The organism is Blastomonas sp. (assembly GCF_046294995.1).
Classification (GTDB): Bacteria; Pseudomonadota; Alphaproteobacteria; order Sphingomonadales; family Sphingomonadaceae; genus Blastomonas.
Genome location: NZ_JBKBOG010000018.1, coordinates 1 through 55,619, shown reverse-complemented (window position 1 = coordinate 55,619; position 55,619 = coordinate 1). Strand labels below are relative to the sequence as shown.

Below are 55,619 nucleotides of genomic sequence, written 5' to 3'. Positions count from 1 at the left end.
TGGCAGAGGAAAAAGGGTGGTCGGATAGGAAATACTGGCGTCGATATAGCGACGCAGGCGCGAATGTCACCCCCACCGACAGACGCCGCATCGGGATTGCTTTTGCAGATGCGAAAGGCCAAACACACTTCGCGGCGCCATCCGGCGCGCGACCCCCAGGCCGGAAAGGAGCAGCGCGTGACCGACCATACCGATGCCCAGCTCCACGACCAAGCATCTCACGAACGGGGGGCATCTCACGAACGGGGGCACGACCCGGCCGATCCCAGCACCAGCCTGGACGAGGACAACCGCCTGCTGCCCGGCTTCGTCAGCCAGGTGTGCGACGCGCTCGACGCGGGCGACGACGAAGCCGCCTATGATCTGGTCGAACCGCTGCACCCCGCCGACATCGCCGATCTGTTCGAGCTGATCGAGCGCGACTATCGCGGGCCACTGGCGCGCGCCATCACCGACCTGCTCGGCGCCGATGTGCTTACCGAGCTTAACGATTACGTCCGCGATGACGTGATCGATGCGCTGCCCGCAGCGCAGGTCGCAGAACTGGCCGGGCAGCTCGAAACCGACGATGCGGTCGCGATCATCGAGGAAATGGAAGAGGCCGACCAGCGCGCGGTGCTCGCCGAGCTGGAACCGGCCGATCGCGCCGCGATCGTCGATGCGCTGTCCTTCCCCGAAGAATCCGCCGGCCGCCTGATGCAGCGCGATCTGGTCGCCGTGCCTGAGCATATGAACGTCGGGCAGCTGATCGATTATCTGCGCGAGCATGCCGATCTCACTACTGAATTCTGGGAAATCTTCATCGTCGATGCCAAGCATCGCCCGGTCGGCACCTGTCAGCTCAGCTGGATCCTGCGCACCCCGCGGCACATCGCGCTCGCCGATGTGATGAAGCGCGATCAGACGCTGATACCGACCGACATGGACCAGGAAGAGGTCGCGCTGCGCTTCCAGAAATACGGGCTGATTTCGGCTGCGGTGACCGACGGCGCAGGCCGCCTGGTCGGGCAGATCACCGTCGATGACATCATCCACATCGTCCAGGAAGAAGCAGGCGAAGACATGTTCCGCCTGTCGGGCGCGGGCGATGGCGACATCAACCAGCCTCTGCGCGAAACCTACACGGCGCGCGTGCGCTGGCTGATCGTCAATCTGGGCACCGCTCTGGTGGCGTCCACGGTGATCGGCGTGTTCGGCGCCGCGATCGAGCAGATGGTCGCGCTCGCCATCCTGATGCCGATCGTCGCCGGGGTCGGCGGCAACGCCGGCACCCAGACGCTCGCGGTTACCGTGCGCGCCATGGCGACCAACCAGCTGACCGAATCGAACACCCGCCGCGCGATCATCCGCGAGATGAAGATCGCGCTGATGAACGGCGCGACCATCGCCGTCATCGCCGGAGTGGCGACCGCGTTGTGGTTCCAGGATCCGCACCTCGGGCTGGTGATCGCCGCAGCCATGCAGTGCAACATCCTGCTCGCGGGCTTTGCCGGGGTGTTCATTCCGGTCACGCTCGAGCGGCTGAACCAGGACCCGGCAGTATCAAGCTCGATCTTCGTCACCATGACCACCGATTCGATGGGGTTCTTCGCGTTCCTGGGGCTGGCGGTGGTCAGCGGATTGGTCGCGTTCTGAGCTGCTGTATGCCCCATCGGAGAGAGGCCCGGATATCGCCATGCCGCTGAGCATGACCAAGATCGCATTCGGCGCGGCCAGCGCGGCATCGTTGCGCGAATGGCTCGAGAGTCACGCCCCGCTCGGCGAGGCGCGGCTGACCACGCGCTATATGCCCAAGCGCCACGAAGAGATGGCGGGCGGATCGCTCTACTGGATCTTCAACAAGGCGATCATCGGCCGCAGCCCGCTGATCGGCTTCATGGACAACGGCCAGGGCCGCCACTGGATCAGGGTCGAGCCGCGCCTGATCGCGGTCCAATCCATCCCCCGCCGCGCGCACCAGGGCTGGCGCTATCTGGAGGAGGCCGACGCGCCTGCGGACCTCGGCGACGGCATGAACGAGGCGGACCTGATGCCAGCGGAGATGCTGGGAGAGCTGGCGCGGTTGGGGTTGGTTTAGGGTTCGGCTGGCCTACCGGCACCCAACCCCGTCATCCTGAACTTGTCGAAGGCCCCGCGCCACGATCACCGGATTGCATCCGATTGGTCGCAAGTCTCGAAATCAACTCCCAATCGCCAGCGATCAGAGCCTCTTTCTTTGCCCGAGACCAGCCCTTGATCTGTCGCTCGACGACAACCGCGTCATCTCCCGCCCCGAAATCTTCGGACCATACCAGCGTCACCGGACGCCGCTTCGCAGTATATCCGCCCAGTGCACCGGCTTGATGCTGTGACAGGCGATGCTCCAGATCATCGGTATGCCCAGCATAGTAGCTGCCATCATTACATCGCAACAAATATGCGTAAAAGGCCATGCGTACACGCTACCGTGATCACGGTGCCTTCGACAAGCTCAGGCTGAGCGGAGTTGGGTTAGCTCACGGTAGAACACGCGAGTGCTCCCCCCTCAAGCCACCGCCTTCTCGCGCACCTTGCGTATCACGTTGACGAAGGTTTCGGCCTCTTGCGCGCCGGGGACGAGGTATTTGCCGTCGAAGATGATCGCGGGCACGCCGCTGATGCCCTGTTCGATCCAGTGGTCGAGATGCGCGCGGACTGCGGCTTCGTTGTCGGGATCGTTAAGCACCGCGCGGCCATCTTCCGGGTCCAGGCCCAGGCCCGCGACCACGTCGAGCAGCACCTCTTCATCGCTGACGTCGCGGTTGTCCTGAAAATAGGCCTCGAACAGCGCCATCTTCAACCGCGTCTGCGCATCGCTGCCGTGCGCATCGCCGGCCCAGGTGAGCAACTGGTGCGCCTTGAAGGTGTTGTAGATGCGCATGCCAGGCGCGTGGTTGAACGCAAAGCCCAGCCGCTCGCCGGTTTCCTTGAGCCGCGCGCGGTTGGCCGCGCTTTGCTCTGCACTGGCGCCGTATTTGCGCGCGACATGCTCGGATATGCCCTCGCCTTCGGGCGCCATCTGGGGGTTGAGTTCGAACGGATGCCAGGTGATCTGCGTCTCGACCTCGTCGCCGATGATGTCGAGCGCCTTTTGCAGCTGCTTGTAGCCGATGATGCACCACGGGCAGACCACGTCTGACACAATGTCGATCTTGAGTGGATGGGCGGTCATTGTCGGTCTCCGGTAGTTACTACAGTCAGCGCGCCCCGGCAGAGGCGAGTGTATCGCAGTTTGCCGGTGCTGTCAGCCCGCCCGTTCAGCCGCTTGCCGTTCAGCGCGTCGGCACCGGGGTTTCGCCCGTGTAATCGTAGAAACCGCGTTTGGTCTTGCGGCCCAGCCATCCGGCCTCGACGTATTTGACCAGCAGCGGCGCCGGGCGGAACTTGGGGTCGCCGGTGGAGCTGTGCAGCACCTGAGTGATGCTCAGACACGTATCGAGGCCAATGAAATCAGCCAAAGTCAGCGGTCCCATCGGGTGGTTGAGGCCCAATTGCACCGCCGCATCGATGTCTTCGATCGTCGCGACGCCCTCGCCCAATGCAAAGCACGCCTCGTTCAGCATCGGCAGCAGCACGCGGTTGACGATGAAGCCGGGCGCGTCGTTGGCCTGCACCACGCGCTTGCCGATGCGCTGCGCATAACCGCGGACGAAATCGACCGTGGCGTCCGAGGTAGCAAGCCCGCGGATCAGCTCGATCAGCCCCATGACGGGCACGGGATTGAAGAAGTGAACGCCGACAAAACGCGAGGCGTCGGGGCTGGCGGCGGCCATGCGGGTGATCGGGATCGACGAGGTGTTGCTGGCGAGGATCGCGTCGGACGCGAGCACCTTGCCGACATTCTCGAAGATCGCGCGCTTGATGTCCTCGCGTTCGGTGGCCGCTTCGATGATCAGCCCGGCATCGGCCATCTTGGCATAGTCGCCCACCGGCTCGATCCGCGCCAGCGCCGCGTCGGCATCGGCAGCCTCAAGCTTGCCCTTCTCGACCGCGCGCGCCAGCAGCTTGGCGATCCCCGCCTTACCCTTTTCGGCAAGCTCGACCGACACGTCGGACAGGAACACATGATAGCCCGCCTGCGCGCTGACTTGCGCAATCCCTGCGCCCATCTGGCCCGCGCCAATAACTGCCATTTTGTCCATAAGTGCCTCTTTCTGGTGCCGCTGGAATAGGATACGCCCGCCGCATAACCGATGATTCCGTCTCTGGCTAGGATCGAACGACCCCATGATATCCGCGCTTCTGCTCATCGCCGCCGCGAACGCCGCACCAGCCCCCTCCCCCGTTCCCGGCGAGGTCAAGGTGTTCAAGGATTGGTATGTCGCATGCGACAATGCCTGGTATTGCGAGGCGGGAACCTTGGCCGAGGATGGTGGCGATTTCACCACTGCGATGGCGGTGCGATTGTGGCGCGAGGGCGGACCCGAGGCGCCGCTGCGCATCGTGCTCACCCCGTCGCAGGAGATGGCCCCCGGTCCGGCGCGGCTGAAGATCGATGCCCGCCCGCCGCTGGCCTTAACCCAGGACACAGACGGTAACACCGCGCTCCATGCTGCGCAGTCGCTCGACATCGCGCGGGCGCTTGCCAATGGCAGCACGGCGGCGATGATGATGTCGGACGGCAAGTCGGTGGCGCTGTCGCTGGCGGGCTCCTCGGCGGCACTGCGCTATATCGATGCGGTGCAGCAGCGCGCGGGCACCAGCGGGGCGATCATCGCCACCGGCACCAAGCCCGACACCGCCTTGCCCCCGGCGCGGCCACAGCTGACCGCACGCGCGGCCTCCAAGTTGACCGACCTTCCCGACCTCAAGGCTTATCCCAAGATCATCGCCGAGAGCGGGTGCGAATACCGGATGGAGGGCGTCGAGGACACGGCGTATCCCCTGGGCCAGCGCGATGGCAAGGATCAAGCCCTGGTGCTGATCGCCTGCGATTCGGGCGCGTACAACTTCGGGTCGGCGGTGATGATCGCCACCCGCCCGATGGAAGACCCCAATGCCCGGTGGGAATTTGTCCCTGCCAAATTCGACAGCGCGACGGGCTGGGCCGGCGACGACACGGTGCCGCAGGTGGTCAACGCCGATTTCACTCCCGAAACGGGCACGCTGTTCGATCGCGCCAAGGGTCGCGGGATCGGCGATTGCGGCTCTGCCAGCAGCTATGTCTGGGACGGCGAGATGTTCCGGCTGAGCGAACGCCACGAAATGGGCGAGTGCCGCGGTGTTTGGGAATGGCCACGGGTGTGGACCACCGAGGTCTCGGTCATCCGCTGATCCTGCCTATAGCGTGCGCGTCATGCACATGCTGAACGGGTCTTCGGTGTAATCGCCAAACGGCGCGCAGCGCTCGAACCCGTATTTGCGATACAGCGCGTGCGCCGGGTGGAACGGCTCGGGCAGCCCGGTCTCAAGGCTGAGGCGCGTGTAGCCGCGCGCCCGCGCCTCACCGATCAGATGTACCAGCATCGCTTCGGCCAGTCCCTGGCGCAGGAATGCAGGGTCGGTGCGCATCGATTTGAGCTCGCCGTGCCCAGCATCGATTTGCTTGAGCGCGCCGCAGACCGCCAGCCTGCCCCCGACCCGGATCGCCCAGAAAGTGACGTCGGGCGCGCGCAGCCGCTCGACAGGAAACGCGTGGACGCTGCAGATCGGCGAGTGCCGCGCCATCTCGGCCAGGTGATACTGCAACAGCGCGACGATATCCGGCCCGGTCAGGTCGTCTTCGGTTGTCGTGATCGGATTGGTCGCCATCGCGTTGTCCACACAGCCCCCTGTCGCTTGGAACTTTCCCGTGCGCCGATCATTGCCGCAACGGCAGTGCCGTTTCCAGACCGGAAATTTTCAAAACTGGGTTTGCGCCCTATCGCCATCCCGCCTAATCCGCTCCGATACACAAAGGAGCTGTCCCCATGCGCCTGATCCTGCTGTTTGGAGCCCTGTTTATGTCCCTTGCCGCCCCTGCCTCCGCCACCTCAGAAAAGGTCGCAGAACCCGGCTGGTCGCTGGTCATCCATGGCGGCGCCGGCGTGATCGAACGTTCGCGCATTTCGCCCGAGACCGATGCCGCCGTCCGGGCTGCGCTGGCCCGAGCGCTCGAGGCCGGGTCGTCGGTGCTGAGCAACGGCGGCGATGCGATGGATGCGGTGCAGGCCGCGATCATCGTGCTCGAGGACGACCCCAATTTCAACGCCGGCCATGGCGCGGTGTTCACCTATGAGGGCACCAACGAGCTCGACGCGGCCGTGATGGATGGCGCCGAACGCAAGGCGGGCGCGATCGCCCGGGCCAGCGCCACCAAAAACCCCATCCTCCTTGCCCGCAAGGTCATGGAAGAAAGCCCGCACGTGCTGCTCTCGGGCGAAGGCGCGGACCGCTTTTCTGCCGAGCAGGGTCTCGATCAGGTCGACAACAGCTATTTCGCCACGCCCGAGCGCAAGCGGCAGCTCGAAGAACTGAAGGCCAAGAAGGTCGGCTGGTTCGATGTCGATCTGAAATACGGCACCGTCGGCGCGGTCGCGCGCGACACCAAGGGCAATGTCGCCGCAGGCACCTCGACCGGCGGGCTGACCGGCAAGCGTTATGGCCGGATCGGCGATTCGCCGCTGATCGGTGCGGGCACCTATGCCGACAACCGCTCGTGCGCGATCTCCGCGACCGGCGCGGGCGAGTTCTTCATCCGCGTCGGCGTGGCGCACGAGATCTGCACCCGCATCCGGATGAAGGCAGAGGCGCGCGCCGAGTTTCTGGTGCAGGAAGCAGCGCGCGGCGGCAGGACATTGGACGCGGCAAACCAGCAGGATCTCCTCGCCAGCGCGCTGTCCGCCGACGAGGTGCAGTCGATTGCCGATGCGGTGATCGGCGAAATGGGCGCGTTGGGCGGATCGGGCGGGATCATCTATCTCACGCCCTGGGGCCATCAGGGCTACAGCTTCGATACGCCCGGAATGTACCGCGGCATGGCCAGCAGCGATGGCACCAGCAGCGTTGCGGTCTACGGCGACGAATAGACGCATGCAGGCACGGTGCGTTGATTTGCGCTGTCGCTCTGGAAAATGCGGTTGCTCGCCTTATGTTGAGGCTAGGTTTTAAAGGGGTTCCACATGCGCGCATCCATTGCTCTCTCGTTCGCCGCCATCGCGGTTGCAGCCGGTTCCGGTGCACTGGTGCACGAATCGCCCGCGTATGCTGCTGACGCCGCCAAGATCGCGATTGGCAGCAAGGCCCCGATGTTCAGCACCACCGGCGCCAAGGCGGGCAAGGCGTACACGCTCAATCTGGCGTCCGAGCTGAAGAAGGGGCCGGTCGTGCTCTATTTCTTCCCCAAGGCGTTCACCAGCGGCTGCACCGCCGAAGCGCACGAGTTCGCCACCCGGATGGATGAGTTCAAGAAGGCGGGCGCGACCGTGATCGGGCTGTCCGCTGACGGTATCGAAGAGCTCAAGAAATTCTCGACCGAGGCCTGCCAGAGCAAGTTTGCCGTCGCGCAGGCTACGCCGCAGATGATCCAGGCCTATGGCGTCGGGCTTTCGGGCCGCCCCAACATGACCGGGCGCACCAGCATGGTGATCGCTCCCAATGGCCGCGTGACCTTCGTCCACAACGACATGGACTATCGCGACCATGTCAAGCTGACGCTGGGTGCGGTGCAGTCGATGGCCAAGGCGAACAAGGGCTGACCCCTTTTCGCGCGTGACCGGGTGAAGGTCCCGCGCTAGCGTCGTCGCCATGTCATGGCAGAACGAAATCGACGAGCTCAACCGGCGCCGCGCAATGGCCGAAGCGATGGGCGGCGAAGACAAGGTCGCGCGCCAGCATTCGCGCGGCAAGATGGACGCGCGCGCGCGGATCGCAGGATTGCTCGATCCGGGCAGTTTCCGCGAGATCGGCAAGATCGCCGGTCGCGGGACGTATGACAAGCACGGCGACCTGGCGGGGTTTGCCGCCTCCAATTTCATCTTTGGCCGCGGCGATATCGACGGCCGTGCGATCGTCGCCAGCGCCGATGATTTCACCGTGCGCGGCGGCTCTGCGGATGCCGCGCTGCATCGCAAGTTCGTCCAGTGCGAGGCGATGGCGCACGAGATGCGCCTGCCCTTGGTCCGGATGATCGATGGCACCGGCGGTGGTGGATCGGTCAAGACGCTCGAGACGATGGGCTACACCTATGTGCCGATGGTACCCGGCTGGAATCATATCGTCACCAATCTGGAAACCGTGCCCGTGGTCGCGCTGGCGTTGGGACCGACTGCGGGGCTTGGCGCAGCGCGCACGGTCGCCAGCCATTATTCGGTGATGGTCAAGGGCCTGTCGCAGCTTTTCGCCGCCGGGCCTGCGGTCGCTGCGGCGATCGGCGAGACGGTGGACAAGGAAGGTCTTGGCGGTACCGAGATTCACTGCCGCAACGGTGTGGTCGACGAGGAAGTCGCCAGCGAGCAAGAGGCGTTCGCCGTCGCGCGCCGGTTCCTCTCCTATTTGCCCTCGTCGGTCGACACGCTCGCTGCCCGCACGTCCTGCGACGACCCTGTCGATCGCCGCGAAGAGGCATTGCTCAGCACTGTGCCCCGCAACCCGGCACAGGTCTATGCAATGCGCCGCGTGCTGACGCAGGTGTTCGATTCCGGCAGTGTGTTCGAGATGGGCCGCCGCTGGGGCCGCGCGGTGATCACGGCGTTTGCCCGGCTCGATGGCTGGCCGGTCGCGGTGCTGGCGAGCGATCCCAGCTTTCTGGGCGGCTCATGGGAGGCCAAGACCAGCGAGAAGGCCGAGCGTTTCGTCAAGCTCGCCGACCAGTTCAGGCTGCCGATCGTGCATCTGGTCGACAACCCCGGCTTCATGATCGGCGCCGATGCCGAGCGCGCGGGCACGATCCGCTATGGCGTCAACGCGATGAACGCGATCTACCGCGCGAAGGTGCCGCTGGCATCGGTGATCGTGCGGCGGGCTTATGGCATCGCAGGATCGGCGATGTCGAATGCCGAGCGCTTTCAATATCGTTTCGCCTGGCCGAGCGGCGACTGGGGCTCCTTGCCGATCGAAGGCGGGGTCGAGGTTGCCTACAAGTCGGAACTGGAAGCCAGCGACGATCCGGCGGCGCATCTGGCCGCAATCCGCGAGCGGCTGAACAAGGTGCGCAGCCCATTCCGCAGTGCCGAACATTTCGCGGTCGAGGACATCATCGATCCGCGCGACACGCGGCCGCTGTTGTGCGAATTTGCTAGCCTGGCATGGGCCAAGCTGCGCGCGCAAGGGGGCTGAGCTGCAGCAAAACATCGTTAAGCCGGCGTCCGCCACGATTGTGAGGCATTGCTTAAGCGCCAAGCGCCACCGTCGGGGCTGAAGCCCGTCGGAGCGTGTCACCATGATAAAAAACGGCTCAAGCCCTGCCCGTGCGCCGACGATACGAACGGTCTATCCGCGCGCGAAAAGCCAGCGCAGCGTAGTGCCTGCCGCGACAAAGGCATCCGAGACGCTGACTGCACCGCCGTCCGACGACGTCCTGTGTCTCACGACCCGGGTCGCCGAGATCACGCCAACCGCCACGCAGTTGATGGCGATCGACAGCCCGAAATGGTCGGATGTGCAGATGAAGGCTTTTTCGCGGGATACAGCCCACGCGATGCTGGCGGACCCGATGCAGGCCATACGCAGTCAACGCGCGCCGATGGCGAGAGAGATTATCGCCTTTTTGGCTGTCTGAATGCAGCGCCCGGAAATCATCGCCGGTAACGCGATCGATGGAACCTGCCCGGCTGCCCCGCAGCGCAAAGCGCGGGGGCAGCCGGATCAGGGTTAACCCACGGTAACGCCACTGAGCGAACCGAGAATTCCGAATACCTGCAGCAGCCAGATGATTACGCCGATCACCACGACGGCATTCAGGATGCTTTTGATCTTGCCATCCATCGGGATGTAGTTGTTGATCAGCCAGAGGCCTACGCCAACCGCGACAAGAACGAGAATAAGGCTAAGAATTGGCATAGTTTCTGTTTCCCTCTTTACAAAAGACCGATCATTTTGTGCGAGTTCTGATCGATATCGGGACTACGCGACAGGCGACGAAGCGTTGCACCACCACGTCAAGAGGTCGCGTGCGGGCGCGGTGGGCGGGATTGATGTGGTCGCCGGATCAACCGTTCTTGTCGGCGCGGCGCTTGCCAAAGCGCAGGCCGCGCTCCAGCCGCGCGCGCAGCTGCGTATAATATGCGTCGAGAAACGCCTGCTCGTCGCCTGTCGGCGCGCTCCAGCCGATCTTGGCGCAGATGGTCGCGGCCACCGTTTCCATCGCGATCGGGTTGGCAGTGCGCAACACCTGTTCGAGCATCTGCAGTTCGTATTCGCCATAGACCGCAAGCTCCGCATCGCCGAAGCGGTAGCGGTCGGCAGGAAGCAACGCATCATCGCCCACCGCGATGGAAGGGGCTGCTCCGGCCGCGACCACCTTGCCGAGCTTCGATTGCGGCGCCTCCACCACCCAGGTTCCGGCGATGAGGTCGCCGCAGCGCAGCCTGTCCTTGTTGAGCAGCGGGAAGACCAGGAACACGCCTACCCAGGCGACGCCGGACCATGCGGCGAATTCGCTCAACGTCCCCTGTGCCCCGCCCGATGTCATGAACATCAGCGGCAGGAACATCTCGATATCGCGCAGCAGGTTGCGCGCGATCACCGCCTCCGCCGTCAGCCGCCCGCCATCGCGCGCGGCCACGCGGATGCCGACCGCGCGCTTGCCCCAGGTCGCGGAGCGCTGACCCAGTTCGAAGAAAAGGAAGTACGCGTTGCGCGCCAGGAACAGCCCGATCAGAAAGAGCACGAACAGGAAATTGACGAACCCGTCCGCCATCGCAGGCAGGCCCGTTGCCGAATACGCCCATGCAATCAGACTCAGAGTCAGCAGAAAGCCGATGACCAGCCCGAAAAGCGCAGCAAGATCGATGAACAGCGCCCCGATGCGGGCGCTGGCGGGCGCCACCGCAATGTCCAGCGCGACGCCTTCGGGTGTCACCAGCGTGCGTTTGAGCCTGGGATCGCTGCCGCGGGTACGGCCGGGCTGGAGAGTACGCGCCATCAATTGCGCCTCGGGCGGAGGGCAAAGAAATAGACCAGCCAGAGCGTCAGCACGCCATAGCCGATCGCATAGCGGACCTCGGTCGCCTGGACCAGCTGGCGGGCAAAGCCTTCGAGCAGTCCGGCGCAGATCAGCATGACGATGACCCCGGTCATCACCTGCGCGGCGGTGCGGCCCGCCTGGCTCAGCGCCGCCAGATGGCTGCGCCGTCCCGGGAAGCCCAGCGCCCTGCCGACATGGAGCCCGGCAGCCCCCGCCAATAGGATCGCGAGCAGTTCGGTGGTGCCGTGGATCGATAGCCAGCCGACGAACTCGACCGTCAACCCGCGCGAGCCGAACACCCACAGCATCGCGCCCAGTCCGGCGGTGTTGTAGATCAGCAGCAGCACCGTCGGCACGCCAAAGGCAAAGCCGAGCGCAAAGGCGAGGATCGCCACCTGTGCGTTGTTGTTGAACAGATAGGCCGCAAAGACCGACAATCCCTCGCCATCGGTTTTGCCGAACAATGTACCCAGCAGCGCCTCGCGCGAGGCACCTGGAACACGCACGTCGCTGAACTGCGCAGGGACCAGCCGGAAATACCATTGCGGATCGGAATCGACCAGCCAGAAGCCGAGCAGCGCGCCGATCACCATCGCCGCCAAGGCGATCGCGATATCGACGCCGATCGCCCGCACCGCGCGGCTGAGGCCGCCGCCAAAGAAGCTGCGGCACCAGCCGCCGAAGGTCGTGCGGGTGCCATAGACGATGAAATAGGCGCGCAACGTCAGCGATTCGAGATAGGCGATCAGCCCCGCATCCAGCGAACTTTCGCGCGCGATCGACAGGCTGGAGAGCAGATTGCGATAAAGCACCGGCAGCGCCATGACATCGTCATCCGCCAGCCGTTTCAGCCGCCCCTTTTCCATCGCGGTGATCATGCCATCGAGCCGCACCCAGTCGGCCTCGCGCTCGAGCCGGAAGCGGTCGCTGCGCAATACCGCCTCGGCAATCGCCCGCTCGCCGCCGGGGTTGGTCACCTGCCCGTTCACAACAGCCCCCGCCGTTTTATCTTGAGATAGGCGTTCATCAGCCGCGACCCGATCTCGTCATGTCGGCCCTCGATCACCTCGATCCCCAGATGCCTGAGGCGCGTGATCACCAGCCGCCGCTGCGCCAGCAGTCCTGCGGCGGCGACGCTCTGCGCAACCTGTTCGCTGGTTTCGGGCGGCTGGTCGACCAGGCCGAGCAGCTCCTCGTCCTCCATCGCGACGAACAGCAGCAGATGCCGGTCGATCAGCCGGCCGACCGATTCAAGCATCAGCTCGGCGCTGGTCGGGTCGGTGAAATCGGTGAAAACGACGATCAGCGAGCGGCGCTGCAACTGTGCGGCCAGCGTCGAGAGCGCGAGCGTATAGTTGCTCTCCTCGAACCGGTAATCGATCTGCGCGGCTTCGGATTGCAGGCGAAAGAAGTTGCGGCTGCCCGCAACGAACGGGGTTGCGCGCTCGGGCCGGGCAGCAAACGAGAACAACCGTACCTGATCGCCTGCCTTCAGCGCGACATAGCTGGTGAGCAATGCTGCAGAGACCGCGCGGTCGATCCGGGGCAGCCCCGCCACCGGCTCGCACATGTCCGATCCTGAATCGAGCGCGAAGACGATCTGGTTGTTGCGCTCGGTATCGTATTCGCGCGCCAGCAGCTTGGAGTGCCGCGCCGAGCTTTTCCAGTCGATCGCGCGGCGGTCGAAGCCCGGCTGATACTCGACCAATGTTTCGAACTCACTGCCCTCGCCGCGCATCTGCCGCGCGAGGATGCCGTAGACCGCATCTTTCAGAAACACCTGCAGCGCGGGCGCGCGGACCGCGGCGATGTCGGGAAGGATCGCGATGCTCTCGCCGCTCGCTTGCGACGCCTGACGCCAGCCCAGCCCCATCGGCCCCTGCCAGCGTAGCCAGAGCTTTTCGATCACCAGCGCGCCGCGGCGGACCGGCTGCAATGCAATGCTGCCGGTCAGCATGGCCGAACCGGGGGAGGAACTCAGCACGCCATCGCCGCCGCCGCTCGGCACCAGCCGGGGTTCGACGGCAATGCTCGCGTCGGCACGGCGCACCGGCATCGTGCCCGACAGCTCGGCCTCGACCCCGACGGTCACCACCTGCCCCAGTTCGCTGCTCGCAGGCACCACCAGCCGGATGGAGCGCGCGCGCCCGGCTGCCAGCGCATCGAGCGCGGCGAGCAGCAGCATCGCTGCCGACCATGCCGGTCCCAACGCCCATAGGCCAGGCGACAGCGCGGCCAGCAGCAGCGACACCGGCGCGCCTGCCGCGATAAGCAGGCCTGCCCGCAAGGTGGGATAGAAGGCTATCAACGCGGCGCCTCGGTGCGCTCGACAAGATCGGCGACGATGGCCTCGACCCTGCGGCCCTCGATCTCGGCGGCAGGCGACAGCAGAGTGCGGTGGCGCAGCACCGATGCGGCAAGCTGCTTGACGTCATCGGGGATCACATAATCGCGTCCCTGCAAAGCCGCGCGCGCCCGCGATGCGTTGGCGAGCATGATCGCGGCACGGGGAGATGCCCCGCTCTCGAAGTCAGCAGTCTCGCGGGTGGCACGCACCAGCCGCACGATATAGGCGACCACCTCGTCGACCAGTTTCACCTCGCCCACTGCAGCACGCGCGGCGGTCAGCTGCGCGTCGTCGATCTGCGGCTCGATGGCGAAGGCGGATGGCCGCTGCGCGCCGGTGCGGCTGCCATATTCGCTGACGATGCGCGTCTCTTCCTCGGCGCTCGGATAGCCGACCAGCAGCTTGAACAGAAAGCGGTCGAGCTGCGCCTCGGGGAGCGGGTACACCCCCTGCTGCTCGATCGGGTTCTGCGTCGCCACCACCATGAAGTGCGGCGACAGCGCGTGGCGGGTGCCATCGAGCGTCACGCTGCGCTCCTGCATCGCCTCGAGCAAAGCGGCCTGCGTCTTGGGCGGGGTGCGGTTGATCTCGTCGGCGAGCAGCAGATCGGTGAAGATCGCACCGCGCGTCAGCGTGAACTCGCTGGTCTGGAAGTTGAACAGGTTCGATCCCACGATATCGCCCGGCATCAGATCGGGCGTGAACTGGATGCGCCCGAAATCGAGCGACAGGCACGCGGCAAAGCACTGCGCCATGAAGGTCTTGGCGGTGCCCGGCGGGCCTTCGAGCAGCACATGGCCTGACGAGAACAACGCGATCAGCATATGATCGATCGTGTCGTCCTGCCCGATGATCGCCTTGGCCATCTCCGCCCGGATCCGTGCGCCCAGCGCATTGATGTCGGCAATGTTCATCCCACTCGTTCCTTCTTCCAGGCATAGAGCGCGCGCGCCGCCGACAAGATGCCGGGTCGGTCGCGCGCTGCGCGCATATCTGCGCTTAGTGTCTCGTAATTGCGTCCTTCCGCGTCGGGCGAAACCTTGGCGAGGCGTTCATCGATCTGCTCGCGCGGAAGGCCTTGCGGCAGGCCCAGCGATCGGCCTGCCCGCTCGCGCACCAGATCGGCATAGGCAGGCCCGAGCAGATGATCGCGCCCCAGCCGCCGGACCAGCCCGGCGCTGCCCTTGACCAGCATGGTCTTGCCAAAGCCGAACGGCCGTTCTTCGGCCAGCGCCGGGCCAAAGCGGCAGAACGCCATCCATGCAAACCCGATCGCGGCGAGCGCAAGGCTGGCCACGGCTCCGACAAACGGCGGGCGGAAGGCGACCGAAAGCAGGTTCTCCGAAGTGCCGAGGCCATTTTGGGTGAGATCGAACACCACCCCCTCGCCGCCGCCGGACCACGCCGCATCGACGATCTGCACTGCCTGGCGCGCGGTGTCGCGGTTGGCGAGACCCTTGTTGTTCATCAGATCGGCATCGGCGACGATGACCACGGGGTAGCGGCCCTGCTCGATGTCCGGTGTGCCGTCCGGGTTTTCCGGCGCGTTGGCATCGAGCGCGGGATACCAGCCGCCGTCGTCGATCACCACCACCCGCGCCCTTCCCGTCGCGCCGTCCGCGAGCACGGTCTTGAGCTTTGCGCCGCTGATGGTGACGCGCGATCGAAGCGCCACTTTCAGCTTCGCCGCCCGATCTGCAGCCGTTTCGCGCTGAACGACCGCAGGGGCGCGGGGGGCACTGGGCATCCCCTCCAGCCTGATGCGCACCGGCACCAGTTGCGAAAGCAACCGCGGCGTCTGCTCTGCCAGTACCGGCGATTCCAGGCGGACCCAGCCGGTCTTCAACCCCTCTTCGGGCGTGACCTGCCATTTGGGCAGAATGATGATCGTGGGTCCGGTAAACGCGCGCTGCCGGACGAGCGCCGCCAGCTCTTGGGGATCGGCGGAAATCTCTGGCGTCACGATCAGCAGATCCTGCTGCTGCAGCGCATCGGGACCGCGGCCGAAGCTGACCTTGGTGCCGGTCTTCTCCAGCAATTGCGCCAGCGCCGAATAGCCGATGGTGCTCACCGAAACGCCGTGCGCTGCGCCGTTGTTGCCTGACCTCAGCGCGCCGCCCGCGCCGATGGCGTAAAGCAGCGCGAGGAACGCGGCAAAGCCGATCGCGACCATCAGCAGCACCGTGCCGCGCGCAAAAGGATTGGAATTTCCCCCAGTTGCCATATCAGCCACCGTCCAGCGCAAATGCGCGATAGGCTTCGCGCGAGCTGTCCCACGCATCGCGGTCGAGCGGACGGCGCGCAAAGAAGCTCGCCTCGACATGCCCGGCGATCACGCCGAATGCAGACCGCGCCCGCGCCGACAAGGCTTCGAACGCGCCGATCTCGCGCGCGGTGGTCGATGGGCGCAGCAGGTCGGGCCTGCGCGCCGATATGTCCTCGATCGAACGGTAGAGCAGAAGATGCGCGGCCTCGTCGAACCGGCCCTGCGCCGCGAGAGCATCGGCCTCCTCGAGCAACCGCCGCGCCAAAGCCTGATCGGGCGCCCACTCCGGCGCAGCCGCTGCCGAACGACGCTCGCGCCAGTCGGCAACGTAAGGGGCCAGGATCACCCACAGCATCGCCAGCACGCCGATCGCCAGCGCGCCCAGCAGCACCTTGCTCAGCACCGGCCACGCAGAAGCCAGCGCGCGCGCAGCAGGCTCGAGCAGTTCGGCCAGCCACCGCATGACGTCGTTCCACCATTGGGGCGGCGGATCGGGCGGCTTGGAAAAGCTGGGCGTGAACTGGATGTCGCCATTGCCGCGCACCTGCGCATAGGCCGCATCGAAACCTTCACGACGCGGCGCGGAAAGGCCTGGGGGTGCTGAAAGGGCTGGGCCGACGGTCACAGCCGGTTTGATCGCAGAAGCCGTGCGGTGGAGCAAGGCGATTTGCGCGCCTGTCGAAGGTGCTATTGAGGCGTTCTCCCGCGCGCGACGCTGGACGATCAATATCCGCATGATAGGCTGGACAAAACGGGGGCCGGATTCGGATCGGGCGAACCATCAACAAGAAAGGCCACCCATGGCAACACCGCCCGCCGCGTTCAGCATTGGCAACGTGATCAACAACACATTCGGGCTGATAGCACGCAACGCCGTGGTCTTTCTGGGGCTTTCGATCGTCATGATCGCGTTACCGCAGATTCTCGCCGTCTATGTCGTCACCAAGCCGGGATTGTCGGCCAACGTCGCCGAATACACTTCGGCCGCCGTGCTCATCGCCGTCCTCTATTATCTGGCGTTCGTCCTGCTCTATGTTCTGCTGCAATCGGTCATCATGATCTTTTCGGTCCGCGATCTGTCGGGCGAGCGGGTCGATATTCGCCAGTGCATCGGCGAGGCCGTCCGCAAGCTGCCCGGGCTGATCGGTCTCTTCATCGTGATGGCGCTTGCCGGACTTGCGATTGCCGCGCTGGGCTTCATGCCGCTTTTTCTGTTTTCTCTCGGCCGAGTGACCGAGACGTCGGATGCCGGCGCCATCGCCATGGCATTTGGAGGCATGATTTTCCTCTTCATCGGATTTGTGGCGCTGTACCTGATGTGGATGGTCGCCATTCCGGCCAAGGTCGTTGAAAATGTCGGCGTGCTCGGCGCGCTGGGGCGCAGCCGCCATCTGACCAAGGGGGCAAGGCTGCGGCTGTTCGGGCTGATCTGCGTCTTCATCCTGTTCTCGATCATCCTAGCGATCCCGTTCGGGATGCTGTCGCTGGCTGGATCGACGGCCAGCACGGTGGCCGAAGCCCTGTCGAGCGCGATCAGCACCGCCATCGGATCGGCGGGCATCGCTGCGGTGTACATCGAACTGCGCGGGGCCAAGGAAGGCACCAGCAGCGATCAGCTCGCCAGCGTGTTTGCCTGAGCGTTTGTCTTTACCCCGTCATTCCCGCGAACGCGGGAATCCCGCTTTCTTTGCCGCAATTGGCTTAGGGAAGCGGGACCCCCGCGTTCGCGGGGGTGACGGTAAAGAAAAACGTTACCTTTCACCCCGCGCCAGCAGTGCGACCAGCTCGTCCTTCCACAGCCGTGCCCATGTATGCGTGCCGTGGCCGCGGGTTTCGTCGGTGGCCTTGATCAGCAGGTATTTGCCGTCGGGCAGCCGCTTGCCGAAGTCCTCCGCCACGCCATAATCCCACGGGTTGATGAAATCGTCCGAGGAATTGATCCAGGTCACCGGCATCGTCATCCGTTCGACGCTCGCGGACGGGTCGTAATTGCGCGAGGATTCGATCTGGTAGATGACGTCGTTGGCATCGATGCCCTTGATCGCCGCCTCGATCCGCTGGGTGATATACTCATCCGCGGCCTCGCGCGTGGGAAACGCCTTTTGCAGATACAGCGGCGCGAAACCGGCGACCTGCAACAGGCTGGCCGCGACACGCAGCCCCATGATCGGTGGCGCGGTGTATTCACCGTCCGCCCAGGCGGGATCGGCCTTGATCCCCTCGATCGCAGCCTTGCGCCACATGCGGTTGTGCCCCGCGATCGGCATCGGCAGGCATGCCATCGGCATCATCGCCCGGACAAAGCCGGGATCGACCTGCCCCCAGACAAATCCGTGCATGCACCCCATCGAGGTGCCCATCATCAGGCGGAGGGAATCGACCTTCAGCCCTTCCACCAGCATCTGCCGCTGCGCCCTGACCATGTCGGTATAGTCGTAGGCCGGAAACCGCATCTTCAGCCCGTCGCTGGGCTTGGACGATTTGCCATGGCCGATGTTGTCGGGAAGAATGACGTAATATTTGGTGATGTCGAGCGGCTGGCCTGGGCCGAAAAGCTCCTGCGCGAACTGGGGCTGGAGGAACTGCATGCCCGAACCACCGGTGCCGTGCAGCACCATCACCGCATTGGTCACCTTGCCCTTGGCATCCCGCCTGGGCGTCCCCAACGTCGCATAATGCAGCCGCAGCTCGGACAGGGTCTCGCCGGTGCCGAAGCGGAAATCCTTGAGGACCACATCGCCCTGCTGCAACTGCGCGGCATAATCGACCGCAACCTGACCGGTGGTCGGCCCCGGCTGCGCCGCCAGCGCCATCGGCATGGCCGTACAAGCCATCGCCAAAGCCAACATTTTCAATCGCATCGCAAACCCCTGTTTCAAACCATGGCCAACATTGCAGGGGGTGAGCCGACTGGCAATCGGGATGTTAGGCTGCCGAGCGAACCTGGTTTCGACCGCTGCGCTTGGCCGCATACATCGCCGAATCCGCCTCTGCGAGCGCGTGGTCGATGGGCATTCCCGAGCGAAGGCGGGCAACGCCGATGGAAACCGATACCTCGATCGGGGCGCCGTCGGCAGTCCTGACCTCAAGGTTGGCGATCGCTTTGCGTGCGCGCTCCGCGATCGCCATGCCAAGTTCCACTGGCATTGCGGCAAGCAGGATCGCGAATTCCTCGCCACCGATTCTTCCCATCACGTCGTTGGGACGCAATGCCGCCTGCAACGTCCGGGCAACGATGCGCAGGGCCTGATCGCCGGCGGCGTGGCCGTGCCTATCGTTGATGGCCTTGAAATGATCGATATCGGCCAGCAGCACGCATGCGTCGGCAGCTTGGGCATAGCCTTGCGCCTGGCGGTAGAACGCTGCGCGGTTGAACGCGCCGGTGAGATGGTCAATGTCTGCCTGGGTGCGCAGAACCGCCTGGGTCGCCAGCAACTGCCTGTTGAGCCTTTGATTTGCCTCTGCCTGCTGAACAAGGATGAAGCTGATCGGACCGGAAAGCAGCGCTGGACACAGTGCAGCAAACACCCAGAAGGCAGCCGGTATCACCTCATTCAGCAGGATGGACAGGCCGAGCATGGCGAGCAACGTGACCAGCACGCTGAACAGCATCGAAAGCACGACTTTTGACCAGGAACGCATGCCCTGCTGCGTAAACCAAAAGCCTTAACACCCGCCAAACACGGCCCATGAAGCCGAAAATTCAGCCTTTGGCTGCGGCGCGCGAGCGCTTGGACTGGTACATCTGGCTGTCGGCGCGGGCGAGCACCTTGTCGGCGCGGTCATCGCAGTGGATGAAGGCATGGCCAAACGTCGCCGACAGGCAAGGCTGGCCACCGGAAAAATCCGGTCGGCAGGCAGCGATTCCCGCGGTCAGCAGCGCGATCTTCTGTTCGACGTCGGTATCGCTGATCGTGCCCAGCAGCAACGCAAACTCGTCGCCGCCGATGCGCGCGACAACGTCGGTCGAGCGGACATTGGCGAGCAGCACATCGGCAATCGTCCGCAGCGCCTCGTCACCTGCCGCATGCCCGTAGGTATCGTTGATCGATTTCAGATCATCGACATCGATGAACAGCAATGCGGCGCGGCTGCCATAACGCTGGCAGTGCGCGATCGACAACGCCACTTGCTGCTCGAAGTGGCGGCGGTTGTACAAGGGGGTAAGCGTGTCGCGGCAGATCTCGTCCTCAAGCACGTTCAGCCGCGCGGTGAGCCGGGCGTTTTGCTGCCTAAGATCAGCGCAGAGCAGAGTCAGTTGTTCATGACTCATCGTCATGTCGGCCAAAGGCGGATGGCCGCCTTCATTGCCCTGCACGTCGCTCATTTTCATGTAATGCTGCCCAATAGCCCCCGAAGCGTCCCCTACGCCCCACATAGCAACTATGATGCATCGCAGCATGATGAAAATGTTCTAAACCTTGTATAAACTGTGCACAAGCGGGACACCGGCAGACCATTTCGCCCGACGTTGGAAAGCCTCAGAATTTCCGTTGCATGGCGATTGCGGGCTACGACCTTTGGCTTTAAGACGCTGGCACAACCAGCAATCATGCGGAGAAAAAAGCGTGGCCGAGCCATCCCAAAAGCCCGACCCGGCGCCGGTTGCGATCATCATGGGCAGCCAGTCGGATTGGGAGACGATGTCGGGTGCCGCTGCGGTTCTTGACGATCTGGGCGTGGCCCATGATTGCCGGATCGTTTCTGCGCACCGCACGCCCGATCGGCTGATCGCGTTCGCCAAGGGCGCGGTCGATTCAGGGTTCAAGGTGATCATCGCAGGCGCAGGTGGTGCGGCGCATCTTCCCGGCATGGTCGCCAGCATGACCCGGCTTCCGGTGCTGGGCGTTCCGGTGTCCAGCAAGGCGCTGAGCGGCCTCGACAGCCTGCTCTCCATCGTCCAGATGCCCGGCGGCATCCCCGTGGCGACGCTGGCGATCGGTCCTGCAGGGGCAAAGAACGCGGGCCTCTTGGCGGCGTCGATCCTGGCGACATCAGACCCCGCGCTCGCCGAGAGGCTCGACGCCTGGCGCGCCGCGCAGAGCGAATCGGTGGGCGAACGCCCGGTATGAACAGCGTCATACCCCCCGGCAGTACGATAGGCATCATGGGCGGCGGCCAGTTGGGCCGGATGCTCAGCATGGCGGCGGCACAACTCGGATATCGCTGCCATATCCTGGCGCCCGAAGCGACGAGCCCAGGCGCGGAAGTATCAGCAGACTGTACCGTAGCCGAATATTCCGACGCCAAAGCCCTGGCTGCGTTTGCCGATGCCTGCGACGTCGTGACCTACGAATTCGAGAATGTGCCGGTCGCACCGCTCGCCGCGATCGCGAGCAAGGTGCCGCTCCGCCCGAGCCCGCGCGCACTGGAGATCGCGCAGAGCCGGATCGACGAGAAGCGCTTCGTCACCGATCTGGGTGGCCGCGCGGCGCCTTATGGGTTTGCCGAAACTGCGGACGATGTCGAAACTGCGATGGCTGTTGCGGGCACGCCTGCGATCATCAAGTCCAACCGCATGGGCTATGACGGCAAGGGCCAGGCGCGGGTCATGCCCGGCGACGATGCGGTCGCGCGCTGGCACGAGGCCGGCGGCGTGCCCGCGATCATCGAGGGGTTCGTCCAGTTCGACGCCGAGTTCTCGGTGATCCTGGCGCGCGGCACCGATGGCGACATCCGCTTCTGGGACAGCGCGCAAAACGCGCATGTTGCCGGCATATTGGACGTGTCCACCGTCCCCGCCAACGCCGCGATCCAGGCGCAGGTCCCCGCCGCGCGCGCGCTTGCCGCCAAGGTGGCAGAGGCGCTCGATTACATCGGCGTGCTGACGCTGGAATTCTTCGCGACTGCTGAAGGCCCGGTGTTCAACGAAATGGCGCCGCGGGTCCACAACAGCGGCCACTGGACGATCGAAGGCGCATTCACCAGCCAGTTCGAGAACCACATCCGCGCGATCTGCGGATTGCCGCTCGGCGAGACCGCGCTGGCGTGTCATAGCGCGCAGATGCGCAACCTGATCGGTGAGGATGCGCATGGCTGGCCCGAATTGCTGGCCGATCCTGCCAATCATCTGCATCTGTACGGCAAGCACCGCGCAGCCCCCGGCCGCAAGATGGGCCATGTCACCCGCATTTCGCTGACGCCTCCGGGAGGGCAAGCATGAACCATCCCGATATCTTTCTGGTGCTGGCGCGCGCGCGCAACGGCGTCATCGGCGCGAATGGCACCCTGCCCTGGCACCTGCCGATGGACCTGCGCCACTTCAAGGCGCTGACCCAGAACAAGCCGATGATCATGGGCCGCAAGACTTTTGACAGCCTGCCCGGCCTGCTGCCGGGGCGCCGCCACATCGTGCTGACGCGCAACAAGGAATGGTCGGACGAAGGCGCAGAGGTCGTGCGCAGCGTCGACGAGGCGATCGCTGCGGCCAATGCACCGCATGTCGCGGTGATCGGCGGGGCGGAGATTTTCGCGCTGTTCCTGCCGCGCGCCGACCGGATCGAGCTGACCGAGGTGCATGCCGAGCCGGCTGGCGATACCGTGATGCCATCGTTCGATGCCGGCGTATGGCAGGAAACCACGCGCACCGACCACCCCACCGACCCCGATCATCGCGACCGGCCAGCGTTCAGCTTCGTCACATTGGTCCGCCGGTGACCGGCGCGTGATCCGCAAGATCCTTCAGGGGCTGCTGCTGGTCGTCATCGCGGGGCTTATCTTCGTGGTCACCGTGCTGCCGGGGCAGTTCGAGGCGCAGACCAACGTCGTCACCGACGAGCCGCTGCCTGCAGTCCGCGCCGATGCGGCCAGACTGCACGAGACGCTGCAGATCGCCGACCTGCACGGCGATACGCTGCTGTGGAAGCGCAGCTTGCTCGATAGGGCAACGCGCGGGCATATCGATCTGCCCCGGCTCGAGACGGGCAATGTCGCGCTGCAGGTGTTTTCCTCGGTCTCCAAGACCCCGCGCGGCCAGAATTACGACAGCAATTCGGCTGACACTGACAATATCACGCTGCTGGCGATGGCGCAGTTGCAACCCTTCCGCACCTGGTTTTCGGTCCACGAACGATCGATGTGGCACGGGCAAAGGCTCGAAGCCGCCGCCAAGGCCTCCGACGGTCGCCTGACGCTCGTCCGCCGTGCAGCCGATATCGACACGCTGCTCGCCGCGCGCGCCGCTGGCGAAGAGGTCACCGGCGCGCTCTATTCGGTCGAAGGGCTGCAGAATCTCGAGGGCAAGGCGGAGAACCTCGACCGGCTTTACAGCGTCGGGATGCGGATGGCGGGGCTGGTGCATTTCTTCGACAATGACCTCGCCGGATCGATGCATGGGGAACGCAAGGGCGGGCTCACTCCCTTTGGCCGCAGGATGATCCGCGCGATGGAAGCCAAGGGCATCATCGTCGACATCGCGCATTCGAGCCATCCTGCGGTGGCCGATATCCTGGCAATGGCGCGGCGCCCCGTCGTCTCGAGCCATGGCGGCGTGCAGGCGGTGTGCGGGGTCAACCGCAACCTTTCCGACACCGAGATACGCGGGGTTGCCGCAACCGGCGGCATCATCGGCATCGGCTATTGGGACGGCGCGTTGTGTTCGACCGATCCGGTCAAGATCGCGCAATCGATCAAGCATGTCCGCGACATCGTCGGCATCGAGCACGTAGCGCTCGGCAGCGACTTCGATGGCGCGGTGACCACCCGGTTCGACGCCAGCCAGATCATCCAGGTGACGCAGGCGTTGATCGATATCGGCTTCACCGAGGCGGAGATTCGCGCCGTCATGGGCGGCAACGCGCTGCGCATCATCAAACAGGGCATTGAACCCCTGCCCCGTAAAGCCCTATAGGGCGCGCATGTTGAGGGTGGAAGGCGGCGATCGGCTGCCAGAACGGTTGCGCGGGGGCATCATCGCGCTGGGCAATTTCGACGGGTTTCACGCCGGCCATCAAGCCGTCGTGGGCCGCGCGATCGCCTGGGCCAGGCAAGAGCATCGCCCGGCGATCGTCGCCACTTTCGACCCGCACCCGGTGCGCTATTTCAAGCCCGATGTCGCGCCGTTCCGCCTGACCAGTCTCGACCAGCGCCAGCGGCTGTTTGCCGAGGCCGGCGTAGACGCGATGCTGGTGTTCGCGTTCGACGAGAAGCTCGCCAACACCACCGCGGGCAATTTCGTCGGCGATCTGCTGGTGACGCGCTTCAGTGCCAAGGGCGTGGTCACCGGCGAGGACTTCACCTTCGGCAAGGGCCGCGGCGGCAATATCGAGGTCCTGCGCGATCTGGGCGCGCTGCTCGGTCTGCGCAGCGAGGCGGTCGGCCCGGTATCGACCGATGACACAGTGATCTCCTCGAGCCGGATCCGCCAATGCCTGATCGAAGGCAAGCCCGACGAGGCCGAGCGGCTGATGACCCGGCCGTTCGCGGTGCAGGGCGTTGTCCAGCATGGCGACAAGAACGGACGGCTGCTGGGCTATCCCACTGCGAACATCGACATGGGCAGCTATCTGCGGCCCAAATACGGGGTGTACGCGGTCACCGGGCATCTTGCCGATGGCCGCGTGCTGAAAGGCGCGGCGAATCTGGGCATCCGCCCGCAGTTCGATCCGCCCAAGGAATTGCTCGAGCCGCACTTCTTCGATTTCAACGAAGACCTGTATGGCCAGACGATCGAGGTCGCGTTGCGCCACTTCATCCGCCCCGAGGCGAAGTTTGGCTCGATGGAGGAACTGACCGCGCAGATCGAGGCAGACTGCGTGCGCGCGCGGGAATTGCTTGCCTGAAAGCCCCGCGCCCCTTAAGCGCCAGCCACTATGACCGAGCCAACTGCAAGCCCCGCCGCGGACTATAAAGACACCGTCTTTTTGCCCGCCACCGACTTCCCGATGAAGGCTGGCCTCGCCCAGAAGGAACCGGCGATTCTGGCGCGCTGGCAGGAGGCGGACCTCTATCGCCAGCTGCGCGACGCCCGCAAGGGCCGCGAGAAATTCATTCTGCACGATGGTCCGCCCTACGCCAACGGCGACATGCACATCGGGCATGCGCTCAACCATATCCTGAAAGACATGGTCTGCCGCACCCAGTCGCTGCTCGGCAAGGACGCGCCGTACGTTCCCGGCTGGGATTGCCATGGCCTGCCGATCGAGTGGAAGATCGAGGAGCAGTATCGCAAGAAGAAGCTCAACAAGGACGAGGTCGACCCCGTCCTCTTCCGCGCCGAATGCCGCGCCTATGCGCAGCATTGGGTGAATACCCAGCGCGAGCAGTTGAAGCGCCTTGGCATCAACGGCGATTGGGACAATCCGTATCTGACGATGGACTTCGCCGCCGAAGCGACCATCGTGCAGGAGCTGATGAAGTTCGCCGAAACCGGCCAGCTCTATCGCGGCGCGAAGCCGGTGATGTGGTCGCCGGTCGAAAAGACCGCGCTGGCCGAGGCCGAGGTCGAGTACGCGGATGTCACGAGCACGCAGATCGATGTGGCGTTCGAGATCGTCGATGCGCCGAATGCGCCTGAGCTTGTCGGTGCTTATGCGGTGATCTGGACGACCACGCCTTGGACGATCCCGGTGAACCAGGCTTTGGCTTATGGGCCTGAGGTTGAGTATTCTCTGATCGATTGCTGGTTTGCCGTTCAGGACGATGGGCAAGAACTTGATGGGCCAGCTGGTCAGGCAATGGCTGTGGCTGCAACGGCACTTCCATGGTTCCGTGAAGGGCCGCGCTTTTTAATAGCCTCAGCGCTTCTACAAGAGTTCAATAGGCGCTTGAATGCGGGCCTCGCTGACGTGGACTTCTCTGCGTTTGACAATGGCAACCCGACATTTTCGATTGAAGTCGTGCAAACCGTCAAGGGCTCCGACCTCGCCGGTGCCACTGCCCGCCACCCGATGTCGGGCAAGCTGTTCTCCGGCGAAAGCCGGAGTCCAGGAGCGGAGGACACGAACCCAACCCTGGACCCCGGCGTTCGCCGGGGAACGGAAGAGGAGATGGCGGCAGCAAAGGCCGCGCTCGCCCGTGCGGCGGAATTCTTCGACCGCCCCCGCCCCTTCCTCCCCGGCGATTTCGTCACCACCGATGCGGGCACCGGCCTCGTCCATATGTCGCCCGACCATGGCGAGGACGATTTCGATCTGTGCAAGGCGCATGGCATCGAGCCGGTGTTCGCGGTCGAGGGCGACGGGCGCTATCGCGATGACTGGGCGTGGCTCGGCGGCGCGGACGAGCGGCAGATGTCGGTGATCAACCCTAAGTTCAATGCACCTGATGGCCCGATCTGCGAAGACCTGCGCGCCGTCGGCGCACTGCTCTCGGCAGCCGCGTTCCAGCACAGCTATCCGCACTCGTGGCGCTCCAAGGCGCGCGTGATCTATCGCTGCACCCCGCAATGGTTCATCCCGATGGATAAATCCCTCTCCCCCCGGGAGAGGGAGGGAGCGGCGCAGCCGCGGAAGGGTGAGGGTGACGCCAGCGTCCTCTCACCCTCACCCCGCGCTGCTGCGCAGCTTGCCCCTCTCCCACAGGGAGAGGGGATGCCTGAAGGCGCGACGCTGCGCGAGACCGCGATGACCGCGATCTCCGAAACCCGCTGGGTGCCTGCCAAGGGCGAGAACCGCATCCGATCGATGGTCGAAGGCCGCCCGGACTGGGTGATCAGCCGCCAGCGCGCCTGGGGCGTGCCGATCACGTTGTTCGTCAACCGCAAGACCGGCCAGTATCTCAAAGACCCCGCGGTCAACGCCCGCATCGTCGCGGCGATGCGCGAGGCCGGTGTCGATGCGTGGAACGACGCTGCCGCCCCTGCCCTGCTCGGCCCCGATTACGACATCGCCGATTACGAGCGCGTCACCGACATTCTCGACGTCTGGTTCGACAGCGGCTGCACCCATGCCTTCGTGCTCGAAAGCGGCAAATGGCCTGATCTGACGCGCCCCGAGGGCCATGTCGGCCCGTGGGCGGACCTGTATCTCGAAGGATCGGACCAGCATCGCGGCTGGTTCCAGTCGTCGCTGATGGAAAGCTGCGGCACGCGCGGGCATGCGCCGTACAAGGCGGTGCTGACCCACGGCTTCACCATGGACGCCAAGGGCATGAAGATGTCCAAGTCGCTGGGCAACACCATCGATCCGCTGACCCTGATCAAGGATTCGGGTGCGGACATCCTGCGGCTGTGGGCGCTGTCGGTCGATTTCACCGAGGATCACCGCATCGGCAAGGAAATCCTCGCCGGGGTCTCGGACCAGTACCGCAAGCTGCGCAACACCTTCCGCTATCTGCTCGGCGCGCTTGCCGGGTATGACGAGAAGGCCGAGGGCGTAGCGGTCGAGGCCATGCCGGAGCTCGAGCGTTATGTGCTGCATCTGCTCGCCGAACTGGACGCGAAGCTGCGCCAGGCGGTGGAGGATTTCGACTACAACACCTATGTCCGCGCGCTCGCGGATTTCGCCAACAACGATCTGTCGGCGTTCTTCTTCGATATCCGCAAGGACTGCCTCTACTGCGACATCGGCCCCGCGCACCCGCACGGCACCGACAAGCGCCGCGCGTACCGGACGGTGCTCAACGTGCTGTTCGAGGCTTTGGTCCGCTACGCCGCGCCGGTGCTAGTGTTCACGGCGGAAGAGGTGTGGACGACGCGCTATCCCGATGCGGGCAGCGTGCATCTGCTCGAGTGGCCGGATTTTGGCGCGTTGCTGAGCGGCGCAATGTCGGTCCCCTGCGAAGGCAGGGGCCCATCACCGGACGGTGCCGCCCAGATCGATGCTCAGGAGATGGGTCCCCGCCTTCGCGGGGAACCGGAGTTTGTGGCGAAGTGGGAGCAAATTCGAAAATTCCGCTCGGCAGTTTCGGAGCGCATTGAACCATACCGGAGAGAAAAAACGATCAGGTCTTCGCTCGAAGCGTTGGTCCAAATCGATGTCGGATCTAGTGACGACCTTTCACTCCTCAGTTCGGTAAATATGTCGGAAATTTGCATTGTCGCCGACGTTTCACTGGATGTAACCGACCCTTCGACCGGTGGCCTCGGCATCGTCACCGTTCAGCCTACCGATGACCACAAATGCGGCCGCTGCTGGCGTCATCTCCCCGAGGTGACCGAGGACGGCACTCTGTGCGACCGTTGCACGGAGATGCTGGCGTGAGCGTAAACACCTTGCCTCCCCGTCATGCTGAACTTGTTTCAGCACCCATGGCGCGTCCTGGTGCTGATCTGGTAACGGCTTGTGGTGCCGGATGGGCCCTGAAACAAGTTCAGGGTGACGGCATTCTGGCTGAGAGGATCGCCGCATGACCCTCTCCCGCTATCGCACCGAAGGCATCGCGCTCGCCCTCGCCATACTCGTCACCGACCAGCTCGCCAAGTTCATCGTCGCAGGGCCGCTCGCGCTCAAGAGCCGGTTGCAGATCGAGATCACCTCGTTCTTCAACCTGACCTGGGCGGAAAACCGCGGCGTCTCGATGGGCTTCCTCACCGCCGAGACCGATACCGCGCGCTGGCTGCTGGTCGCGCTGACCGGGCTGATCGCCACGGTCGTGCTGCTGTGGATGTGGAAAGAGCGCGCGCGCGGCGACATCATCGCGCTGGGAATGATCCTGGGCGGCGCGCTCGGCAACATCATCGATCGCGCGCGGCTGGGCTATGTGGTCGATTATGCCGACCTGCATTTCGGCGCATTCCGGCCGTTCATGATCTTCAATATCGCCGACGCCGCGATCACCATCGGCGTGCTGTTATTGCTTGCCCGCGTTCTGATAATCGGCGACAAGTCCGCGAAATCTGATGCCCCTACATCCGGGGTTCAGGCTGGCGGGCATAGCGCTATGACCCCTGCCGCCAAGACGGAGAATGAAGATGTCTAAACCTGCGCGCACATTCGCGCTGATCGCCGGTGTTTCGGTCGCTGCATCGACGCTGTCTGCCTGCGGATCGGGCGGCGGCATCCTCAACCGCGACCGGCCCGACGAGTTCGCCGTGTCACGCCAGGCACCTCTGGTGATCCCGCCCGATTTCGCGCTGACCCCGCCCAGCCCCGGTGCCGCGCGTCCGCAGTCGGTGCCCACCAGCCAGCAGGCGCTCGACGCTCTGTTCGGCGGCCCGCAGGCAGCGCCTGGAGTCGAAGGCGCGGCGCTCAATCGCGCCGGCACGCCTGCAACCGCCATCCGCTCGCAGGTCGGCGATCCCGGCACGCAGACCACCGACAAGGGCGCCACCACCCGCGACATCGTCGCCGCACCCGAAGGCGACGGACAGGACGCCAAGGCGACCATCCCGCAATAAGTACGGCGATTGCCGACAACATCTGAAGTACATTGACCCATATACGGCATTGCCGTATATGGGTCATTATGCACGTGGTGGTCGAAACGCCCACATTTCTCCGGTCGGCTGACAAGGTCGGCATGACCGCTGAGGAGCGGAGTGTGGCCGTCGGTCTGGTCGCGGCTAATCCGGCGGCTGGAGACGTGATTGCCGGGGGCGGCGGTATTCGCAAGATCCGCGTGCCAAGACGTGGCACGGGAAAATCCGGCGGATATCGCGTGCTGACCTATTTCATGCACGCCGACGAACCGGTGTTCTTGCTATGGGTGATTGCCAAATCGAAACAGGCGAACCTTAGCGACGCCCAGGTTGCGCAACTTCGGCAACTGGCCAAGGAGATCCGCGGTGAGCGATGACGTAATGGATAGCGATGATTTCAACGGGCTGGTCGAAGGTCTTCGCGATGTCGCGGACTGGAAACAGGGCAAACGCGAGGGTTTTGTCGTCCATGTGCCCGAGACTATCGATGTTAAATCGATCCGTCTGGCTGGAAACATGACACAAGCCGATTTCGCACGCACGTATGGCTTTAGTGTCTCTGCCTTGCGGGATTGGGAACAAAATCGACGCCAGCCCGAGCGCTCTGCGCGGATTTTGCTCGCGATGATCGCGCGCGAACCCCAGACGGTAAAGCGGGTGCTCAGTGAAATTTAACCGGCGCGAGTAATCACGCCCGCGCGCCGTCTCCGACGACGGTGACCCCGGCGCTGTTGTGGCGCAATGCCTTGAGCACGGTCTCTACGATCCCGGCGGCATCGAGCCCGGCCTCGGCATATTGCACCTCGGGCTTTTCCTGATCCTGGAACACGTCGGGTAGCCGCATCGTGCGCAGCTTGAGGCCTGCGTCGATCAGGCCCGCATCCGACGCCATCGTCAGCACGTGCGCGCCCAGTCCGCCGATCGCGCCTTCTTCCACCGTAACGCAAACTTCATGCGTCGCCAGCAGCTTGCGGATCAGTTCCTCGTCGAGCGGCTTGGCGAAACGCAGGTCGGCGACCGTGGTCGACAGTCCCTTGGCATCGAGCAGATCGGCGGCCTTGCGCGCTTCGGCCAAGCGCGTGCCGAGCGAGAGAATCGCGACCTTCTTGCCCTCGCGCACGATCCGGCCCTTGCCGATCTCGAGCCGCTCGGGAACCTCAGGCAGCGGGATGCCGATGCCGTTGCCGCGCGGGTAACGGAACGCGATTGGCCCGCTGTCGTGGCAGGCTGCGGTATATGTCATGTGGACCAATTCGGCCTCGTCGGCCGCGGCCATCACCACCATGTTGGGCAGGGTCGCAAGGTACGTGACGTCGAACGAACCGGCATGGGTGGAACCATCGGCGCCAACGAGCCCGGCACGGTCGATCGCGAAGCGCACAGGCAGGTTCTGGATCGCGACATCGTGCACGACCTGGTCATAGGCGCGCTGAAGGAAGGTCGAATAGATCGCGCAGAACGGGCGCATGCCCTGCGCGGCAAGACCAGCGGCGAACGTCACCGCGTGCTGCTCGGCAATGCCGACATCGAAGCTGCGATCAGGGTGCGCCTTGGCGAACTTGTCGACCCCGGTGCCCGACGGCATCGCGGCGGTAATCGCGCATATCTTGGGATCGGTCTCGGCCAGCTTGGCGAGCGTCTCGCCGAACACGTTCTGGTAAGCGGGCGGGCCGGCAGCGGCCTTGTCCTGCTTGCCGGTGACGACATCGAACTTGGCGACGCCGTGATATTTGTCGGCAGCAGCTTCGGCAGGCGCATAGCCCTTGCCCTTCTGCGTCACGACATGGATTAGGCACGGACCTTCGGCAGCATCGCGCACGTTCTCTAGCACGGCGACGAGCTGGTCCATATCATGCCCGTCGATCGGGCCGACATAATAGAAGCCCAGTTCCTCGAACAAAGTGCCGCCCATCGCCATTCCGCGCGCATATTCATCGGTCTTGCGCGCTGCGGTGTGCAGGCTCTTGGGCAGCTTGCGCGCCAGCCGCTTCAGCGCCTCGCGCACGCCGAGGAACTCGCGGCTCGAGACGATCCGCGCCAGATAGCCCGAAAGCCCGCCCACCGGCGGCGCGATCGACATATCGTTGTCGTTGAGGATGACGACCAGCCGGTTGCCCGCGCGCTCGGCGTTGTTCATCGCCTCATAGGCCATGCCTGCGCTCATCGCGCCATCGCCGATCACCGCAATCGCCTTGCCCGGCGCACCGGTCATCTGGTTGGCGGTGGCAAAGCCCAATGCCGCCGAGATCGAGGTCGAGCTGTGCGCCGCGCCGAACGGATCATATTCGCTCTCCGAGCGCTTGGTGAAGCCCGAAAGCCCGCCACCGGCGCGCAACGTACGGATACGGTCGCGCCTGCCAGTCAGGATCTTGTGCGGATAGCACTGGTGGCCGACGTCCCAGATCAGCCGATCATTGGGGGTGTCGAACACATAATGGATCGCGGTGGTCAGCTCGACCACGCCCAGGCCCGCGCCCAAATGCCCTCCGGTCACCGAAACCGCCGAAATGACTTCCTGCCGCAATTCGTCTGCCAGCTGGCGCAGCTGCGCGGGCTTGAGCTTGCGCATATCGGCCGGCACCTTGACGGTATCGAGCAGTGGCGTTGCGGGCAAAGTGGTCATTGAGTTCCCTTTCAACCACCGGTCCTAGCCCAACTCCGGGGCTCTGTCGATTGACCGACATAGACTGGTGCGGTGAGTGTAAAGTTTTTTGGACAGTTCCGCAAATGCGGAGTTCAATCGCAGGTCGCGCAGCGACCGCGAACCTCGATTACCGGCCGGATATCGACATAGCCTGCGGCCTCCGCGGTCTTGCGGACGCTGCGCGAAAGGCCATCGTCGTCGATATGCGTGGCGGAACCGCAGGAATCACACACCAGGAAGATGCAATCGTGCAGGCAGCCGGGATGCGAATTGGCGATATAGGCGTTGATGCTCTCCACCCGCCGCGCAAGATTGGTGCGCACGAACAGGTCGAGGATCCGGTAGACGCTGTTGGGCGCGACGCGCTTGCCGCGCGCCTTGCTGACGGAATCAGCGATGTCATAGGCCGATGCAGGCTTCTCGATTTCCGCCAATGCGGTGAAAATCGACTCGCGCATCTCGGTCCACTGTTCGCCTGCCGCTTCGAGCGAGTTGCGCGCAGCCAGGGCAAGATCGGCCCCGGCATGCTCCTTGTGGCCATGGCCCTTGTTCTGAACGGTCAACATGGCCCATATCTACGCGCCGCCGCCGCCGGTTGCAATGGTGCCAATGCCTCCAACCGGTCAACCCCGCACCGGTTTTGCCGAATAGAGTGCCGGAAAGACACGCTTGAGGTTGGCCACCTTCACCGCATCCCAGCGCTGGATATACGGGTGGTCGGGATTCTTGAACATGAAGTCCTGATGATAGGTCTCGGCCGGATAAAAGCCCTTGTACGGCTCGACGGCGGTGACGATGCGTTTGTTCCAGGCACCCGATTTTTCGAGTTCGACGATATAGGCGCGGGCAACCTGCGCCTGGCTCTTGTCGACAGGGATAAGCGCAGTGCGGTAGTGGCGGCCCGTGTCGGGGCCCTGGCGGTTGAGCAAGGTGGGATCGGCCACCACCGAGAAATACACCTGCAACAGCTGGCCATAGCTGACCTGCGCGGGATCATAGACCACACGGACCGATTCCGCGTGGCGGGTGGCGCCGCCGGAAACCTTGTCATAGGTCGCGGTGCCCTTGGCATCGCCATGATAGCCGGATACCGCGCTCTTGACGCCCTTGATATGGCTGAACACGCCCTCGACGCCCCAGAAGCAGCCGCCAGCGAAGATCGCGACGCTTTGCTTTCCGGTTTCCACGGCCTTGAGCTTGGGCGCGGGGATGATCTTGGCTTCCTCCGCCGCAAAAGCAGCCGCCCCGCTGTCAAACGTGAACGCAGCAACGCCCATAAGGCCAAGGGCGGCGAGTGCGGACAAGGTGCGGGTGCGGTATGTCATCAGGCGGCAGGGCTTTCCAGAGGTGCTTCGATCGTCATCGGCGCGCCTTGCGGCAACGCGTCGGCGTCGCGCGGCTGAAGCGCGAACAGCGCAATCGCGCCGATCGCAAATCCACCGAGGAAGTTACGGAACAGGTCCGATGTCAGGATGTTGCTCATAATCGATCTCGTCTCTTGTGTCCGCAACCTCGTGTTCGTCGCCACGGCATGCGGGGTTACAGGGTGGGGTCGACATATGCCGGCCCCTGAGCGAATCAAGCAGCGTGCCGGATGGCTTTGCTTGTCCGTCCCCAAATTTGCCTGATTCGGCTGTATCCGCTGTGAACCACGGCACAGGGCAATGTTCAGCAAGATCGGCGAAGGTCGAACGGCGTTCGATCAAGCACCGATCAGGCGATAAGGCGCGCCCGCATCAGCCCGCGCAGCGAATTGCCGAGCCAGAAGCCATCAGCCAGATCCTCGGGCGTCAGCCGCGCCTCGATCGCGCGCCCCTGATCGAGCAGTTCGCGGCGCAAGACCCCGGGCAACAGACCCGCTTCGAGCGCCGGGGTGAGCAATGTGCCATCGCGCTCGACGAACACGGTGGTGAAGCTGCCTTCGGTCAGCGCGCCGTCGGCATCGATGAACACCACTTCGTCTGCGCCATGAAGCGCATGCGCCTCCTGCCGGGGGCGGTCGTAACAGGCGCGGTCGGTGGTCTTGTGGGCGAGCCTCAGGTCACCGCAGGCCAGTTCCATCGCCCGAACGACCACCCCGAGGGGCTCGGCCAGTGGTTCGGGTGCTGGCCGCATTTCGATCGCAGTATCGCCGCTCGGCGCCAGCAGCAGTCGGATGCGCGTGGGGGCATCGAGATAGAAACAGGCGTGGTTGAGCGCGTTGCGGACCCCGTGGCGATCAAACGAAAATCCCAGCGCCGCAGCGCTCGCCTTCATCCGCTCAAGATGCTGTTCTAGCCGGATGATGCCCTGGGCAGGGTCAAATCCCATCGTCTCGATCAGATCGAAATTCTTCGTTGCCGCCTTCAAGAACGCCCCCTTGACCAGACATTCGCGCCATTCGTCGCCGCTGGCCGAGTCCGCCACCACGCCTGACCCCAGGCCCAAAGTGACCTTTTGCGCATCGGCAGCCAGATGCAAGGTGCGAATTGCAACATTGAACGCTGCATCCCCCGGCGCGCCGCCGGTGCCCGGGTCGATCCGCCCGATCGAGCCGCAATAGATGCCGCGCGGCCCCGCCTCGATCTGGTGCAACAGTTCCATCGCGCGGATCTTGGGCGCGCCGGTGATCGACCCGCACGGGAAGATAGCCCGCAGGATGTCGACCGCGTCGAGCCGGGGTGCCAGCGCCGCGCGCACGGTGGAGGTCATCTGATGAACCGTGGGATAGCTTTCGATACGGAACAGATCGGCCACCGATACGCTTCCTGGCGCCGCGATGCGCGACAGGTCGTTGCGCAGCAGGTCGACGATCATCAGATTCTCGGCGCGATCCTTTTGCGACCGGGCAAGCGCACGCGCGGCTGCGGCATCGCGCTCGGGATCGCGATGGCGCGGCGCGGTCCCCTTCATCGGCCGCGCGGTCACCTCGCCCTGGCGCAGCGAAAAGAACAGCTCCGGCGACAGGCTCAGCTGCCAGTCCGCGCCATCCCAGATCACCCCGCCATAGCCCGCCGCCGATCCCGCGCGCAGCGCGCGATAAAGCGCCAGCGGGTGGCCGGACATCGCGGCCTCGTTCTGGAACGTCAGGTTGGCCTGATAGATATCGCCGCTGGCGATGCTTTCGTGCACCTGCGCAAAGCGCGCGGCATAGTCGGCCTCGCTCATGCGGGGCCGCGCTGGCGTCAGGAAAGCAACGCCGCTGCCGCCGGCATCGACCAGCCAGCCATCGACGGCGTCGGGTGTCATGACGTCATGCCGCTCGAACAGCCCGAACCATGCCAGTCGCATCGGCGCCACGTTCGCAAGCAAGGGACGCAATCTGGGCTCCAGCGCCAGCCCCGCCTCATAGGCGAAATAGCCCGCTGCATGCAGGCCATCGCGCCCTGCCGTGCGCAGATCGTCCAGCAGCCGGTCAAGTTCGTCCGCCGAATGGGCCGAAAGGCAGCGCACCGGATCGCGATACAGCCGCGCGGCGCTTGCATGCCCCACACGCGCATCGTCCAGCAGGACAAAGGGCGCGGGCGACGAGCCATCAAGCGTTCGGGTGGAGGGGCGATCCATGGCCCGGGCTTCTAGGATGTGTCGCGCAAGCTGCCTAGTGGCAAGCACAAGATTGCCAAGCGTGGGCCCCGCGCATAGACCGGCGCCCAAACCATAAGAGAGGATCGCGCATGTACTCGGGAACTTGGAGGGCCACGTTTGGCCTGTGCGCCGCATTGGCGGCGTGCACCGCCTGGCCGGGTTCTGCACAGGACAGCGCGGCAACCGTAGCCCCCCCTGCGCCGTCCGCCCCGGCTGCGCCTGCCCCCCTTCCATCTGCCCCCCCGCCACCGGCCATGCTGGCCGATGGCGTGCCACCGATCCCGCTGACGCTGGTGGCCGATACCCGGCCGTATCTGGAATACCGCACCGCCAGCTTCGCCGGTTGGCACCCCAGGGACCGGTCGATGCTGATCACCACCCGGTTCGGCAACGTATCGCAATTGCACAGGGTCGCAGCGCCGGGCAGCGCGCGGCGGCAGATCAGCTTTGAAGAAGAACCCATTTATGGCGGCAGCTGGTCGCCCGATGGTTCGACACTGCTGGTCGAAAAGGACGCCGGTGGCAACGAGGTGTCGCAGATCTATGCGCTCGACGCCGGGCGGATGACGCTGCTCACCGATGGCAAAAGCCGCCACACCTTGGGGCCTTGGTCCGATGACGGCACTCTGGTGGCCTATGGCAGCAATATGCGCAGCGGGGTCTACAACGACATCTACGTGATGGACCCGCGCGATCCCGGCACGGCGCGGCTGGTGCTCTCGACCGACAGCGGCGGCTGGGCCGCGATCGATTTTGCCCCCAATGGCCGCGATCTGCTGGTGTTCAACTATATCTCGGTCGCCGACAGCCAGTTGCACATCATCGATGTGCACACCGGCGCGATCCGCCAGGTGACGCGCGATGCCGCGCCGGTTGCCTATGGCAATCTGAAGTTCGCGCCCGACGGCCGGTTGTGGGTCTCGAGCGACAAAGATTCGGATGTCCAGCGGCTTGGCCTGCTCGACCTGGAAACCGGTCTGTTCACCCCGATGATCGAGGGCGGGCGCTGGGACATCAGCAGCTTCGATATCTCGAAGGACGGCAAGACCATCGCCTATGTCATTAATGAGGCCGGGTTTTCACGGCTGCAACTGTACGATATCGCAACAGGCGCCACGCGCACTGTGGCGGGGCTGCCTCCGGGTGAGATCGGATCGAAAATCAAGTTCGCGCCTTGGGGGACATTGGGTTTTACCGTGTATTCCAACCAGTCTCCCGGTGACGCCTACAGCCTTGACGTCGCGACCGGAGAGGTCACGCGCTGGACCGAAAGCGAAGCCGGTGGGCTCGATCCGGCAGCCAACGTCATGCCCGAACTGGTCGAGATCAAGAGCTTCGACGGCGAACCGATATCCGGTCTGCTGTACCGCCCCGATCCCCGGCGGCACCCAGGCAAACGCCCGTTGATCATGTCGATCCACGGCGGACCCGAAGGTCAGGCCTCGGCGGGCTTTCTTGGGCGTAACAACTATCTGATCAATGAGCTTGGAATTGCTCTGTTTTATCCAAACGTGCGTGGCTCGACCGGGTTTGGCAAGCGCTTTGGCAGTCTCGACAATGGTCCCTTCCGCCGCGAGGATTCGGTCAAGGACATCGGCGCTTTCCTCGACCGTCTGGGCAAATATCCCACGCTCGATGCGAGGCGCTTCGGAGTAACAGGTGGCAGCTATGGCGGCTATATGTGCTATGCAAGCGCGATCCGCTACAGCCGCCGCTTCAACGCCGCTAGCTGCATCGTCGCGATCTCGAATTTCGTGACATTTCTTGAAAATACAGAAGAATACCGGAGAAACTTGAGACGGGTTGAATATGGCGACGAGCGCATTCCCGAACTCCGCGCCAAGCTGCAGGAAATCAGTCCGCTGACCCGTGTCGATGAGCTCAAGATGCCGCTGCTCGTGGTCACCGGCGCGAACGACCCCCGGGTTCCGGCGAGCGAGGCCGACCAGATCATCGACGCCGTGCGTTCGCGCGGCGGCACCGCCTGGCACCTGCTCGCGCGCAACGAGGGCCATGGCTTTCGCCGCAAGGAGAATGCAGATTTCCTGTTCTGGACGACATTGGCGTTCTGGCAGCAGCACCTGCTTGGCGCTAGGCAGGCCGACGCCAACTGATTGCCCACCACCCACAACCTGAGGATATTTATGGTCGCCTCCGTCTTCGATCTGTTCAAGATCGGCATAGGCCCGTCGAGTTCGCACACCATGGGGCCGATGGTTGCCGCCAACCGCTTCGTCGAGCGGCTGGCCGACATCGGCGTGCTCGAACGCGTCGCCAGGATCGAAACCCGGCTCTATGGATCGTTGGCGCTGACCGGCAAGGGCCACGCCAGCGACCGCGCGATCCTGCTGGGCCTGGCCGGAGAGGAGCCGCGCAGCTGCGACCCCGATGCAGCGGACCGGCTGGTAGACCAGATCCGCGGGTCAGGAGAAATTCTGCTCGGCAAGCGCCACCCGGTCGCTTTCGATGAACCCAGCGACCTATTGTTCCTCCAGCGAGAGCGGCTCGATTATCACTCGAATGCGATGCGCTTTGCCGCCTTCGACGTCGCTGGCGCAACGCTGGACCAGCGCGCCTATTTCTCGGTGGGTGGTGGCGCGGTGGTCGATGAAGACGAGACCGCAGCCAACGCGCCCGGTTCAGGCGGGCTGTGGGATCCGCCGCACGTGTTCCGCTCAGGCGCCGAACTGCTCGCGATCGCGGCGCAGACCGGACTGTCGATCGCCGAGATCACCCGCGCCAACGAACTCGCCGCGCGCGATGCCGGGGCACTGTCGGCAGGGCTGGAAGAGATCGCCACCGCCATGTCCGCCTGCATCGACCGCGGCATCCGCAACGGCGGCGAACTGCCCGGCGGGCTGCGGGTCAAGCGCCGCGCGCCGCTGATCATGGCGCATCTGATGGCGCGGCAGGAGCGGATGCTGTCCGATCCGCTGACCGTGATCGACTGGGTAAACCTTTGGGCGCTGGCGGTGAACGAGGAGAACGCGGCTGGCGGCAAGGTCGTCACTGCGCCCACCAATGGCGCGGCGGGGATCATCCCTTCGGTGCTGCGCTTCTACGATCGCTTCGCGCCGGGGGCGGACAACGCCGGGGTCGAGCGCTTCCTGCTCACCGCTGCAGCCATCGGCTCGCTGTTCAAGGAAAACGCGTCGATATCGGGCGCCGAAGTCGGCTGCCAGGGCGAGGTCGGCGTTGCCTGCTCGATGGCCGCTGCCGGGCTGGTCGCTGCCTGGGGTGGTTCGGCGATGCAGGTCGAGAACGCCGCCGAGATCGGCATGGAGCACAATCTGGGGCTCACCTGTGATCCGGTCGCGGGCCTTGTGCAGGTGCCGTGCATCGAGCGCAACGCGGTCGGCGCGGTCAAGGCGATCGAGGCGGCGCGGCTGTCGATGATGGGCGATGGCACCCACCGGGTCAGCCTTGACGAAGTGATCGAGACGATGCGGCGCACCGGGCTCGACATGAACGAGCGCTACAAGGAAACCTCGCAGGGCGGGCTCGCGGTCAACGTGGTGGAGTGCTGAGCCGCGCAGCGCGCTTCGCCTCCATCGCCTGCTCGCGCAGTTCCACCGCCCGGTCCCACCAGGGATGGCCGCGATGGTCCTCGGCGACGGTGCGCACTTTTTGGCTTTCGAGATACAGCGCCAGCCCGCCCGTCTCGGCGAGCATCGCGCGATCGATCTTGAGCCAGCGCGGGCGGCAACTGCGCGGCAGCCAGCGTCCGGCGATGACGATATCGGCGCGACGGCAGGCCGCCGCCAGCGCGCGTTCGGGCACCCGTTCGCGGTTGCGACCGACCAGCACCGCGTAATTGCGCGCATGTGCCGATAGCACAAAGCTGCAGAACTCCGCGCTGCAGGTGGCATCGGGCCAGTCTTCCATCGCGGTCGCCTGCCCGTCGAACGCCGCGCTTTCGCTGAGCGCCTGCAGCGCATAGTCGCCGGTGCGCGCGCGCAGGACCACCAATTGTCCGCGCTTGCCTGCTACGGCGAGGTGCTGCCCATCGCCGGTGATCAGCAGATCGGGCACCGGCTGCAGCGCGACCAGAACGCCGGCGAGCGTGACCGGTGCCAGCCCCAGCCAGCGCGCGCGGCTGCGCCAGAGGAACAGCCACAGCCCGCCGACGACGAACATCCCGAACACCCAGGGCGCCATCTTGGGGAACAGCGTTATCGATCCCGGCGTGTCGGAGACGGCATGCGCCAGGGCAAGCAGCGCGTTCAGCGCCGTGCCGCACAGCCACCAGACAGGCGCGCCCCAGCCTGCCAGATCGAGCAGCAACGCCAGCGCCTCGAGCGGCATGATGACGAATGTCGTCAGCGGGATCGCGACCATATTGGCCAGCGCGCCATACAGCCCTGCCTTGCTGAAATGGTGCAGCGCGATCGGCATCAGCGTGAATTCGATCAGCAGCCCGGTGAGGAACAGCATCGCCAGAAACCGCGCCACCCGGCCGGGCCACGACAGGTCCAGCGCCGCCCAGCCGCGCATCCTTGGGTGATCATGCAGCGCGACGATCGCGGTCACCGCCGCAAAGCTCAGTTGGAAGCTCGGCCCCATCAGCGTTTCGGGCCACAACAGCAGCACCAGCATTGCGCCCGCCGCGATCAGCCGTGGCGACACCGGATCGCGCCCCAGCGCCAGCGCAACCAGCACCAGCATCGCCGCCGCACACGACCGTATGGTGGGCACCTCTGCCCCGGTGAGCAGGGTATAGCCAATTCCCGCGAACGCGCCCATCCCGGCGGCCACCAGTGGCAACTGCCACGCGCGCGCCAGCGGCGGGGACAAAGCCAGCAGCTTGAGCGTGATCAGCCACACCGCACCGATCAGCGCGGTGACGTGCAAACCGCTGATCGACAGCAGATGCGCAAGCCCGCTGCGGCGCATCGCCTCGGCATCCTCCTCGCTGATAGCGCCGCGATCTCCGGTCGCGAGCGTCGCGGCGATCCCCCCTGCCCCGCCCTCGATCTGCGCCTGGATGTGCGCCGACAGCCGTGCGCGCAGGGTGTCAAAACCGCTTGCGGCTTCGCTGGCGCGGACGATGCGCGGGCGATCGAGCATGCTGCCGGTCGCCCCCAATTGGTCGAACCAGGCGCGCTGGGCAAAGCTGTAGCCGCCCGGAAGCGAAGCCTGCGCCGGTGGCATCAGCCGCGCCCGTCCCGAGATGATCGCACCGGGACGGGCTTGCGGATCGTCCCTGGCCTGGTCGAGATTGATCCGTACCTTTTCCGGCAGGCCAAGCGCTGGCGCGGTCTGCAGTACCAGCCGCACCTGTCCGCGCGCGGGCAGCATCTCGCGTTCGATCACGCGTCCGGTGAGCATGCCGAACCACGGCGCGGGCAGCGGATCGGCGGCAACCCGCTCGGCGCGCCAGGACATATGCGCGGTCCCCGCCGCCAGGGCGAGCGCAGCGACGAAGATGCAGCGTGCGCCGAGTTCCATTGCCGCCCAGCTGCGCCGCAGCGCCAGCACCGCCAGCGCCGTTGCCGCGCCCAGCGCGATCATCGCCCAGTGCCAGTCTCGGCCGGGCAGTACGAACCATGCCGCGATCCCGGCGCCGAACGCCACGACGATCCACACCGGCAGCTGGTCGCGCTCTGCCAGGACGAAGCGATGCATCACCCGGCCCCAGCCGACGGGTGTTGAAAATCGGGTCAAACTGGCCATTTGTCGCTGCCAGAAAGCCGTGCTAGAGGCGGTCGAAAGGGCCATGCCCGGCCAGTTTGAAAGGAAAGCGTAAGTGAGTGCAAGCGGCGAAAATCAGCCTGGAACGACGGCATCGCCCGGCGGAAAGGTGGTCACCCGTTTTGCGCCCTCGCCGACCGGATTCCTGCACATTGGCGGGGCCCGCACCGCGATGTTCAACTGGCTGTTCGCCCGCCATCACGGCGGCAAGGCGCTGCTGCGGATCGAGGATACCGACAAGGCGCGCTCCACGCCTGAAGCGATCGATGCGATCTTTGCAGGGCTCGACTGGCTGGGCCTCGATTGGGACGACACCCCGGTCTTCCAGAGCGAGCGCGCCGCGCGCCATGCCGAGGTGGCAAACCAGCTGCTCGAAGCCGGCAATGCGTACAAGTGCTTTGCGACGTCCGAAGAACTCGAAGCGATGCGCGCCGAGCAGCGTGCCAAGAAGCTGCCGATGCGCTATGATGGTCGCTGGCGGAACCGCGATGCTTCCGAAGCGCCCGAAGGCGCGCCGTATGTCATCCGGCTGAAGGCGCCCGAAGGCAGCAAGCTCACCATCGCCGACGAGGTCCAGGGGTCGGTCACCGTCGATGCGCGCGAGCTCGATGATTTCATCCTGCTGCGTTCGGATGGCACCCCGACCTATATGCTCGCAGTGGTGGTCGACGATCACGACATGGGCGTCACCCATATCATCCGCGGCGACGATCACCTCAATAACGCTTTCCGTCAGCTCGTCCTGATCCAGGCGATGGACTGGCCCGAGCCGGTCTATGCGCACATCCCGCTGATCCATGGCAACGACGGCGCCAAGCTCTCCAAGCGTCATGGCGCACTGGGCGTGGAAAATTACCGCGACGACATGGGAATCGTGTCGGATGCGATGTTCAATTATCTGCTGCGGCTGGGCTGGGGCTATGGCGACCGCGAGAAAATCTCGCGCGCGGAGGCGGTCGAGCTGTTCAGCCTCGCCAATGTCGGCAAGTCGCCCTCGCGCTTCGATGCCAAGAAGCTGGTCAATTTGAACGGCCAGTATCTGCGCGAGATGGACGATTCCGCACTTGCCGCGCTGGTCGCGCCGCGCGTCGCTGCGCTGATGCCCGAATTCGATGCTGCCAGCGGAACCGATCTTCTCGCCCGTGCGATGCCGGTGATGAAGCTGCGCGCGCGCGACCTCAACGAGCTCGCCGATGGCGCGCAGTTTCTCTTCAAATCCCGCCCCTTAAGCATGGACGAGAAAGCAAAATCTTTGCTAGAAGATGCAGGGATCGCGATTTTGCAGGCGGTATCACCAGTTCTGGCCGAGACAGCGCCGTGGACTGCTGCCGCTCTGGAGGACAAGGTTACGCAATTCGCCGAGGCTCAGGGGCACGGCCTCGGCACTTACGCCCAACCTTTGCGCGCCGCCCTGACCGGGCAGGCCCGCTCTCCGGGTATTTTCGATGTGCTCGAACTTCTGGGTCGCGAAGAATCGCTTGCCAGGATCAACGACGTTACGCGTGTGGCCGCCTGAGGCCCGCGCACCCTACAGTACCGCTTTGAGGAGAACGAACCGTGTCAGACAGCGCAACACTGAAGATTGGCGACAAGGACAGCAGCTATGCTGTCCGCTCGGGCACGATCGGGCCCGACGTGATCGATATCCGCAAGCTCTATGCTGAAACGGGCTGCTTCACCTACGACCCCGGCTTCACCTCGACCGCCAGCTGCGACAGCGCGCTGACCTATATCGATGGCGACGAAGGCGTGCTGCTTCACCGCGGTTATCCGATCGGCGAGCTGGCCGAAGATTCGAGCTTCATGGAAGTCTCGTACCTGATGCTCAACGGCGAACTGCCCAGCAAGGACGAACTCGACACCTTTACCTACACCATCTCACGCCACACCATGCTGCACGAGCAGCTGATGCAGTTCTATCGCGGTTTCCGTCGCGACGCGCACCCGATGGCGATCATGTGCGGTGTCGTCGGCGCGCTGTCGGCATTCTATCATGATTCGACCGACATCGCCGATCCCGAGCATCGCCGGATTTCGAGCCACCGGTTGATCGCCAAGATGCCGACCATCGCGGCTGCGGCTTACAAATATTCGGTTGGCCAGCCCTTCGTCTATCCCGACAACTCGCTGTCCTACACCGGCAACTTCCTGCGGATGACCTTCGGCGTTCCGGCCGAACCTTATGAGGTGAACCCGATCGTCGAGCGCGCGCTCGACCGCATCTTCATCCTGCACGCCGACCACGAACAGAACGCATCGACCTCGACCGTGCGTCTGGCAGGGTCTTCGGGCGCCAATCCGTTCGCGTGCATCGCAGCGGGCATTGCCTGCCTGTGGGGCCCGGCGCATGGCGGCGCCAACGAAGCCGCGCTCAACATGCTGCGCGAAATCGGCACGCCCGACAAGATCCCCGAATATATCGCCCGCGCCAAAGACAAGAACGATCCGTTCCGCCTGATGGGCTTCGGCCATCGCGTGTACAAGAACTACGATCCGCGCGCGACGGTCATGCAGAAAACCGTCCGCGAAGTCTTCGATTCGCTCAAGGTTAGCGATCCGGTGTTCGAGGTCGCGCTGCAGCTTGAGGAAATGGCGCTCAACGATCCCTATTTCATCGAGAAGAAGCTGTTCCCCAACGTCGATTTCTACTCGGGCGTCATCCTCTCGGCGATCGGCTTCCCGACCACGATGTTCACCGCACTGTTCGCTCTCGCGCGCACCGTCGGCTGGGTCGCGCAGTGGAACGAGATGATCTCCGATCCCGGCCAGAAGATCGGCCGCCCGCGCCAGCTCTATACCGGCCCGGCGCAGCGTCCCTATGTTGCGGTCGACAAGCGCTGAGTTTCGGCACTAAGCCGGCACGAGACCGAAACGCAAAACGCCCTCCCGGTCCGACCGGGAGGGCGTTTTGCTATGCGTGGTGGGAAAGGACGAAAGATAAACCTAGGCAACATCCATTACCGTCACCCCCGCGAACGCGGGGGTCCCGCTTCTCCGCGAGGGTCGGGAAAATAGCGGGATTCCCGCCTTCGCGGGAATGACGAGCTAAGCTGGAACTCGCTGCTAGCCGATCAAACGCGCATCGGCATCAGGACGTACAAAGCGCTGGCCTTGTCGTTCTCGCGGATCAGCGTCGGTGCGCTGGAGTCGGCGAGGTGCAGCTCGATGACATCGCCGTCGAGCTCACCCAGAATGTCGAGCAGATAGCGGGCGTTGAAGCCGATCTCGAAGCCGTCGCTCGAATATTCGCCCTCGACCTCTTCGGCCGCCGTACCGTTCTCGGGGCTGGTCACCGAAAGCGTGATCTTGTCCTTCTCCAGCGCCATCTTGACCGCGCGGGTCTTTTCGGTGGCGATGGTGGCGACGCGGTCGACGCCCTGCGCGAACGCCTTGGGATCGATCCGGAGCAACTTGTCGTTGGCGGTGGGGATGACGCGGCTGTAATCGGGGAAGGTCCCGTCGATCAGCTTCGACGTCAGGATCGCGGTGCCCAGAGTGAAGCGGATCTTGCTGGCAGACAGGTCGATCTGGACCTTGCCATCGCCGCGCTCGTCGAGCAGCTTGCGCAGCTCGCCGATGCATTTGCGCGGCACGATCACGTCGGGCATGCCCTCGGCGCCATCGGGCCGGTCGAGCGTGACTCGCGCCAGCCGGTGACCATCGGTCGCCGCAGCCTTGAGCACCGGACGGTCGTCATCGGCAACGTGCAGGAAGATGCCGTTGAGATAATAGCGCGTCTCTTCGGTCGAGATCGCAAAGCGCGTCTTGTCGATGATCTGGATGAGTTCGGCCGCTGCCAGCTCGAAGCTGGTCGGGAGCTCGCCCTCGGCGATCACCGGGAAGTCGTCGCGCGGCAGGGTGGGAAGCGTGAAGCGGCTGCGTCCGGCGCGAACCAGCATCTTGCCGTCGGCGGCATCGAGCATCACCTGGCTGCCATCGGGCAGCTTGCGGGCGATTTCGAACAGGGTGTGCGCCGAGACCGTGATCGACCCGGCGGTTTCCACCGAATAGGCGCTCATCGTTTCGACGATCTGCAGGTCGAGGTCGGTCGCCATGAAGCGCAGCGCGCCATCGGCCGATGCTTCGATCAGCACGTTCGACAGAATGGGGATCGTGTTGCGCCGTTCCACCACCGACTGAACATGGCTGAGGCTCTTGAGGAGCGTCGCGCGTTCGATTGTCGCTTTCATGAAAATCCCCCGAGGCCGGACGGCCTCAAATCCAAAAGACATGCCCTGCCAAACTGGCAGAATCCGGACCCACTTCATTAACAATATTGGCTTTGCCCGCAAGCCGATAGCCGCGCAAATCGGTTTAAACTGTGGAAAATGAGCCACCGGGCTTGCACGCAGCGCCGGTATTGCCGAAACGGTGCCGATATGACGCAAAATTCCCGGTTTTCCTGTCTCCCGGTCGCTGGCCGCCTGTTCATCGCACGGCACGGCGAAACCGTGTTCAACGCCGCCAAGAGGCTGCAGGGAGACCATCTCCATACCCCGCTGACCCGCGCCGGTTTTGCCCAGGCCGATGCGATGGGCGCGGCGCTGGCAGAGCTGCTCGGCACCCGCCCTGCCCTTTCGCTCTGGGCATCGGACACCGGGCGCGCGTTGCAGACGCTGGCGGTGATCACCGAGCACCTCGGGCTCGACTGGCACGATGCGGTGCATGATCCGCGGTTGGTCGAGATCGGCATGGGCAGTTGGGGTGGCCGCTATTATGCCGATGTCATCGCCGAGGTCGGCCCGGTGATCGAGGCGCCCGAGATGCTGCTCAAGCCCGCGCCCGATGGCGAGACCTATGCCGCGATCGCAACACGGGTCACCGACTGGCTGCAGGCGCACGCCTGCGACGGCGATGACAAGCTTGTGATCATGCACGGCATTTCCAGCCGGGTGCTGCGCGGCGTATTGCTCGGCCTGCCGCCGCACCCGGTGTTCGGCGCACCGGTCGCCCCGGGGCTGCCGCAGGGCTCGGTGGTGATGATCGCCGATGGCCGCGAAGACATCGTGGTGACCGGCACCGGCGGAGGCCATGCGTGAAACGCGGCTGGGTGGCACTGGCAATACTGATTGCGCTGCTTGCCCCCCTGCCCCTCCATGCCCGCGACAGCCTGGGCGTGTTCGATGGCTGGGGCGCGTTTCGCGATCCTGAGGTGCCGCGCTGCTATGCCATCGCGCAGCCCGACACGGTGCGCGGCAAGCGGCAGTATCGCCCCTTTGCCAGCATCGGCTATTGGCCAAAGCGTGGCGTGCGCGGACAGTTTCACCTGCGGCTCAGCCGGGCGGTGGCCAGCGACAGCAAGGTCACGCTGGTCATCGGCGTACGCCGCTTCACGCTGACCGGTGGCGGCGGAGACGCCTGGGCCGCTGACAGGGCGATGGACGCGGGCATCATCGCCGCGATGCGCTCCGCCCGCGAAATGGCCGCCAGCGCCGATGGTGCAGATGGCAGGGTGGTTCGCGATGTCTATCTGCTGAAGGGTGCGGCCACTGCGCTTGATGCCGCCGCACTGGGCTGTGCCCAGCGCCGCTGATCGTTGCCTGGCGTCAGAGCCGCGCAAGGAACCGATCGACGCTCTCATGGCGCTCCAGCCGTGCCTCTTCCAGCGCTTCACCCTCGCTCTCGAGCGCCGCCCGGATGCGCTCGATCTGGACATCGGTGAGGTGCTCGATCCCGATAAAAGCGTTGCGTGCCTCCTGCTGGGTCCGGATCAGTTCGTCGAGCTTTGCCTGCATCGCGGCAGCATCGCGGTTCTGGCTGTTCTGGATGACGAACACCATGAGGAAGGTGATGATGGTGGTGCCGGTGTTGATCACCAGCTGCCAGGTATCGGAATAGCCGAACAGCGGTCCGGTCACACCCCAAACGAGGATGATGACGATCGCCGCGACGAAGGCGAAGGGCCTTCCCACGGTCTGCGATACCTTGGTCGCTATCAGGGTGAAGAACCGGTCCATGGAAACTCCTGCACGCTGGCGGGCAACGCCGTAGTGCGCGGAGGTAGCATTTGGCGGCCCGATTGACTATGTGGCGCGCATGACAACCCAGACTTCCGCCGAGACCTCCCCCGTGCCTGCGCCCGAGGCTTCCATGGACATGGCCATCCCCGGCCATATCGATCCCGTCCCTGTGCCGCGCCCGATCACGCCGCGCGCCGATGGCCGTGCCGACCTGATGGGTCTGATGCGCGAGGATATCGCCGCCTTGCTCGAGACCGCCGGGCTCGACCGCAAACAGGCAAAGTTGCGCTCGAAGCAGCTGTTCCACTGGATCTACCACCGCGGCGTCACCGATTTCGACAGCATGACCGACATCGCCAAGCAGATGCGGCCGTGGCTCGAAGAGCGCTTCGTGATCGGTCGCCCGCAGGTGGTCGAGGCGCAGGTCTCGAGCGACGGCACCCGCAAATGGCTGCTGCGCACCGACGACGCGCAGGAATACGAGATGGTGTTCATCCCCGATGCCGACCGGGGCACGTTGTGCATCTCGAGCCAGGTCGGCTGCACGCTCAATTGCCGTTTCTGCTACACCGGCACGATGCGGCTGGTGCGCAACCTGACCCCGGGCGAGATCGTCGGCCAGGTCATGCTGGCGCGCGATGCGCTCGGCGAATGGCCCAAGGGTGCGATGGACCAGCTCGACGACGATGAGGACGCCGCGTCCTACACCGCCGATGGCCGGCTGCTGACCAACATCGTGCTGATGGGCATGGGCGAGCCGCTCTACAATTTCGACAACGTCCGCGATGCGATGAAGGTCGTGATGCACGGCGATGGCCTGGCGCTCTCCAAGCGGCGGATCACGCTGTCGACCAGCGGCGTGGTGCCCTTGATGGCGCGCTGCGGCGAGGAGATCGGGGTGAACCTTGCGGTTTCGCTGCACGCGGTGACCAAGGAGGTGCGCGACGAGATCGTGCCGATCAACCGCAAATTCGGGCTGGAAGAACTGCTCCAGGCCTGCGCCGACTATCCCGGCGCGAGCAACGCGCGGCGCATCACCTTCGAATATGTAATGCTCAAGGACAAGAACGACACCGACGACGACGCGCGCGAACTCGTCCGGCTGATCAAGGGCTATGGCCTGGCCGCCAAGGTCAACCTGATCCCGTTCAACCCCTGGCCCGGCGCGATCTACGAATGCTCGGACCCCGAACGGATCAAACGCTTTTCCGATATCGTCTTCGAAGGCGGCATCAGCGCCCCGGTACGCACCCCGCGCGGCCGCGACATCATGGCCGCATGCGGGCAGCTCAAGTCGGCATCCGAGAAGAAGAGCCGCGCCGAGCTCGACCGGCTGGCGGAAGAAAAGCAGGCGGCATTGGGCTAAGCCCCCTCTCCCCTACCGCTTGCGGGAGGGGTGGCCGCAGGCCGGGGTGGGCCTGGCAAATATCGTTCTCCGGCGAAAGCCGGAGTCCAGGGGCAAGATACCACTTACGTCGCTCTGGATTCCGGCTTTCGCCGGAAAACGGTGATTGCCTCACCCGGGTTCTCAGCCCGCCGCGACCTCGCCTGACCTCAGCGCTGGCTTCTCGCTCAGTTCGCCCTCTTCCATGATCCGGCGGCGCATTTCGTCGCGTTTGCCGTGGATCGAAGCGATGACGTGTCCCATCGCGATGCCCAGATCGACCAGCAGCGCCTCGGACAATTGCAGCGAGCTCTCCAGCGCCTCGGGCACCGCCAGCGTCGCTCCGGCGCGGTAGAGTTCGGCGGCGTGTTCGGTATCACGGGCGCGGGCGATGATCGTCAGGTCGGGAACCCAGCCGTGGACGCGGCGCACGATCTGTACCGCAAGCACCGGATCATCCATCGTCAGGATCAGCGCGCGGGCATGGCCCAGCCGCATCCGGTCGAGCAGTTCGGGCCGTGCGACATCCCCAAACACGATCGGCACGCCGGCGCGGCGCGCCTCCATCACCACATCGACATTCGATTCCACTGCGACGAATGGCTGCTCGTGCGCCTTGAGCATGTCGGCGATGATCTCACCTACCCGGCCATAGCCGAAGATCACGGTGCGATCGTTGGCGATATCCGACTGGTCGATCGGCGCAGCATCGCTGGCGCGCATCTCGATGTGCCGCGCCATGGTATGGCCCAGTTTGGCGAGCAACGGCGTGATCGTCAGCCCGATGGCGGTGACGATCTGCCAGAACTGCGCGGTCGATGCCTGGATCAGTTGCGCCTGCACAGCCGCGGCCAGCACGATCAGCGTGGTTTCCGAAGGGCTCGCCATCAGCACGCCTGCTTCCGCCGCAGTCCCGCGCCGCGCACCCGCGACCCGCAACAGCAGGCCGATCACCACCGCCTTGACGAGGAGAACGCCGACGACCGCGATCGCCAGCTCCTGCCAATAGGCCGCGATCACCCTGAGATCGATCGACATGCCCACGGTGATCAGGAACACGCCCAGTGCCAGCCCCTTGAACGGCTCGATCAGGATCTCGACCTCGCCGCGATATTCGGTCTCGGCGATGATCAGCCCGGCGAGCAGCGCGCCAACGATCGGCGACAGGCCGACCGATGCGGTCGCCAGGCTCGCGGTGATCACGACCAGCAGGCTGGCGGCGAGGAACAGCTCGGGGCTCTTGGTGCGGGCGGCCTGCGCGAACATCCGCGGCAGCACCAGACGCCCGAGCACCAGCATCCCGACCACGGTCGCCACGCCCAGCAGCAGCGTCATGCCCAGGCTGCCCGCTTCGGTCGCCCCCGCCATCGGCGCGAGCGCGCCAAGCAGGAAGATGATCGGCACGATCGCGACATCCTCGAACAGCAGCATGGCGAGCGCGGCGCGGCCGACCGGCGAGGTCGTTCCTGACATCGGCAACACCAGCGCGGTGGACGACAGCGCCAGCGCCAGGCCAAGGCCGACCGCCCCGCTCCAGTTCTGCCCGGCCAGGTTGAGCGCCGCGCCGATGATCAATGCGGACAGCAGCAGCTCTGCCGCACCGACCCCGAAGACCAGCTTGCGCAGCCCCCACAGGCGCTTGAACGACAGCTCCAGACCGATGGTGAACAGCAGCAGGATGATGCCGAATTCGGCATAAGGCTCGATCGAGTCAGCGTCGGTGATGGTGATGTGGTACAGCCACGGGTATTCATCGACCAGCGACCCGAGCCCCGATGGGCCAACCAGAATGCCGATCAGCAGAAAACCGATGATCGGCGTGATCCGGAAGCGCGCGAACGCAGGGATGACAATCCCCGCTGCGCCCAGAATGACCAGGGCGTCGCTGAAAACCGGATTATCGAGCGGATTGTGCATGGATCAGGTAATGACCGATGGCATCGCGCATGTCAGCCTTTAATCGCGCCCAGGCAACGCTTTATCCTCCGCCCCCGCGCTTTATCCGCCGCCGCCGCCCTGCGGCCCGGCAGGCGCGGTCTGGCGGGCACGGTCGCGCTTGGCGGCCGCGCTGCCGCGACCCACGCTGCGATCCCACTCGATATGATAGAGGTCGTAGCGCCGATCACCCAGGTTGCGCACGGTGCCTTCGCTGCGCGCCCAGCTGAGATCATCGAGGTTCACATCGCTGATCGTCAACGTCTCGACATTCTCGCTGGCTTCGGCCGCGATGCCATCGCGCGCGAACGGCAGGTCGCACGGCGTCAGGATACAGCTTTGCGAATACTGGATGTCCATGTTCTCGACATCGGGCAGATTGCCGACATTGCCCGACATCACGACATAGCACTGGTTCTCGATCGCGCGCGCCTGGCAGCAATAACGCACCCGCATATACGCCTCGCGGCTGTCGGTGCAGAACGGCACGAAGATGATCCGCGCGCCCTCATCGGCCAGACGGCGGGCGAGTTCGGGAAACTCGCTGTCATAGCAAATGAGCACGCCGATCGGACCGCAATCGGTCTGGATCGCATCGATGCTGTCGCCGCCCTTGATCTTCCACCAGTAACGCTCGTTGGGCGTAGGATGGATCTTTTCCTGCGCGTGGATCGATCCATCGCGCAGCGCGACCAAAGCGATGTTCTGGATGTCGCCATCGTCGGCGCGCGTTGGGTGCGATCCGCCGATGATGTTGATGTTGTATTCCATCGCCATCCGGGTCAGCTCTTCGCGGATGCGCGGGGTGAACTCGCTGAGCGCCTCGATCGCCTCCTGCGGCCCCATCTTCTTCTTGGCGAAGGACAGCAGCGACATCGTGAACATCTCGGGAAACAGCACGAAATCGGCTTTGTAATCCGCAGCCACGTCAACGAAATATTCGACGTTGCGCACGAACTCCTCGAAGTTCGCGACCGCGCGCGCCTGGAACTGGACGGTGGCAAGGCGAACGCTCTCGACCCCGCGGGGCACGCGATGGGTCGGCGGCTCGTCCGGGTTCACATAAGGATTGCGCCACACCATCTGCACAGCATGGCCGCGCGACTGCTTGTCCTCGGGCAGATAGCGCATGAGGATGCCAACCGGCGCGAAGCCGTTGGCGATCTGGAAACCGATCACCGGATCGCGCAGTTTGCCGTCGATGACCTTGGCGAGATAATCTTCCGGACCATCGACCTTCTTGGCGCGCTTGGCCTTGTCGTAGCCCGGGATACGACCGGCAAACACGATGCCATTGAGATCGAGCAATTCGGCAAGCGCGCGCCGCGCCTCATACAGCCGCTTGCCGATGCGCACGCCGCGCTGCGCCGGATCGACGCACATCTCGTAGCCATAGAGCCACTCGCCGGTGGGAACATGGCGGGTACCAAAGCCGTTGCCGCTGATCTCTTCCCAGTCGTGCGGCGCGAACGCCATCGCCTCGGTGACCCGCGACGAGGCGCAATAGCCGACGATCTCGCCGTCCAGAATGGCGACGAACTGGCCCTGGGGGAAATTGTTGATCTGCCCGCGCAGCTCACCGAACTTGTACGGCGGCAGGCTGGGATAGGCGCGCTCGACGAGCTGCGATATTCCGGGAATATCGCCTCGCCGGGCCTGCCTGACCTCCAGCCGTGCCTTGCTGCTGCGCTGCGCCATCAAATGCTCACGCCCAGCTGCCCATTTCCTGCTCGAGGTTCTGACGGATCGCCTCGAAGAACTGTTCGGTGGTCATCCACGCCTGATCGGGGCCGATCAGGATCGCCAGATCCTTGGTCATCGCGCCGCTTTCCACGGTTTCGATGCAGACCCGCTCGAGCGTTTCGGCAAAGCGGATCACGTCTGGCGTGCCGTCGAAGCGGCCACGATAGATCAGGCCGCGGGTCCATGCGAAGATCGATGCGATCGGGTTGGTCGAGGTCGCCTTGCCCTGCTGGTGCATGCGGTAGTGACGCGTGACCGTGCCGTGCGCGGCTTCGGCCTCGACGGTCTTGCCATCGGGGGTCATCAGCACCGAGGTCATCAGCCCCAGCGAGCCGAAGCCCTGCGCGACGGTGTCCGACTGGACGTCGCCGTCATAGTTCTTGCACGCCCAGACGAACTTGCCCGACCATTTCAGCGCCGATGCGACCATGTCGTCGATCAGGCGATGCTGATAGGTGATGCCGGCTGCATCGAACTTGTCCTTGAATTCGGCCTGGAAGACCTCTTCGAAGATGTCCTTGAAGCGGCCGTCATAGGCCTTGAGGATGGTGTTCTTGGTCGACAGGTACGTCGGCCATCCGCGATCCAGACCATAGTTCATCGATGCGCGGGCGAAGTCGGCGATGGAATCGTCGAGGTTGTACATCGCCATCGCAACGCCCGACGACGGGAACTGGAACACTTCCTCGTCGATCTTGGTGCCGTCCTCGCCTTCGAACACCAGGCGCAGCTTGCCCGGGCCAGGTACGCGGAAATCGGTGGCCTTGTACTGGTCGCCGAATGCGTGACGGCCGACCACGATCGGGTCGGTCCAGCCGGGGACCAGGCGCGGAATGTTCGAGATCACGATCGGCTCGCGGAACACGACGCCGCCCAGAATGTTGCGGATGGTGCCGTTGGGCGACTTCCACATTTTCTTGAGGTTGAACTCCTCGACACGCTGTTCGTCGGGGGTGATCGTCGCGCACTTGACGCCGACGCCATGCTCGCGGATCGCGTTCGACGCATCGACGGTGATCTTGTCGTTGGTCTCGTCGCGCTTTTCGACCGAAAGATCGTAATATTTCAGGTCGATGTCGAGATAGGGCAGGATCAGACGCTCGCGGATCCACTCCCAGATGATGCGGGTCATTTCGTCGCCGTCGATTTCGACGACGGGCTTGGCTACTTTTATCTTGGCCATGCTGGATTTGCGCCTTCTTGCTAGGGAGGAATCGTTGGAATGCGTCGCTCTTAGCAAAGTCCGCCCATGTTTCAACCGTGTGCAGGGCTCCGCGGCCACAGCGGCTGGCGTGGCCTCATGCTGCATTGCAGCAACTTTCACGGTGGCGCGCGGGCTTTGGACGTTGTCACAGGTGGCCGCAGCCCCTAAGAGGTCGGCATGTCGCAAGAATTACTGGATAACCGGGGCAAAGGCCTGGCGAGCTGGAGCATGCCGCCTGTACACCCCGAAGGTCGCAAGTTTGCCGTCATCGCCGGCGCCGTCACTCTGATCTTCGCATTGCTGGCGTGGGAAACGCTCGCCTGGCCGATGGGCGGGGTAACGCTCTGGATCCTCGCCTTCTTTCGTGATCCGGCGCGGGTCACGCCGCTGGACGAAAGGTTGGTGGTGGCACCTGCCGATGGCATGGTCACGCTGATCCAGCTGACTGCGCCGCCGGTCGAGCTGGCCGGGCCCGATGGCCTGGGATCAGAACCCTTGTACCGCGTCTCGATTTTCATGAGCGTGTTCGACGTACACATCAACCGTGCCCCGATCGGCGGCACCATCCGCCGGATCGTGTACATTTCGGGCAAGTTCCTCAATGCCGACCTCGACAAGGCGAGCGAAGAGAACGAGCGCCAGCACATCATGGTGGAACGCAGCGATGGCGCACGGATCGGCTTCACCCAGATTGCCGGCCTCGTCGCACGTCGGATCGTTCCGTTCGTCAAGGAAGGCGATTTCGTTGCTGTCGGCCAGCGGGTCGGCCTGATCCGCTTCGGCAGCCGCGTCGATGTCTATCTGCCGCACGGCACCGCGCCTGCGGTGGTCAAGGGCCAGCGGATCATAGCCGGCGAGACCATCCTGGCAGTGCTCGGCGAGGCGCCGGTCCGCGAAGGTGTTTCGCATTGATGGGCCCGGCGACCTCCTCCAGCCCTGTCCGCCAGCGGAGTTGCAAGCCATGACCGATCCCGATCCGCTCGAGCGCCGGGGACGGCGCGGCCCGATCCGTTATCTTGCAGGGCGACGGCTGCGGCTGCGCGAGGGGCTGACGTTGCGGGCGATGGTGCCCAATGCGATCACCGCCACGGCGTTGTGCTGCGGCCTCACCGGAATACGGTTCGCGCTCGAGGGACAATGGCCACTGGCCGCCGGTGCCATCGTGCTGGCAGGCGTGCTCGATGGTATCGACGGCCGCGTCGCGCGCATGCTCAAGGCACAAAGCCGTTTTGGCGCGGAACTGGATTCGCTCGCCGATTCGATCGCGTTCGGCGTTTCGCCTGCGCTCGTCCTGTTTCTGTGGTCGCTCAATGAACTGCCGCGCTTTGGCTGGCTGATCGCTCTGTCGCTTGCGGTGTGCTGCGCATTGCGGCTTGCCCGGTTCAACGCCCAGATCGACCTTGAAGATCAGCCGCACAAGTCGGCCGGTTACATGACCGGGGTACCGGCACCGGCGGGCGCTGGCCTCGCGATGCTGCCGCTGTATCTGTGGATGGAAACCGGCATTGAAGCGCTGCGGCACTATACCGTCGTCGGCCCCTGGATCCTGCTTATCGCGTTCCTGATGATTTCCAACGTCGCGACCTTCAGCTGGTCGTCGCTACGCCTGCGCAAGAACATCAGGCTCGAGGCGTTGGCCTTGTTCGCGCTGACGGCAGCATCGTTGCTGACGATGCCATGGCTGACATTGAGCGCGATCTGCGTGATCTATCTTATGCTGATACCGTTCGGCATCCGCTCGTACGGCAAGGTCAAGCGGCAGCGCGCCAGCCAACAGGGCTGACAAAGCTCGTCCGCACCGCGCGTACCGACATCGACACCACGTTGCGCGGCGCATAAACCGGCGCGGGGGCAGCCGTGTACGTCGCGACCGGACGCATCCGCCCGGTGGCAATCTGCCCGTTCTCCATGTTGCGATACTGCGCGAACAGCGCGTCGAGCGTGTCTACCGATCCCGCGAAGGCCCGGCTGATCGTCAAGACGGCGAACGCCGCGGCGCAGGTGAAAAACAGAGCGGTGATGACGGCAACCATGGCAACTCTTCCTCGGCACTATCCGCTTGGGGTCGCCCCGGCGGCGGAACAATCTGAATAACGTTGTGGATAACTTCAGGTTCCCTCGGGGCCGTCCAGCCCCGCCCTCCCCCGCTTTGTAGCCCCTTTGTTCCACTTGTGTTCTGCATCGTCAAGCGAAAAAAGCGGTGCCGGAACGCACAAAACACTGGATTTCGTTTTGCTGACCGCTTAAGGGCGCGCTCGTCTGCGGCGCACTGCCCCAGGCAATCCACATGGAAGACATACATACCGGTGCCTTCGCAGCTCTTTGAGAGCCTGCTTTCCAAGGTTCCCGTCTTCCAGAGGCACAACCGGAAAGGAATTAGCTTATGGCGGCACCTGTCGTCTCGATGCAGCAATTGATCGAAGCTGGCGCGCACTTTGGCCACCAGACCCACCGTTGGAACC

Annotated in this window: 53 protein-coding genes and 1 pseudogene; 28 read left to right on the top strand and 26 right to left on the bottom strand. The window is 64.5% G+C overall.

Annotation, left to right across the window (positions count from 1 at the left end):
* Positions 1-177: 177 nt before the first annotated feature.
* Entirely contained in the window at positions 178-1,635 is a 1,458-nt protein-coding gene (mgtE, locus tag ACK4R0_RS15275) for a magnesium transporter (RefSeq protein ID WP_409675865.1), read from the top strand.
* A 40-nt stretch (positions 1,636-1,675) separates the two neighbouring features.
* Positions 1,676-2,077, top strand: coding sequence for a DUF1489 family protein (locus ACK4R0_RS15270; protein ID WP_409675862.1), 402 nt, complete (start codon positions 1,676-1,678; stop codon positions 2,075-2,077).
* 31 nt (positions 2,078-2,108) lie between these two features.
* Here ACK4R0_RS15270 and ACK4R0_RS15265 read toward each other — a convergent pair whose 3' ends face one another.
* The 3 genes from ACK4R0_RS15265 to ACK4R0_RS15255 all read right to left on the bottom strand — a co-directional run bounded on the left by ACK4R0_RS15265 (position 2,109) and on the right by ACK4R0_RS15255 (position 4,160).
* A complete protein-coding gene (locus ACK4R0_RS15265) occupies positions 2,109-2,432 on the bottom strand; it encodes a GIY-YIG nuclease family protein (RefSeq protein ID WP_409675859.1) in 324 nt (107 codons plus the stop codon).
* Between the two features lie 92 nt (positions 2,433-2,524).
* Positions 2,525-3,190 carry a DsbA family oxidoreductase gene (locus tag ACK4R0_RS15260; protein ID WP_409675856.1) on the bottom strand — a complete coding sequence of 222 codons (666 nt, stop codon included), beginning with the start codon at positions 3,188-3,190 and terminating at the stop codon, positions 2,525-2,527.
* A gap of 100 nt (positions 3,191-3,290) precedes the next feature.
* The gene (locus tag ACK4R0_RS15255) at positions 3,291-4,160 is read right to left on the bottom strand and encodes a 3-hydroxybutyryl-CoA dehydrogenase (protein ID WP_409675853.1); all 870 of its coding nucleotides are present in this window, start codon (positions 4,158-4,160) and stop codon (positions 3,291-3,293) included.
* Positions 4,161-4,245: 85 nt separating this feature from the next.
* Between ACK4R0_RS15255 and ACK4R0_RS15250 the strand changes: the two genes are divergently transcribed.
* Positions 4,246-5,292, top strand: a complete 1,047-nt coding sequence (locus tag ACK4R0_RS15250; RefSeq protein WP_409675850.1) for a DUF1176 domain-containing protein — start codon at positions 4,246-4,248, stop codon at positions 5,290-5,292.
* A gap of 6 nt (positions 5,293-5,298) precedes the next feature.
* Here ACK4R0_RS15250 and ACK4R0_RS15245 read toward each other — a convergent pair whose 3' ends face one another.
* Entirely contained in the window at positions 5,299-5,769 is a 471-nt protein-coding gene (locus tag ACK4R0_RS15245; RefSeq protein ID WP_409675847.1) for a GNAT family N-acetyltransferase, read from the bottom strand.
* A 158-nt stretch (positions 5,770-5,927) separates the two neighbouring features.
* Between ACK4R0_RS15245 and ACK4R0_RS15240 the strand changes: the two genes are divergently transcribed.
* The 4 genes from ACK4R0_RS15240 (at position 5,928) to ACK4R0_RS15225 (ending at position 9,715) form a co-directional block, all read left to right on the top strand.
* Positions 5,928-7,025 (top strand): isoaspartyl peptidase/L-asparaginase family protein, encoded by a 1,098-nt coding sequence (locus ACK4R0_RS15240; protein ID WP_409675845.1) that lies wholly within the window; start codon positions 5,928-5,930, stop codon positions 7,023-7,025.
* Between the two features lie 93 nt (positions 7,026-7,118).
* Entirely contained in the window at positions 7,119-7,694 is a 576-nt protein-coding gene (locus ACK4R0_RS15235) for a peroxiredoxin (RefSeq protein WP_409675842.1), read from the top strand.
* Positions 7,695-7,743: 49 nt separating this feature from the next.
* Complete coding sequence (locus ACK4R0_RS15230; protein WP_409675839.1) at positions 7,744-9,273, top strand: acyl-CoA carboxylase subunit beta; 1,530 nt, start codon at positions 7,744-7,746, stop codon at positions 9,271-9,273.
* 103 nt (positions 9,274-9,376) lie between these two features.
* Positions 9,377-9,715, top strand: coding sequence for a hypothetical protein (locus ACK4R0_RS15225; RefSeq protein WP_409675837.1), 339 nt, complete (start codon positions 9,377-9,379; stop codon positions 9,713-9,715).
* Between the two features lie 92 nt (positions 9,716-9,807).
* Here the strand turns inward: ACK4R0_RS15225 and ACK4R0_RS15220 are convergent, their stop codons facing one another.
* The 7 genes from ACK4R0_RS15220 to ACK4R0_RS15190 all read right to left on the bottom strand — a co-directional run bounded on the left by ACK4R0_RS15220 (position 9,808) and on the right by ACK4R0_RS15190 (position 16,360).
* Positions 9,808-9,996 (bottom strand): Thivi_2564 family membrane protein, encoded by a 189-nt coding sequence (locus ACK4R0_RS15220; protein ID WP_300879895.1) that lies wholly within the window; start codon positions 9,994-9,996, stop codon positions 9,808-9,810.
* A 148-nt stretch (positions 9,997-10,144) separates the two neighbouring features.
* The gene (locus ACK4R0_RS15215) at positions 10,145-11,080 is read right to left on the bottom strand and encodes an RDD family protein (protein WP_409675834.1); all 936 of its coding nucleotides are present in this window, start codon (positions 11,078-11,080) and stop codon (positions 10,145-10,147) included.
* Complete coding sequence (locus ACK4R0_RS15210; protein ID WP_409675831.1) at positions 11,080-12,111, bottom strand: stage II sporulation protein M; 1,032 nt, start codon at positions 12,109-12,111, stop codon at positions 11,080-11,082. Before ACK4R0_RS15210 ends, ACK4R0_RS15215 begins: the two co-directional genes overlap by 1 nt.
* Positions 12,108-13,430: a DUF58 domain-containing protein gene (locus tag ACK4R0_RS15205; RefSeq protein WP_409675828.1), complete on the bottom strand. Its 1,323-nt coding sequence runs from the start codon at positions 13,428-13,430 to the stop codon at positions 12,108-12,110. Before ACK4R0_RS15205 ends, ACK4R0_RS15210 begins: the two co-directional genes overlap by 4 nt.
* Positions 13,427-14,383, bottom strand: coding sequence for an AAA family ATPase (locus ACK4R0_RS15200; RefSeq protein ID WP_409675825.1), 957 nt, complete (start codon positions 14,381-14,383; stop codon positions 13,427-13,429). The genes ACK4R0_RS15205 and ACK4R0_RS15200 overlap by 4 nt, the downstream gene beginning before the upstream one ends.
* Positions 14,380-15,693 (bottom strand): DUF4350 domain-containing protein, encoded by a 1,314-nt coding sequence (locus ACK4R0_RS15195; protein WP_409675822.1) that lies wholly within the window; start codon positions 15,691-15,693, stop codon positions 14,380-14,382. The genes ACK4R0_RS15200 and ACK4R0_RS15195 overlap by 4 nt, the downstream gene beginning before the upstream one ends.
* A 1-nt stretch (position 15,694) precedes the next feature.
* The gene (locus ACK4R0_RS15190; RefSeq protein ID WP_409675819.1) at positions 15,695-16,360 is read right to left on the bottom strand and encodes a hypothetical protein; all 666 of its coding nucleotides are present in this window, start codon (positions 16,358-16,360) and stop codon (positions 15,695-15,697) included.
* A gap of 175 nt (positions 16,361-16,535) precedes the next feature.
* Here ACK4R0_RS15190 and ACK4R0_RS15185 point away from each other — a divergent pair, with 175 nt between their 5' ends.
* Positions 16,536-17,372 (top strand): hypothetical protein, encoded by an 837-nt coding sequence (locus ACK4R0_RS15185; RefSeq protein WP_409675816.1) that lies wholly within the window; start codon positions 16,536-16,538, stop codon positions 17,370-17,372.
* Between the two features lie 114 nt (positions 17,373-17,486).
* Here the strand turns inward: ACK4R0_RS15185 and ACK4R0_RS15180 are convergent, their stop codons facing one another.
* From ACK4R0_RS15180 to ACK4R0_RS15170, 3 genes are all read right to left on the bottom strand, one after another.
* Positions 17,487-18,554, bottom strand: coding sequence for an alpha/beta fold hydrolase (locus ACK4R0_RS15180; RefSeq protein ID WP_409675813.1), 1,068 nt, complete (start codon positions 18,552-18,554; stop codon positions 17,487-17,489).
* 106 nt (positions 18,555-18,660) lie between these two features.
* On the bottom strand, positions 18,661-19,377 hold the full coding sequence (locus ACK4R0_RS15175; RefSeq protein ID WP_409675810.1) for a GGDEF domain-containing protein: 717 nt from the start codon (positions 19,375-19,377) through the stop codon (positions 18,661-18,663).
* 61 nt (positions 19,378-19,438) lie between these two features.
* Positions 19,439-20,068: a GGDEF domain-containing protein gene (locus tag ACK4R0_RS15170; protein ID WP_409675806.1), complete on the bottom strand. Its 630-nt coding sequence runs from the start codon at positions 20,066-20,068 to the stop codon at positions 19,439-19,441.
* 283 nt (positions 20,069-20,351) lie between these two features.
* Here ACK4R0_RS15170 and purE point away from each other — a divergent pair, with 283 nt between their 5' ends.
* From purE to ACK4R0_RS15120, 10 genes are all read left to right on the top strand, one after another.
* Positions 20,352-20,807: a 5-(carboxyamino)imidazole ribonucleotide mutase gene (gene purE / locus ACK4R0_RS15165; RefSeq protein WP_409675911.1), complete on the top strand. Its 456-nt coding sequence runs from the start codon at positions 20,352-20,354 to the stop codon at positions 20,805-20,807.
* Positions 20,804-21,898, top strand: a complete 1,095-nt coding sequence (locus tag ACK4R0_RS15160; RefSeq protein ID WP_409675803.1) for a 5-(carboxyamino)imidazole ribonucleotide synthase — start codon at positions 20,804-20,806, stop codon at positions 21,896-21,898. Before purE ends, ACK4R0_RS15160 begins: the two co-directional genes overlap by 4 nt.
* Complete coding sequence (locus ACK4R0_RS15155) at positions 21,895-22,392, top strand: dihydrofolate reductase (RefSeq protein WP_409675800.1); 498 nt, start codon at positions 21,895-21,897, stop codon at positions 22,390-22,392. Before ACK4R0_RS15160 ends, ACK4R0_RS15155 begins: the two co-directional genes overlap by 4 nt.
* Before the next feature lie 7 nt (positions 22,393-22,399).
* Positions 22,400-23,584 carry a dipeptidase gene (locus tag ACK4R0_RS15150; protein WP_409675797.1) on the top strand — a complete coding sequence of 395 codons (1,185 nt, stop codon included), beginning with the start codon at positions 22,400-22,402 and terminating at the stop codon, positions 23,582-23,584.
* Positions 23,585-23,591: 7 nt separating this feature from the next.
* A complete protein-coding gene (locus ACK4R0_RS15145) occupies positions 23,592-24,515 on the top strand; it encodes a bifunctional riboflavin kinase/FAD synthetase (protein WP_409675794.1) in 924 nt (307 codons plus the stop codon).
* 30 nt (positions 24,516-24,545) lie between these two features.
* A complete protein-coding gene (locus ACK4R0_RS15140; protein WP_409675791.1) occupies positions 24,546-27,875 on the top strand; it encodes an isoleucine--tRNA ligase in 3,330 nt (1,109 codons plus the stop codon).
* A gap of 145 nt (positions 27,876-28,020) precedes the next feature.
* Positions 28,021-28,593 carry a signal peptidase II gene (lspA, locus tag ACK4R0_RS15135; RefSeq protein ID WP_409675788.1) on the top strand — a complete coding sequence of 191 codons (573 nt, stop codon included), beginning with the start codon at positions 28,021-28,023 and terminating at the stop codon, positions 28,591-28,593.
* Positions 28,586-29,011, top strand: coding sequence for a DUF3035 domain-containing protein (locus ACK4R0_RS15130; RefSeq protein WP_409675785.1), 426 nt, complete (start codon positions 28,586-28,588; stop codon positions 29,009-29,011). Before lspA ends, ACK4R0_RS15130 begins: the two co-directional genes overlap by 8 nt.
* A gap of 68 nt (positions 29,012-29,079) precedes the next feature.
* The gene (locus tag ACK4R0_RS15125) at positions 29,080-29,409 is read left to right on the top strand and encodes a type II toxin-antitoxin system RelE/ParE family toxin (protein ID WP_409675781.1); all 330 of its coding nucleotides are present in this window, start codon (positions 29,080-29,082) and stop codon (positions 29,407-29,409) included.
* Positions 29,399-29,707 (top strand): helix-turn-helix domain-containing protein, encoded by a 309-nt coding sequence (locus ACK4R0_RS15120; protein WP_409675778.1) that lies wholly within the window; start codon positions 29,399-29,401, stop codon positions 29,705-29,707. Before ACK4R0_RS15125 ends, ACK4R0_RS15120 begins: the two co-directional genes overlap by 11 nt.
* A gap of 13 nt (positions 29,708-29,720) precedes the next feature.
* On the opposite strand, the gene dxs is transcribed toward ACK4R0_RS15120, so the two are convergent.
* The 5 genes from dxs to pabB all read right to left on the bottom strand — a co-directional run bounded on the left by dxs (position 29,721) and on the right by pabB (position 35,219).
* On the bottom strand, positions 29,721-31,655 hold the full coding sequence (gene dxs, locus ACK4R0_RS15115; RefSeq protein WP_409675775.1) for a 1-deoxy-D-xylulose-5-phosphate synthase: 1,935 nt from the start codon (positions 31,653-31,655) through the stop codon (positions 29,721-29,723).
* A gap of 113 nt (positions 31,656-31,768) precedes the next feature.
* A complete protein-coding gene (locus tag ACK4R0_RS15110) occupies positions 31,769-32,242 on the bottom strand; it encodes a Fur family transcriptional regulator (protein WP_409675772.1) in 474 nt (157 codons plus the stop codon).
* A 57-nt stretch (positions 32,243-32,299) separates the two neighbouring features.
* On the bottom strand, positions 32,300-33,001 hold the full coding sequence (gene msrA, locus ACK4R0_RS15105; protein ID WP_409675769.1) for a peptide-methionine (S)-S-oxide reductase MsrA: 702 nt from the start codon (positions 32,999-33,001) through the stop codon (positions 32,300-32,302).
* Positions 33,001-33,159, bottom strand: coding sequence for a hypothetical protein (locus tag ACK4R0_RS15100; RefSeq protein WP_409675766.1), 159 nt, complete (start codon positions 33,157-33,159; stop codon positions 33,001-33,003). Before ACK4R0_RS15100 ends, msrA begins: the two co-directional genes overlap by 1 nt.
* Positions 33,160-33,389: 230 nt before the next feature.
* A complete protein-coding gene (gene pabB, locus ACK4R0_RS15095) occupies positions 33,390-35,219 on the bottom strand; it encodes an aminodeoxychorismate synthase component I (RefSeq protein WP_409675763.1) in 1,830 nt (609 codons plus the stop codon).
* Positions 35,220-35,494: 275 nt separating this feature from the next.
* Between pabB and ACK4R0_RS15090 the strand changes: the two genes are divergently transcribed.
* Together ACK4R0_RS15090 and ACK4R0_RS15085 are read left to right on the top strand one after the other, a co-directional pair.
* Positions 35,495-37,354 carry a S9 family peptidase gene (locus ACK4R0_RS15090; RefSeq protein ID WP_409675760.1) on the top strand — a complete coding sequence of 620 codons (1,860 nt, stop codon included), beginning with the start codon at positions 35,495-35,497 and terminating at the stop codon, positions 37,352-37,354.
* 30 nt (positions 37,355-37,384) lie between these two features.
* A complete protein-coding gene (locus ACK4R0_RS15085; protein WP_409675757.1) occupies positions 37,385-38,767 on the top strand; it encodes an L-serine ammonia-lyase in 1,383 nt (460 codons plus the stop codon).
* Here the strand turns inward: ACK4R0_RS15085 and ACK4R0_RS15080 are convergent.
* A complete protein-coding gene (locus ACK4R0_RS15080) occupies positions 38,748-40,913 on the bottom strand; it encodes a ComEC/Rec2 family competence protein (RefSeq protein ID WP_409675754.1) in 2,166 nt (721 codons plus the stop codon). The two genes, ACK4R0_RS15085 and ACK4R0_RS15080, sit on opposite strands and share 20 nt — an antisense overlap.
* 73 nt (positions 40,914-40,986) lie before the next feature.
* On the opposite strand from ACK4R0_RS15080, the gene gltX reads away from it, so the two are divergent.
* Positions 40,987-42,447, top strand: a complete 1,461-nt coding sequence (gene gltX / locus ACK4R0_RS15075) for a glutamate--tRNA ligase (protein WP_409675751.1) — start codon at positions 40,987-40,989, stop codon at positions 42,445-42,447.
* A 41-nt stretch (positions 42,448-42,488) separates the two neighbouring features.
* A complete protein-coding gene (locus ACK4R0_RS15070) occupies positions 42,489-43,772 on the top strand; it encodes a citrate synthase (protein WP_409675748.1) in 1,284 nt (427 codons plus the stop codon).
* 230 nt (positions 43,773-44,002) lie between these two features.
* On the opposite strand, the gene dnaN is transcribed toward ACK4R0_RS15070, so the two are convergent.
* On the bottom strand, positions 44,003-45,121 hold the full coding sequence (gene dnaN / locus ACK4R0_RS15065; RefSeq protein WP_409675745.1) for a DNA polymerase III subunit beta: 1,119 nt from the start codon (positions 45,119-45,121) through the stop codon (positions 44,003-44,005).
* A 189-nt stretch (positions 45,122-45,310) separates the two neighbouring features.
* Here dnaN and ACK4R0_RS15060 point away from each other — a divergent pair, with 189 nt between their 5' ends.
* Entirely contained in the window at positions 45,311-45,970 is a 660-nt protein-coding gene (locus ACK4R0_RS15060; protein ID WP_409675741.1) for a histidine phosphatase family protein, read from the top strand.
* Positions 45,967-46,464 (top strand): hypothetical protein, encoded by a 498-nt coding sequence (locus ACK4R0_RS15055; protein WP_409675738.1) that lies wholly within the window; start codon positions 45,967-45,969, stop codon positions 46,462-46,464. The genes ACK4R0_RS15060 and ACK4R0_RS15055 overlap by 4 nt, the downstream gene beginning before the upstream one ends.
* 13 nt (positions 46,465-46,477) lie before the next feature.
* Here the strand turns inward: ACK4R0_RS15055 and ACK4R0_RS15050 are convergent, their stop codons facing one another.
* A complete protein-coding gene (locus ACK4R0_RS15050; protein ID WP_409675735.1) occupies positions 46,478-46,888 on the bottom strand; it encodes a low affinity iron permease family protein in 411 nt (136 codons plus the stop codon).
* Between the two features lie 79 nt (positions 46,889-46,967).
* On the opposite strand from ACK4R0_RS15050, the gene rlmN reads away from it, so the two are divergent.
* A complete protein-coding gene (gene rlmN, locus ACK4R0_RS15045; protein WP_409675732.1) occupies positions 46,968-48,257 on the top strand; it encodes a 23S rRNA (adenine(2503)-C(2))-methyltransferase RlmN in 1,290 nt (429 codons plus the stop codon).
* Positions 48,258-48,419: 162 nt separating this feature from the next.
* Here the strand turns inward: rlmN and ACK4R0_RS15040 are convergent, their stop codons facing one another.
* The 3 genes from ACK4R0_RS15040 to ACK4R0_RS15030 form a co-directional block, all read right to left on the bottom strand.
* Positions 48,420-50,192, bottom strand: a complete 1,773-nt coding sequence (locus tag ACK4R0_RS15040; RefSeq protein WP_409675729.1) for a cation:proton antiporter — start codon at positions 50,190-50,192, stop codon at positions 48,420-48,422.
* An 81-nt stretch (positions 50,193-50,273) separates the two neighbouring features.
* Positions 50,274-51,908 (bottom strand): GNAT family N-acetyltransferase, encoded by a 1,635-nt coding sequence (locus ACK4R0_RS15035; protein WP_409675726.1) that lies wholly within the window; start codon positions 51,906-51,908, stop codon positions 50,274-50,276.
* 7 nt (positions 51,909-51,915) lie between these two features.
* Positions 51,916-53,136, bottom strand: coding sequence for an NADP-dependent isocitrate dehydrogenase (locus tag ACK4R0_RS15030; RefSeq protein ID WP_409675723.1), 1,221 nt, complete (start codon positions 53,134-53,136; stop codon positions 51,916-51,918).
* Positions 53,137-53,334: 198 nt separating this feature from the next.
* Between ACK4R0_RS15030 and ACK4R0_RS15025 the strand changes: the two genes are divergently transcribed.
* Positions 53,335-54,069, top strand: coding sequence for a phosphatidylserine decarboxylase (locus tag ACK4R0_RS15025; RefSeq protein WP_409675720.1), 735 nt, complete (start codon positions 53,335-53,337; stop codon positions 54,067-54,069).
* Positions 54,070-54,220: 151 nt separating this feature from the next.
* A complete protein-coding gene (locus tag ACK4R0_RS15020) occupies positions 54,221-54,940 on the top strand; it encodes a CDP-alcohol phosphatidyltransferase family protein (RefSeq protein ID WP_409675908.1) in 720 nt (239 codons plus the stop codon).
* Here ACK4R0_RS15020 and ACK4R0_RS15015 read toward each other — a convergent pair.
* A complete protein-coding gene (locus ACK4R0_RS15015; RefSeq protein ID WP_409675717.1) occupies positions 54,909-55,190 on the bottom strand; it encodes a hypothetical protein in 282 nt (93 codons plus the stop codon). The genes ACK4R0_RS15020 and ACK4R0_RS15015 overlap by 32 nt on opposite strands.
* A 350-nt stretch (positions 55,191-55,540) precedes the next feature.
* On the opposite strand from ACK4R0_RS15015, the pseudogene ACK4R0_RS15010 reads away from it, so the two are divergent.
* Positions 55,541-55,619: pseudogene (locus ACK4R0_RS15010) on the top strand (30S ribosomal protein S2); the annotation flags it as partial.

What these genes read in the sequence shown, in the direction of transcription:
- ACK4R0_RS15220 (WP_300879895.1), bottom strand. Translation starts at nt 9,996, where the DNA reads ATGCCAATTCTTAGCCTTATTCTCGTTCTTGTCGCGGTTGGCGTAGGC.
- ACK4R0_RS15025 (WP_409675720.1), top strand. Translation starts at nt 53,335, where the DNA reads ATGTCGCAAGAATTACTGGATAACCGGGGCAAAGGCCTGGCGAGCTGG.
- ACK4R0_RS15235 (WP_409675842.1), top strand. Translation starts at nt 7,119, where the DNA reads ATGCGCGCATCCATTGCTCTCTCGTTCGCCGCCATCGCGGTTGCAGCC.
- dxs (WP_409675775.1), bottom strand. Translation starts at nt 31,655, where the DNA reads ATGACCACTTTGCCCGCAACGCCACTGCTCGATACCGTCAAGGTGCCG.
- ACK4R0_RS15035 (WP_409675726.1), bottom strand. Translation starts at nt 51,908, where the DNA reads ATGGCGCAGCGCAGCAGCAAGGCACGGCTGGAGGTCAGGCAGGCCCGG.
- ACK4R0_RS15060 (WP_409675741.1), top strand. Translation starts at nt 45,311, where the DNA reads ATGACGCAAAATTCCCGGTTTTCCTGTCTCCCGGTCGCTGGCCGCCTG.
- ACK4R0_RS15250 (WP_409675850.1), top strand. Translation starts at nt 4,246, where the DNA reads ATGATATCCGCGCTTCTGCTCATCGCCGCCGCGAACGCCGCACCAGCC.
- purE (WP_409675911.1), top strand. Translation starts at nt 20,352, where the DNA reads ATGGGCAGCCAGTCGGATTGGGAGACGATGTCGGGTGCCGCTGCGGTT.
- ACK4R0_RS15110 (WP_409675772.1), bottom strand. Translation starts at nt 32,242, where the DNA reads ATGTTGACCGTTCAGAACAAGGGCCATGGCCACAAGGAGCATGCCGGG.
- ACK4R0_RS15080 (WP_409675754.1), bottom strand. Translation starts at nt 40,913, where the DNA reads ATGGCCAGTTTGACCCGATTTTCAACACCCGTCGGCTGGGGCCGGGTG.
- rlmN (WP_409675732.1), top strand. Translation starts at nt 46,968, where the DNA reads ATGACAACCCAGACTTCCGCCGAGACCTCCCCCGTGCCTGCGCCCGAG.
- ACK4R0_RS15050 (WP_409675735.1), bottom strand. Translation starts at nt 46,888, where the DNA reads ATGGACCGGTTCTTCACCCTGATAGCGACCAAGGTATCGCAGACCGTG.
- ACK4R0_RS15015 (WP_409675717.1), bottom strand. Translation starts at nt 55,190, where the DNA reads ATGGTTGCCGTCATCACCGCTCTGTTTTTCACCTGCGCCGCGGCGTTC.
- ACK4R0_RS15175 (WP_409675810.1), bottom strand. Translation starts at nt 19,377, where the DNA reads ATGCGTTCCTGGTCAAAAGTCGTGCTTTCGATGCTGTTCAGCGTGCTG.
- pabB (WP_409675763.1), bottom strand. Translation starts at nt 35,219, where the DNA reads ATGGATCGCCCCTCCACCCGAACGCTTGATGGCTCGTCGCCCGCGCCC.
- ACK4R0_RS15240 (WP_409675845.1), top strand. Translation starts at nt 5,928, where the DNA reads ATGCGCCTGATCCTGCTGTTTGGAGCCCTGTTTATGTCCCTTGCCGCC.
- ACK4R0_RS15100 (WP_409675766.1), bottom strand. Translation starts at nt 33,159, where the DNA reads ATGAGCAACATCCTGACATCGGACCTGTTCCGTAACTTCCTCGGTGGA.
- ACK4R0_RS15200 (WP_409675825.1), bottom strand. Translation starts at nt 14,383, where the DNA reads ATGAACATTGCCGACATCAATGCGCTGGGCGCACGGATCCGGGCGGAG.
- ACK4R0_RS15260 (WP_409675856.1), bottom strand. Translation starts at nt 3,190, where the DNA reads ATGACCGCCCATCCACTCAAGATCGACATTGTGTCAGACGTGGTCTGC.
- ACK4R0_RS15170 (WP_409675806.1), bottom strand. Translation starts at nt 20,068, where the DNA reads ATGAAAATGAGCGACGTGCAGGGCAATGAAGGCGGCCATCCGCCTTTG.
- dnaN (WP_409675745.1), bottom strand. Translation starts at nt 45,121, where the DNA reads ATGAAAGCGACAATCGAACGCGCGACGCTCCTCAAGAGCCTCAGCCAT.
- ACK4R0_RS15255 (WP_409675853.1), bottom strand. Translation starts at nt 4,160, where the DNA reads ATGGACAAAATGGCAGTTATTGGCGCGGGCCAGATGGGCGCAGGGATT.
- ACK4R0_RS15185 (WP_409675816.1), top strand. Translation starts at nt 16,536, where the DNA reads ATGGCAACACCGCCCGCCGCGTTCAGCATTGGCAACGTGATCAACAAC.
- ACK4R0_RS15040 (WP_409675729.1), bottom strand. Translation starts at nt 50,192, where the DNA reads ATGCACAATCCGCTCGATAATCCGGTTTTCAGCGACGCCCTGGTCATT.
- ACK4R0_RS15225 (WP_409675837.1), top strand. Translation starts at nt 9,377, where the DNA reads ATGATAAAAAACGGCTCAAGCCCTGCCCGTGCGCCGACGATACGAACG.
- ACK4R0_RS15020 (WP_409675908.1), top strand. Translation starts at nt 54,221, where the DNA reads ATGGTGCCCAATGCGATCACCGCCACGGCGTTGTGCTGCGGCCTCACC.
- ACK4R0_RS15125 (WP_409675781.1), top strand. Translation starts at nt 29,080, where the DNA reads ATGCACGTGGTGGTCGAAACGCCCACATTTCTCCGGTCGGCTGACAAG.
- ACK4R0_RS15090 (WP_409675760.1), top strand. Translation starts at nt 35,495, where the DNA reads ATGCTGGCCGATGGCGTGCCACCGATCCCGCTGACGCTGGTGGCCGAT.
- ACK4R0_RS15215 (WP_409675834.1), bottom strand. Translation starts at nt 11,080, where the DNA reads ATGGCGCGTACTCTCCAGCCCGGCCGTACCCGCGGCAGCGATCCCAGG.
- ACK4R0_RS15155 (WP_409675800.1), top strand. Translation starts at nt 21,895, where the DNA reads ATGAACCATCCCGATATCTTTCTGGTGCTGGCGCGCGCGCGCAACGGC.
- ACK4R0_RS15195 (WP_409675822.1), bottom strand. Translation starts at nt 15,693, where the DNA reads ATGGCAACTGGGGGAAATTCCAATCCTTTTGCGCGCGGCACGGTGCTG.
- ACK4R0_RS15230 (WP_409675839.1), top strand. Translation starts at nt 7,744, where the DNA reads ATGTCATGGCAGAACGAAATCGACGAGCTCAACCGGCGCCGCGCAATG.
- ACK4R0_RS15130 (WP_409675785.1), top strand. Translation starts at nt 28,586, where the DNA reads ATGTCTAAACCTGCGCGCACATTCGCGCTGATCGCCGGTGTTTCGGTC.
- ACK4R0_RS15145 (WP_409675794.1), top strand. Translation starts at nt 23,592, where the DNA reads ATGTTGAGGGTGGAAGGCGGCGATCGGCTGCCAGAACGGTTGCGCGGG.
- ACK4R0_RS15085 (WP_409675757.1), top strand. Translation starts at nt 37,385, where the DNA reads ATGGTCGCCTCCGTCTTCGATCTGTTCAAGATCGGCATAGGCCCGTCG.
- ACK4R0_RS15245 (WP_409675847.1), bottom strand. Translation starts at nt 5,769, where the DNA reads ATGGCGACCAATCCGATCACGACAACCGAAGACGACCTGACCGGGCCG.
- msrA (WP_409675769.1), bottom strand. Translation starts at nt 33,001, where the DNA reads ATGACATACCGCACCCGCACCTTGTCCGCACTCGCCGCCCTTGGCCTT.
- ACK4R0_RS15140 (WP_409675791.1), top strand. Translation starts at nt 24,546, where the DNA reads ATGACCGAGCCAACTGCAAGCCCCGCCGCGGACTATAAAGACACCGTC.
- lspA (WP_409675788.1), top strand. Translation starts at nt 28,021, where the DNA reads ATGACCCTCTCCCGCTATCGCACCGAAGGCATCGCGCTCGCCCTCGCC.
- ACK4R0_RS15265 (WP_409675859.1), bottom strand. Translation starts at nt 2,432, where the DNA reads ATGGCCTTTTACGCATATTTGTTGCGATGTAATGATGGCAGCTACTAT.
- ACK4R0_RS15180 (WP_409675813.1), bottom strand. Translation starts at nt 18,554, where the DNA reads ATGCCGATGGCGCTGGCGGCGCAGCCGGGGCCGACCACCGGTCAGGTT.
- ACK4R0_RS15030 (WP_409675723.1), bottom strand. Translation starts at nt 53,136, where the DNA reads ATGGCCAAGATAAAAGTAGCCAAGCCCGTCGTCGAAATCGACGGCGAC.
- ACK4R0_RS15270 (WP_409675862.1), top strand. Translation starts at nt 1,676, where the DNA reads ATGCCGCTGAGCATGACCAAGATCGCATTCGGCGCGGCCAGCGCGGCA.
- ACK4R0_RS15160 (WP_409675803.1), top strand. Translation starts at nt 20,804, where the DNA reads ATGAACAGCGTCATACCCCCCGGCAGTACGATAGGCATCATGGGCGGC.